The organism is Polaromonas sp. CT11-55 (assembly GCF_047303325.1).
GTDB lineage: Bacteria > Pseudomonadota > Gammaproteobacteria > Burkholderiales > Burkholderiaceae_C > Polaromonas.
In genome coordinates this window covers 112,753-168,765 of sequence record NZ_JBKBEX010000004.1, presented here as the reverse complement: position 1 = coordinate 168,765, position 56,013 = coordinate 112,753, and the positions used below count along the sequence as shown (strand labels likewise).

51 protein-coding genes (2 of these 51 cut by a window edge) are annotated in these 56,013 nt (G+C 64.4%); 28 read left to right on the top strand and 23 right to left on the bottom strand.

Annotated elements, in window-relative coordinates; genetic code table 11:
- Both ACEN8I_RS06075 and ACEN8I_RS06070 read right to left on the bottom strand, forming a co-directional pair.
- On the bottom strand, positions 1–1,222 hold the 5' portion of the coding sequence (locus ACEN8I_RS06075) for a response regulator (RefSeq protein ID WP_413327397.1). 272 nt of this gene lie to the left of the window's left edge; the window shows 1,222 of its 1,494 coding nt (coding positions 1–1,222); it begins with the start codon at positions 1,220–1,222; its stop codon lies off the left edge, out of view.
- Complete coding sequence (locus ACEN8I_RS06070) at positions 1,222–2,724, bottom strand: ATPase domain-containing protein (protein WP_413327395.1); 1,503 nt, start codon at positions 2,722–2,724, stop codon at positions 1,222–1,224. Before ACEN8I_RS06070 ends, ACEN8I_RS06075 begins: the two co-directional genes overlap by 1 nt.
- 450 nt (positions 2,725–3,174) lie before the next feature.
- On the opposite strand from ACEN8I_RS06070, the gene ACEN8I_RS06065 reads away from it, so the two are divergent.
- From ACEN8I_RS06065 to ACEN8I_RS06055, 3 genes are all read left to right on the top strand, one after another.
- Positions 3,175–3,465 carry a co-chaperone GroES gene (locus ACEN8I_RS06065; protein WP_007872916.1) on the top strand — a complete coding sequence of 97 codons (291 nt, stop codon included), beginning with the start codon at positions 3,175–3,177 and terminating at the stop codon, positions 3,463–3,465.
- Positions 3,466–3,594: 129 nt separating this feature from the next.
- Complete coding sequence (groL, locus tag ACEN8I_RS06060) at positions 3,595–5,247, top strand: chaperonin GroEL (RefSeq protein ID WP_413327393.1); 1,653 nt, start codon at positions 3,595–3,597, stop codon at positions 5,245–5,247.
- Between the two features lie 368 nt (positions 5,248–5,615).
- Positions 5,616–6,284, top strand: coding sequence for an OmpW/AlkL family protein (locus ACEN8I_RS06055; protein WP_413327391.1), 669 nt, complete (start codon positions 5,616–5,618; stop codon positions 6,282–6,284).
- A 41-nt stretch (positions 6,285–6,325) separates the two neighbouring features.
- Here ACEN8I_RS06055 and ACEN8I_RS06050 read toward each other — a convergent pair whose 3' ends face one another.
- The 3 genes from ACEN8I_RS06050 to tal all read right to left on the bottom strand — a co-directional run bounded on the left by ACEN8I_RS06050 (position 6,326) and on the right by tal (position 9,781).
- Positions 6,326–7,147, bottom strand: coding sequence for a DUF3047 domain-containing protein (locus ACEN8I_RS06050; protein WP_413327389.1), 822 nt, complete (start codon positions 7,145–7,147; stop codon positions 6,326–6,328).
- A 135-nt stretch (positions 7,148–7,282) separates the two neighbouring features.
- Positions 7,283–8,830 carry a glucose-6-phosphate isomerase gene (gene pgi / locus ACEN8I_RS06045; RefSeq protein ID WP_413327387.1) on the bottom strand — a complete coding sequence of 516 codons (1,548 nt, stop codon included), beginning with the start codon at positions 8,828–8,830 and terminating at the stop codon, positions 7,283–7,285.
- A 3-nt stretch (positions 8,831–8,833) separates the two neighbouring features.
- Positions 8,834–9,781, bottom strand: coding sequence for a transaldolase (gene tal, locus ACEN8I_RS06040; protein WP_413327385.1), 948 nt, complete (start codon positions 9,779–9,781; stop codon positions 8,834–8,836).
- 144 nt (positions 9,782–9,925) lie between these two features.
- On the opposite strand from tal, the gene zwf reads away from it, so the two are divergent.
- A complete protein-coding gene (zwf, locus tag ACEN8I_RS06035; RefSeq protein ID WP_413327383.1) occupies positions 9,926–11,389 on the top strand; it encodes a glucose-6-phosphate dehydrogenase in 1,464 nt (487 codons plus the stop codon).
- A 2-nt stretch (positions 11,390–11,391) separates the two neighbouring features.
- Positions 11,392–12,237 (top strand): MurR/RpiR family transcriptional regulator, encoded by an 846-nt coding sequence (locus ACEN8I_RS06030; protein ID WP_413327381.1) that lies wholly within the window; start codon positions 11,392–11,394, stop codon positions 12,235–12,237.
- A gap of 2 nt (positions 12,238–12,239) precedes the next feature.
- Here the strand turns inward: ACEN8I_RS06030 and ACEN8I_RS06025 are convergent, their stop codons facing one another.
- Both ACEN8I_RS06025 and ACEN8I_RS06020 read right to left on the bottom strand, forming a co-directional pair.
- Entirely contained in the window at positions 12,240–13,571 is a 1,332-nt protein-coding gene (locus ACEN8I_RS06025; protein WP_413327379.1) for a M20 aminoacylase family protein, read from the bottom strand.
- A 32-nt stretch (positions 13,572–13,603) separates the two neighbouring features.
- The gene (locus ACEN8I_RS06020) at positions 13,604–14,299 is read right to left on the bottom strand and encodes a DUF3047 domain-containing protein (protein WP_413327377.1); all 696 of its coding nucleotides are present in this window, start codon (positions 14,297–14,299) and stop codon (positions 13,604–13,606) included.
- Between the two features lie 28 nt (positions 14,300–14,327).
- Here ACEN8I_RS06020 and ACEN8I_RS06015 point away from each other — a divergent pair, with 28 nt between their 5' ends.
- Positions 14,328–14,660 (top strand): hypothetical protein, encoded by a 333-nt coding sequence (locus ACEN8I_RS06015; RefSeq protein WP_413327375.1) that lies wholly within the window; start codon positions 14,328–14,330, stop codon positions 14,658–14,660.
- Positions 14,661–14,685: 25 nt separating this feature from the next.
- Here ACEN8I_RS06015 and ACEN8I_RS06010 read toward each other — a convergent pair whose 3' ends face one another.
- The gene (locus tag ACEN8I_RS06010; protein ID WP_413327373.1) at positions 14,686–15,882 is read right to left on the bottom strand and encodes a porin; all 1,197 of its coding nucleotides are present in this window, start codon (positions 15,880–15,882) and stop codon (positions 14,686–14,688) included.
- Between the two features lie 366 nt (positions 15,883–16,248).
- Positions 16,249–17,310: a porin gene (locus ACEN8I_RS06005; protein ID WP_413327371.1), complete on the bottom strand. Its 1,062-nt coding sequence runs from the start codon at positions 17,308–17,310 to the stop codon at positions 16,249–16,251.
- A 769-nt stretch (positions 17,311–18,079) separates the two neighbouring features.
- Between ACEN8I_RS06005 and ACEN8I_RS06000 the strand changes: the two genes are divergently transcribed.
- Both ACEN8I_RS06000 and coq7 read left to right on the top strand, forming a co-directional pair.
- Positions 18,080–19,351, top strand: a complete 1,272-nt coding sequence (locus tag ACEN8I_RS06000; RefSeq protein ID WP_413327369.1) for a porin — start codon at positions 18,080–18,082, stop codon at positions 19,349–19,351.
- Positions 19,352–19,460: 109 nt separating this feature from the next.
- Positions 19,461–20,090, top strand: coding sequence for a 2-polyprenyl-3-methyl-6-methoxy-1,4-benzoquinone monooxygenase (gene coq7 / locus ACEN8I_RS05995; RefSeq protein WP_413327367.1), 630 nt, complete (start codon positions 19,461–19,463; stop codon positions 20,088–20,090).
- 25 nt (positions 20,091–20,115) lie between these two features.
- Here coq7 and ACEN8I_RS05990 read toward each other — a convergent pair whose 3' ends face one another.
- A complete protein-coding gene (locus ACEN8I_RS05990) occupies positions 20,116–20,574 on the bottom strand; it encodes an OsmC family protein (RefSeq protein WP_413327365.1) in 459 nt (152 codons plus the stop codon).
- A gap of 306 nt (positions 20,575–20,880) precedes the next feature.
- On the opposite strand from ACEN8I_RS05990, the gene ilvA reads away from it, so the two are divergent.
- From ilvA to ACEN8I_RS05970, 4 genes are read left to right on the top strand one after another with little or no spacing between them, the layout of a single operon-like run.
- Positions 20,881–22,494 carry a threonine ammonia-lyase, biosynthetic gene (gene ilvA, locus ACEN8I_RS05985; RefSeq protein ID WP_413327363.1) on the top strand — a complete coding sequence of 538 codons (1,614 nt, stop codon included), beginning with the start codon at positions 20,881–20,883 and terminating at the stop codon, positions 22,492–22,494.
- An 11-nt stretch (positions 22,495–22,505) separates the two neighbouring features.
- The gene (locus ACEN8I_RS05980; RefSeq protein ID WP_413327361.1) at positions 22,506–22,769 is read left to right on the top strand and encodes a cysteine-rich CWC family protein; all 264 of its coding nucleotides are present in this window, start codon (positions 22,506–22,508) and stop codon (positions 22,767–22,769) included.
- Positions 22,726–23,787 (top strand): nicotinate-nucleotide--dimethylbenzimidazole phosphoribosyltransferase, encoded by a 1,062-nt coding sequence (cobT, locus tag ACEN8I_RS05975; protein WP_413327359.1) that lies wholly within the window; start codon positions 22,726–22,728, stop codon positions 23,785–23,787. The genes ACEN8I_RS05980 and cobT overlap by 44 nt, the downstream gene beginning before the upstream one ends.
- Before the next feature lie 17 nt (positions 23,788–23,804).
- Entirely contained in the window at positions 23,805–24,650 is an 846-nt protein-coding gene (locus ACEN8I_RS05970) for an adenosylcobinamide-GDP ribazoletransferase (protein WP_413327357.1), read from the top strand.
- A 6-nt stretch (positions 24,651–24,656) separates the two neighbouring features.
- Here ACEN8I_RS05970 and ACEN8I_RS05965 read toward each other — a convergent pair whose 3' ends face one another.
- Complete coding sequence (locus ACEN8I_RS05965; RefSeq protein WP_413327355.1) at positions 24,657–25,550, bottom strand: LysR family transcriptional regulator; 894 nt, start codon at positions 25,548–25,550, stop codon at positions 24,657–24,659.
- A 123-nt stretch (positions 25,551–25,673) separates the two neighbouring features.
- Here ACEN8I_RS05965 and argC point away from each other — a divergent pair, with 123 nt between their 5' ends.
- From argC to ACEN8I_RS05940, 5 genes are all read left to right on the top strand, one after another.
- The gene (gene argC / locus ACEN8I_RS05960) at positions 25,674–26,606 is read left to right on the top strand and encodes an N-acetyl-gamma-glutamyl-phosphate reductase (protein WP_413327353.1); all 933 of its coding nucleotides are present in this window, start codon (positions 25,674–25,676) and stop codon (positions 26,604–26,606) included.
- 255 nt (positions 26,607–26,861) lie between these two features.
- Positions 26,862–27,419 carry a histidine phosphatase family protein gene (locus ACEN8I_RS05955; RefSeq protein ID WP_413327351.1) on the top strand — a complete coding sequence of 186 codons (558 nt, stop codon included), beginning with the start codon at positions 26,862–26,864 and terminating at the stop codon, positions 27,417–27,419.
- 22 nt (positions 27,420–27,441) lie between these two features.
- Complete coding sequence (locus ACEN8I_RS05950; protein WP_413327348.1) at positions 27,442–28,410, top strand: 5'-nucleotidase; 969 nt, start codon at positions 27,442–27,444, stop codon at positions 28,408–28,410.
- 26 nt (positions 28,411–28,436) lie between these two features.
- The gene (locus tag ACEN8I_RS05945; protein WP_413327346.1) at positions 28,437–30,248 is read left to right on the top strand and encodes an ABC transporter ATP-binding protein/permease; all 1,812 of its coding nucleotides are present in this window, start codon (positions 28,437–28,439) and stop codon (positions 30,246–30,248) included.
- Entirely contained in the window at positions 30,241–31,848 is a 1,608-nt protein-coding gene (locus tag ACEN8I_RS05940) for an MFS transporter (protein WP_413327344.1), read from the top strand. Before ACEN8I_RS05945 ends, ACEN8I_RS05940 begins: the two co-directional genes overlap by 8 nt.
- Positions 31,849–31,889: 41 nt before the next feature.
- Here ACEN8I_RS05940 and queC read toward each other — a convergent pair whose 3' ends face one another.
- Together queC and ACEN8I_RS05930 are read right to left on the bottom strand one after the other, a co-directional pair.
- Complete coding sequence (gene queC / locus ACEN8I_RS05935) at positions 31,890–32,612, bottom strand: 7-cyano-7-deazaguanine synthase QueC (RefSeq protein WP_413327342.1); 723 nt, start codon at positions 32,610–32,612, stop codon at positions 31,890–31,892.
- 22 nt (positions 32,613–32,634) lie between these two features.
- The gene (locus ACEN8I_RS05930) at positions 32,635–33,813 is read right to left on the bottom strand and encodes a fumarylacetoacetate hydrolase family protein (RefSeq protein ID WP_413327339.1); all 1,179 of its coding nucleotides are present in this window, start codon (positions 33,811–33,813) and stop codon (positions 32,635–32,637) included.
- 143 nt (positions 33,814–33,956) lie between these two features.
- Here ACEN8I_RS05930 and ACEN8I_RS05925 point away from each other — a divergent pair, with 143 nt between their 5' ends.
- The 4 genes from ACEN8I_RS05925 (at position 33,957) to ACEN8I_RS05910 (ending at position 37,170) form a co-directional block, all read left to right on the top strand.
- Complete coding sequence (locus ACEN8I_RS05925) at positions 33,957–34,730, top strand: hypothetical protein (protein ID WP_413327337.1); 774 nt, start codon at positions 33,957–33,959, stop codon at positions 34,728–34,730.
- Between the two features lie 104 nt (positions 34,731–34,834).
- Entirely contained in the window at positions 34,835–35,638 is an 804-nt protein-coding gene (locus tag ACEN8I_RS05920; protein WP_413327335.1) for an isocitrate lyase/PEP mutase family protein, read from the top strand.
- Between the two features lie 161 nt (positions 35,639–35,799).
- Positions 35,800–36,255 carry a carboxymuconolactone decarboxylase family protein gene (locus tag ACEN8I_RS05915; protein ID WP_413327332.1) on the top strand — a complete coding sequence of 152 codons (456 nt, stop codon included), beginning with the start codon at positions 35,800–35,802 and terminating at the stop codon, positions 36,253–36,255.
- Between the two features lie 18 nt (positions 36,256–36,273).
- Complete coding sequence (locus ACEN8I_RS05910; protein ID WP_413327330.1) at positions 36,274–37,170, top strand: sigma-70 family RNA polymerase sigma factor; 897 nt, start codon at positions 36,274–36,276, stop codon at positions 37,168–37,170.
- Positions 37,171–37,190: 20 nt separating this feature from the next.
- Here the strand turns inward: ACEN8I_RS05910 and ACEN8I_RS05905 are convergent, their stop codons facing one another.
- The 4 genes from ACEN8I_RS05905 to ACEN8I_RS05890 all read right to left on the bottom strand — a co-directional run bounded on the left by ACEN8I_RS05905 (position 37,191) and on the right by ACEN8I_RS05890 (position 41,462).
- Positions 37,191–38,375, bottom strand: a complete 1,185-nt coding sequence (locus ACEN8I_RS05905) for a DUF1501 domain-containing protein (protein ID WP_413327328.1) — start codon at positions 38,373–38,375, stop codon at positions 37,191–37,193.
- Between the two features lie 13 nt (positions 38,376–38,388).
- Complete coding sequence (locus tag ACEN8I_RS05900; RefSeq protein ID WP_413327326.1) at positions 38,389–39,948, bottom strand: DUF1800 domain-containing protein; 1,560 nt, start codon at positions 39,946–39,948, stop codon at positions 38,389–38,391.
- 120 nt (positions 39,949–40,068) lie between these two features.
- Positions 40,069–40,476 carry a DoxX family protein gene (locus ACEN8I_RS05895; RefSeq protein WP_413327324.1) on the bottom strand — a complete coding sequence of 136 codons (408 nt, stop codon included), beginning with the start codon at positions 40,474–40,476 and terminating at the stop codon, positions 40,069–40,071.
- Between the two features lie 83 nt (positions 40,477–40,559).
- Positions 40,560–41,462, bottom strand: a complete 903-nt coding sequence (locus tag ACEN8I_RS05890; RefSeq protein WP_413327322.1) for a LysR family transcriptional regulator — start codon at positions 41,460–41,462, stop codon at positions 40,560–40,562.
- A 190-nt stretch (positions 41,463–41,652) separates the two neighbouring features.
- On the opposite strand from ACEN8I_RS05890, the gene ACEN8I_RS05885 reads away from it, so the two are divergent.
- From ACEN8I_RS05885 to ACEN8I_RS05860, 6 genes are all read left to right on the top strand, one after another.
- A complete protein-coding gene (locus tag ACEN8I_RS05885) occupies positions 41,653–42,546 on the top strand; it encodes an alpha/beta hydrolase (RefSeq protein WP_413327320.1) in 894 nt (297 codons plus the stop codon).
- Positions 42,547–42,548: 2 nt separating this feature from the next.
- Positions 42,549–43,493 (top strand): ABC transporter permease, encoded by a 945-nt coding sequence (locus ACEN8I_RS05880; protein WP_413327317.1) that lies wholly within the window; start codon positions 42,549–42,551, stop codon positions 43,491–43,493.
- Positions 43,490–44,311, top strand: coding sequence for an ABC transporter permease (locus ACEN8I_RS05875; protein WP_413327314.1), 822 nt, complete (start codon positions 43,490–43,492; stop codon positions 44,309–44,311). Before ACEN8I_RS05880 ends, ACEN8I_RS05875 begins: the two co-directional genes overlap by 4 nt.
- Complete coding sequence (locus ACEN8I_RS05870; protein ID WP_413327312.1) at positions 44,308–45,975, top strand: ABC transporter ATP-binding protein; 1,668 nt, start codon at positions 44,308–44,310, stop codon at positions 45,973–45,975. The genes ACEN8I_RS05875 and ACEN8I_RS05870 overlap by 4 nt, the downstream gene beginning before the upstream one ends.
- Before the next feature lie 17 nt (positions 45,976–45,992).
- Entirely contained in the window at positions 45,993–47,552 is a 1,560-nt protein-coding gene (locus ACEN8I_RS05865) for an ABC transporter substrate-binding protein (RefSeq protein WP_413327310.1), read from the top strand.
- Between the two features lie 125 nt (positions 47,553–47,677).
- Complete coding sequence (locus ACEN8I_RS05860) at positions 47,678–48,811, top strand: C45 family autoproteolytic acyltransferase/hydolase (RefSeq protein WP_413327308.1); 1,134 nt, start codon at positions 47,678–47,680, stop codon at positions 48,809–48,811.
- Between the two features lie 16 nt (positions 48,812–48,827).
- Here ACEN8I_RS05860 and ACEN8I_RS05855 read toward each other — a convergent pair whose 3' ends face one another.
- The gene (locus tag ACEN8I_RS05855; RefSeq protein WP_413327306.1) at positions 48,828–51,101 is read right to left on the bottom strand and encodes a S1/P1 Nuclease; all 2,274 of its coding nucleotides are present in this window, start codon (positions 51,099–51,101) and stop codon (positions 48,828–48,830) included.
- A gap of 411 nt (positions 51,102–51,512) precedes the next feature.
- Here ACEN8I_RS05855 and ACEN8I_RS05850 point away from each other — a divergent pair, with 411 nt between their 5' ends.
- Positions 51,513–51,854 (top strand): hypothetical protein, encoded by a 342-nt coding sequence (locus tag ACEN8I_RS05850; RefSeq protein WP_413327304.1) that lies wholly within the window; start codon positions 51,513–51,515, stop codon positions 51,852–51,854.
- Here ACEN8I_RS05850 and ACEN8I_RS05845 read toward each other — a convergent pair.
- From ACEN8I_RS05845 to ACEN8I_RS05825, 5 genes are all read right to left on the bottom strand, one after another.
- The gene (locus ACEN8I_RS05845; RefSeq protein WP_413327302.1) at positions 51,829–52,230 is read right to left on the bottom strand and encodes a hypothetical protein; all 402 of its coding nucleotides are present in this window, start codon (positions 52,228–52,230) and stop codon (positions 51,829–51,831) included. The genes ACEN8I_RS05850 and ACEN8I_RS05845 overlap by 26 nt on opposite strands.
- A gap of 31 nt (positions 52,231–52,261) precedes the next feature.
- On the bottom strand, positions 52,262–52,651 hold the full coding sequence (locus ACEN8I_RS05840) for a hypothetical protein (RefSeq protein ID WP_413327299.1): 390 nt from the start codon (positions 52,649–52,651) through the stop codon (positions 52,262–52,264).
- A gap of 287 nt (positions 52,652–52,938) precedes the next feature.
- On the bottom strand, positions 52,939–53,745 hold the full coding sequence (locus ACEN8I_RS05835) for a Crp/Fnr family transcriptional regulator (protein WP_413327296.1): 807 nt from the start codon (positions 53,743–53,745) through the stop codon (positions 52,939–52,941).
- Between the two features lie 311 nt (positions 53,746–54,056).
- Positions 54,057–55,157 carry an NAD(P)/FAD-dependent oxidoreductase gene (locus ACEN8I_RS05830; protein ID WP_413327293.1) on the bottom strand — a complete coding sequence of 367 codons (1,101 nt, stop codon included), beginning with the start codon at positions 55,155–55,157 and terminating at the stop codon, positions 54,057–54,059.
- On the bottom strand, positions 55,154–56,013 hold the 3' portion of the coding sequence (locus ACEN8I_RS05825; RefSeq protein ID WP_413327291.1) for a 4-hydroxyproline epimerase. 76 nt of this gene lie beyond the right edge of the window; the window shows 860 of its 936 coding nt (coding positions 77–936); its start codon lies off the right edge, out of view; it ends in the stop codon at positions 55,154–55,156. Before ACEN8I_RS05825 ends, ACEN8I_RS05830 begins: the two co-directional genes overlap by 4 nt.

The following is a 56,013-nucleotide window of genomic DNA, read 5'->3' as shown; positions in this document are numbered from 1 at the left end:
CGGTGAACCCGTCCATGCCGAGCAAGACCTCCAATGTGTTGGCCGCGTCCACGTTGTCGTCCACCACGAGGATTTTTTTGGTGCCGGCGGGCGGGGTGGCGCCGTCGGCTTGCGGGGGCGCCTCAGGCCGCTCGCCCTCCAGCACCACCGGCAATGCCAGCACGAACTCACTGCCGCGGCCCAGGCCTTCGCTGGCCGCCTGCAGAGTTCCGCCGTGCATCTCGGCGAACTGCCTGGCCAGACTCAGGCCTATGCCCAGGCCGGTCGGCGCTTCGCCGGGCACGGGCGTCTGGGCAAACAGGTCGAAGATCCTCCCGAGCGAGGCCGCTTCCAGCCCTACGCCGTTGTCCTTCACGCGGAAAGTCACCACGGGCCCCGCGACGTCCGCACGCAGCACGATATGCCCGCCAGCGGGCGTGAATTTGGCGGCATTGACCAGCAGGTTGGCCACGCTTTGCACGAGGCGCGCATGGTCGGCGTCCAGGACATGGACGCCATCCGGCTCCAGCACCTCCAGCCTGTGCTGCTTGCTCTCCATGGCGGAGCCGGAAATCTCCACCGCGTGGTTGATCACCGACTGCAGCGTGATCCGCCCTTTTTTGAGCATTACCTTGCCGCTGGTGATGCGGGCCACGTCCAGCAGGTCGTCCACAAGCCGCGTAAGGTGGGAGACTTGGCGGTCCACCACATTGCGCAACTGCGTCACCTGGCCCGAATCGGGGTGCAGGTGCTTGAGAATGCCCATGGAGGTGCGGATCGGCGCGAGCGGGTTGCGCAGTTCATGCGCCAGCGTGGCAAGGAACTCGTCCTTGCGCTTGTCGGCGTCGCGCACCTGGTACTGCCTTTCACGCGCGCGCACGGCCGAACGCGTGGCCGTGATCAGCGCGATGGTGCGCACCGGCCGCTCCACCAGCGTCACGTTGCCCAGGTGCTCCACGGCCCGCTGCACGTCCAGCGAATCGGCGCCGCTGCGGGTCAGCAGCAAGATGGGAATGTCCGACCATGTGGGCTGCGAGGCCACATAGTCCGCCAGCGGCCGCATGGCCGCGCCGCTGACGACCTCCTCGACCAGCAGCAGCGCGCCGGCGCCCAGCGGCAGTTGCCGCATGAGTTCCTCACTGGTCGGGCAAACGATGCTGTGGATGCCCACGGACTGCAGCACTCTGGCGGTCAGCGCCGCATCCCGCCCGGTGGGCGCGCAGATGACGATACGCCGCTCCACTACTTCGCTCCGCGGGAGGCGCCCAGTTCAGGATCACTGCCGGTGTAGACAGGCACCCCCGTGAGGATGCCGCGGAAACCGCGCAGCGGCGCGCCCACGTGGATGCCGCCGCGGGACATGGAAAACTCGCGAATGGTGCGCTCGTGCAGGCTGCCGCGCTTTTTGAACACCGAGACGGCCTGCTTGACCTCGCCGTCGTGCTCGAAGTAGCGCAGCATCAGCACGTTGTCGGCCAGGTAGCTGGCGTCCACCATGGTGGACATCTGGCCGCCCAGCATGCCCTGCTGCACGCCCACCAGGATGGTCACGACGCCACGCTGGCCCAGGTAGGTCAGCAACTCGTGCAAATGCGTGGTCAGGAAGCGCTCGTCCGGCATGGCGTTGAGGTAGCCGTTGATGCTGTCGATGACGACGACCTTGCAGCCGCGGTCGGCGGCCTGGCACACCACCGTGGAAAATTCGCCGGGCGACAACTCGGCGGGATCGATCTGCTGAATCGTCAGCATGCCGCTCTCATAGGGCTTGCGAATGTCCATGCCCAGGCCGTCCGCGCGGTTCAGCAAGTTGTTGGCGGCTTCCTCGAACAGGAACATGGCGCTGCTCTGCCCACGCTTGGCGGCCGCCGTGACGAACTGCGCCGCCAGCGAAGACTTGCCGGTGCCAGGGGGGCCGGCGATCAGGGTGCTGGTGCCCTCCTCCAGGCCGCCACCCAGCAGTGTGTCGAGTTCGGGCAGGCCGCTGGTCAGCTGCACGCGTTTTCCCATCACGCGCGACTCTGCCGCCACCAGGCGCGGATACACGCACAGGCCCCCGTACTGGATGTCGTAGTCGTGCAGGCCGCCGCGAAAGGCGATGCCGCGGTACTTCACCACGCGCACGCGGCGGCGCTCGGCGCCGTAGTCTTTCACCGACTGGTCCAGCGTGATCACGCCGTGGGCGATGCTGCGCACCTGAAGGTCTATGCCGGCGGCCGTGCGGTCGTCCAGCAGCATCACCGTGCAGGAGCGGCTGGCAAAAAACTGCTTGAGCGCCAGCACCTGGCGGCGGTAGCGCAAGGGGGTGTCGGCCAGCAGTTGCAACTCGGACAGGGAATCGATGACCACGCGGGTCGGCTTCTGTTTTTCGATCACCGACAGGATCATCTGCGTGGTCGTGCCCATTTCCACCTCCGACGGGTGGAACATGGTGTATTCGGCCTCCGGCATCAGCAGGTTCTCGGAAGGCAGTACTTCGTGGATATGGATGCCGTCCAGCGCCCAGCCGTGGGATTCGGCGACGCCGGCGAGCTCCGCGGCGGTTTCGGCCAGCGTGATGTAGACGACGGACTCGCCGCGCTTGGCGCCGTCCACCAGGAACTGCAGGCCTGTGGTGGTCTTGCCGGTTCCCGGCTCGCCTTCGATCAGGTAGATGCGGTCCTTGATCAGGCCCCCTCCCAGGATGTTGTCCAGGCCGGGAATGCCGGTTGAGAGAAAAATTTTGTCGGACGGTTTTTGAAGCGTCATGATTACGTGCACTGAATGCGGTTGTGAAAGCCTTTTGACCTGACACGCACAATCCGCAACACCCCGTTAAAGAACGAAGCGGCTTGTAACACCTGAATAAATAGTAGCCAGAGGACCCCTGAATCGCGGGTTTTCGGCAGCGGTGTTGCGCGTAGGACCAGAGGCCATCCCGTTGTCAGCCGTCGTTGGGCCACTATTCGCGCGGGGGGAAGGGGCCGGGCGCCGAATGGCCGCCTGGAGTCTCGGCCCATGACATGGCGCGAAAAGCACCAAAACCTGAGCTTTCGGGCCCCGGCGCCTTGAAAACCGGCCTAATTGCCTCTATGATTAGCACTCGATGGTATTGAGTGCTAACAAAGCCTTATCAATCCACCAAAGTTAACGAGCACTCACTTTTACGTGGGTGTTTTTTGATTCCCAAAACCCAGTGTTCTCAAACAAGGAGCTCTCATGAAACTTCGTCCTTTGCACGACCGCGTGATCGTCAAACGCGTGGAAAACGAAACCAAAACCGCTTCCGGCATCGTCATTCCTGACAGCGCCGCTGAAAAGCCTGATCAAGGCGAAGTGCTGGCCGTTGGCCCCGGCAAGAAGAACGACAAGGGCGAATTGAGCCCCGTGGGCGTGAAAGTGGGCGACCGCGTGCTGTTCGGCAAATACAGCGGCCAGACCGTCAAGGTCGACGGCGACGAATTGCTCGTCATGAAAGAAGAAGACCTGTTTGCAGTGGTTGAAAAATAATTCGCAACGCGAATTGTTTTCGTCGAGGCTAACTTCGCGAAGCGAAGTTAAGGGCCGAAAGGCCCGGCCGGAGACAACAGTAAATCTTCACCACAAACCCCTTATTAACTGAATTCTGGAGAATTAAACATGGCAGCAAAAGACGTCATTTTCGGCGGCGAAGCCCGCGCACGCATGGTCGAGGGTGTGAACATCCTGGCCAACGCCGTCAAGGTAACCCTGGGCCCCAAAGGCCGTAACGTGGTTCTGGAGCGCTCTTTCGGCGCCCCCACGGTGACCAAGGACGGTGTGTCCGTCGCCAAGGAAATCGAACTGAAGGACAAGCTGCAGAACATGGGCGCGCAGATGGTCAAGGAAGTCGCTTCCAAGACCTCCGACAACGCCGGCGACGGTACCACCACCGCCACCGTTCTGGCACAAGCCATCGTCCGCGAAGGCATGAAGTACGTGGCCGCCGGCATGAACCCCATGGACCTGAAGCGCGGTATCGACAAGGCCGTGCTGGCCCTGACCGAAGAGCTCAAGAAGGCTTCCAAGCCCACCACCACCTCCAAGGAAATCGCCCAGGTCGGCTCGATCTCCGCCAACTCCGACGAATCCATCGGCAAGATCATCGCCGACGCGATGGACAAGGTTGGTAAGGAAGGCGTGATCACCGTGGAAGACGGCAAGTCCCTGCAAAACGAACTCGACGTCGTCGAAGGCATGCAGTTCGACCGCGGCTACCTCTCCCCTTACTTCATCAACAACCCCGAAAAGCAGTCCGCGCTGCTGGACAACCCCTTTGTGCTGCTCTACGACAAGAAGATCAGCAACATCCGTGACCTGCTGCCTACCCTGGAACAAGTTGCCAAGGCCGGCCGTCCGCTGCTGATCATTGCCGAAGAAGTCGAGGGCGAAGCCCTGGCAACCCTGGTGGTGAACACCCTGCGCGGCATCCTGAAGGTTGTGGCTGTGAAGGCCCCCGGCTTCGGCGACCGCCGCAAGGCCATGCTGGAAGACATCGCTGTCCTGACCGGCGGCAAGGTCATCGCTGAAGAAGTCGGCATGTCGCTCGAAAAAGTGACGCTGGCCGACCTCGGCCAGGCCAAGCGCATCGAAGTGGGCAAGGAAAACACCATCATCATCGACGGCGCCGGCGCCGCAGCCGACATCGAAGCACGCGTCAAGCAAGTGCGCGTCCAGATCGAGGAAGCAACCAGCGACTACGACCGTGAAAAACTGCAAGAGCGCGTGGCCAAGCTGGCCGGCGGTGTTGCCGTGATCAAGGTCGGCGCAGCCACCGAAGTCGAAATGAAGGAAAAGAAGGCCCGCGTGGAAGACGCGTTGCACGCGACCCGCGCTGCCGTGGAAGAAGGCATTGTGGCCGGCGGCGGCGTTGCGCTGCTGCGCGCCAAGCAGGCTGCGGGCGTCATCAAGGGCGACAACGCCGACCAGGACGCCGGTATCAAGCTGGTGCTGCGCGCTATTGAAGCCCCCCTGCGCGAAATCGTCTACAACGCAGGCGGCGAAGCCTCCGTGGTGGTCAACGCGGTTCTCGGCGGCAAGGGCAACTACGGCTTCAATGCAGCCAACGACACCTACGGCGACATGATCGAAATGGGTATCCTGGATCCAACCAAGGTCACCCGCACCGCACTGCAGAATGCCGCTTCCGTGGCATCGCTGATGCTGACGACCGAAGCCATGGTGGCCGAGTCTCCAAAGGACGAAGCACCTGCCGGCGGCGGCATGCCCGGCGGCATGGGTGGTATGGGCGGCATGGGCGACATGGGCATGTAATGCCTGCCTGAGCTCTCGCTCCATCAAAAAGGGCCGCTTTCGCGGCCCTTTTTTTATGCTTGTTTTTATTGCTCGCCCGCTGGGCAGGTGGGCACGCCAGGGCGGCGAGGCCGCGCAGGAGACTGCCGATCATCAAGGCGGCCGGATTGGCCGGCCAAAAGCGCATTGCACGCATCCGTACAAACCTTGTACGAAGAACGTTTTCAATCGATAAAACTCGTTGCGTCTGCGCTTCATCGCCCGGACAAAACCCCATGCAAGCCAGCGCGTATCAGCGCTTGCCGCTACCATGACCATTGATACCTATCCCCTGGATGAACCTCCAACACCTTAAAACAGTCACCCAGCCACATCACCGGACTCGCCCCATGCCTCTTTCCAGACAATACCTGATTGCCGCGGCCGTCACGGCTGCGTTCACACTCCCTGCTTTCGCGCAGCAAGCCGGCACCTGGTCTTTGTCGGCCGGCGTTACGCGCATCAAGCCCTCGGTGGACAGCGGCACGCTGACGGGAAACATACCCAACGTGCGTGTGGGTGTCAGCAACGACACCCGGGTGACGGGCGCGATCAACTACATGGCCACCGAGCACCTCAACCTGCACCTGCCGCTGGGCCTGGGTTTCCGGCATGACGTCACCGGCGACGGCACGCTCGCGGGTTTCGGTAAGGTGGCCGAAACCAAAGCCTTGCCGATCACTCTGATAGGCCAGTACCGCTTTTTCGAGGCCGAGGCCCGGTTCCGACCCTACCTGGGCGCCGGCCTGTCCTATGTACGGTTTTACAAAGAAAAAGGCAGTACCCTGCTGACCGCGCTGACCAACCCCGGCGGCCCGCCCACCGGCGTGTCCTTCAAATCCAAGCTGGCCCCTTCCTTCCAGGTCGGAGGCGTCTACAACCTCAATGACAAATGGTTTGTGGAAGGCAGCTATACCAAGACCCTGCTGAAAACCCGCGGCACGCTGAGTACGGGGCAGACAATTGACGTGGTGCTGGACCCCAACTGCTTCACCCTGCAACTGGGTTACAAGTTTTGAGCAAGGCCGCCGCTTCGCCGTGAGCGGGCACTGACGCGCCGCTACTTGCTCGCAACAGCCGAACCCGAAGCCGGTATGAGCTTGAGTGGCCCGTAGAAGGCCTGCAACTGGCCTTCATTCCTTTCACCTTCGGTAAATACCGCAAAGCTCAGCAAGGCACCCGGGTCTTCGCCAAAGGCCTTGCGGTAGTCGGCACGGATGTCTCGCTCGTAGCTACGCCATTCGTTATACCCGTGGTCGCCCGAGTCGACGACGATCTTGCGGATGCGGTCGGTGCGGTCGTTGACGACGACCTCACCGGGCTCCTTGACCCGCGACCACGAATAGACCAGGGTTGCGAAAGGCATCTCTTCGCCGGTCAGCAAGCGGCTCAGCTCCGACAGCATGGCATTTTTCATCGACAGCCGCGAGCGGTCGCCTTCGAAGGCGAGCACCACCCGTACCGGCACATCCTCGAGTTGCGGCAGCGCGGCGTTGGCTCCCGCACCCGCGTTGGGCACGTTCCAGGAAAAACGCACAAGGCCTAGTTGATCCGGCTCAATGCGGTGGCGATGGCGCAAGATGCTGCCGGAAGCCTCGGCCTTCGCGAGCACCGCGTCGCGGCCTTCATGGCGCACATAACTGTAGCTGGCCGGCTGCTTGCCGGGCACGCGGAATATCTCCCATCTGAGGTCGTCGGGCTTAAGGTCCCCGGCTTTGGGCGGCGCCGACATCTCGGCCCAGGCCGTGCCGGTCACGCCTTCGGCCACACCCACGGTGCCGCCCTGGCTGACGGGCTCCTCGGCGTCGGCGTCCTCGTCAACGGGCGCGCGCGTTGCGCAGCCGGCGGCCAGTGCCGCGGCAAGGAGCGCAGCGGCGAGCATGGAAAAACGGGGGAAACCTCGGCCAGACGGAGCAGGTAAAGACATGATGCGAAGTCATCGAAAAATCAGCGAAGCGGCAAGTTGACCACGAAACCGCGCGCTCCCGTCAGGGAAAAAAGCACAGTTTTGCGTAAATCAGCCGGAAATTTTGCGCAGCAGGCCTGCCGTCGAGCCGTCAAGGCCGGACAGGTCGCCGCTCTGCAGGCGCGGCTCGATATCCCTGGCCAGCACCTTGCCGAGCTCGACCCCCCACTGGTCGAAGCTGTTGATGCCCCAGATAGCGCCGCTGACGAACACACGGTGCTCCTGCAGCGCGACCAGCGCGCCCAGGCTGGCGGGCGTGAGCCGCTCCAGCAGCAAAAAGGTGCTGGGCCGGTTGCCGGGAAAATGTTTGTGGCCACCCGCATCGTCCTTGCCCTGCATCAGCGCCTGCGCCTGGGCCAGCACATTGGCCAGCAAGGTGGCGTGGTGGCCGGGCAGGCCGTGTCCGGCCTGTTTGACGGCGACAAACTCCACCGGCACCACCGAGCTGCCCTGGTGCAGCATCTGGAAATAAGCGTGTTGGCCGTTGGTGCCAGGCTCGCCCCAAAGCACGGGCGAGGTGGCGAAAGGCAAGGCCTGGCCTCCGGCGTCGACACGCTTGCCGTTGCTTTCCATTTCAAGCTGCTGCAAGTAGGCCGGCAGGCGCCGCAAGGCGCTGCTATAAGGCGCGATGCTGCGGCTGCCGAAGCCGTAGAAATTGCGGTACCAGACGTCGAGCAAGCCCAGGCGCACCGGCAGGTTGCGCGCCAGCGGCGCCGTGCGGAAGTGTTCGTCCATGGCATGCGCACCGGCCAGCAGCTCACGAAAGCCGGCCGCGCCTATGGCGATGGCAATCGGCAAACCTATGGCCGACCAGAGCGAATAGCGCCCGCCCACCCAGTCCCAGAAGCCGAAGCTTGTCTTGATGCCGAAAGCATTGGCCGCCGCGACATTGGTCGTCAGCGCCGCAAAATGCCGGCCGACATCCGTGCCGCCCTGCGCTTCGAACCAGCGCCTGGCCGAATGCGCATTGGTCATGGTCTCGGTGGTGGTGAAGGTTTTGGACGCCACCAGAAACAGCGTGTTTTGGGGCTTGAGCCCTAGCAGCACGCCGGCCAGCTCGCCGCCATCGACGTTGGAGACAAAGTGAAAACGCTTGCCGGGGATGGCGAATTCAGCCAGCGCCAGCACCGCCATCTGCGGGCCGAGGTCGGAGCCGCCTATGCCGATGTTGACGATGTCGGTGATGGCCGTGTCGGCGCGCAATTGCTCGGCATAGGCCAGCATGGCGTCCAGGGTTTCATGCACGCGCGCCAGGTCACCCGTCATGCCGCCGCCGGCCGGACTCCGCAGTAAAAAATGCATGACGGCGCGCTGCTCGGTGCCGTTGATCAGCTCGCCGGCAAACATGGCATCGCGGTGCTGCTCAACCTGGCATTGCGCGGCCAGATCCAGAAGCCGCGCCTCGCTGGGCGTGTCGATCAGGTTTTTGGAGAGATCGGCAAAAACATACGGCGCCTCCTGGCTGAAATGCGCAAAGCGCCCTGCGTCGGCCGCGAAGGCCCGGCGCAGGTCAAAGGATTTTCCCTGGGTGTCGAAGCAGGCCTGCAGCGCGGCCCATGCCGGCGTGCGGTCGCAACGGGGTCTTGGCTGCACGGCCATGGCTCAGGCCGCCAGCATCAGTTGTTCGAGCTTCACGGCGTCGGCCGCGAAGGCGCGTATGCCCTCGGCCAGCTTTTCGGTGGCCATGGCGTCTTCATTGAGCGCGTAACGGAAACCCGCTTCGTCGTAGTTGACGGCGGGCAGGTCCAGTGCGGCGGCCGCTTTGGCGTCCAGCGCGCGTACCAGCGGCGCCTCGGAAGCCGCCAACTGCCCCAGCAGCTCGGGGCTGATCGTCAGCAGGTCGCAGCCCGCCAGTGCGGTGATCTGGCCCACGTTGCGAAAACTCGCGCCCATCACCTCGGTGGCGATGCCGAAGTGCTTGTAGTGGTTGTAGATCTCGCGCACCGACTTCACACCGGGGTCATTGGCGCCGGCCATCGCGGCCTCATCCCAGGCTGCGCCGGCGGATTTCTTGTACCAGTCGTAGATGCGGCCGACAAAGGGCGAAATCAGCTGCACCTTGGCCTGGCCGCAGGCCACCGCCTGGGCGAACGAGAACAGCAGGGTGAGATTGGTGTGGATGCCGCGCTGCTCGAGCTTTTCGGCCGCCTGTATGCCTTCCCAGGTGGCGGCGACCTTGATCAGCACGCGGTCTATGTGTATGCCCTCGGCCTGGTAGAGCTCGACGATGCGTTCGCCGCGCGTATAGGTGGCGTTGGCGTCAAAGCTCAGGCGCGCATCAACTTCGGTCGAGACGCGGCCCGGGATGATGGAGAGAATTTCGCAGCCGAAGCGCACCAGCAGGCGGTCCATGGTCTCGTCGAGGGCACGGCCCTTGAAACGGGCCACGGTGTCCTTGAGCAGGGGCTGATAGTCGGCCTTCTGCACCGCCTTGAGGATCAGCGAAGGGTTGGTGGTGGCGTCCTGCGGCTTGAATTGCCCCAGCTGCTTGAAATCACCGGTGTCGGCAACCACGGTGGTGAACTGTTTGAGGGCGTCAAGTTGGGTCATGGCAGGGATGCTGGGCAAAAACGCGAAAGTGGTCCGGATGAAACACCGCGGGAGCACCTGCAGGCGTGCATCTCACGGGTTCAGGGTCGAGTTACCATTATGCCCATAGAATATGAAACTTAATTACCAAGACACTTTTTTACCATGAGTTTTGACCTCATCCTCTTTGGCGGCACCGGCGACCTGGTGTGGCGCAAGATCATGCCGGCCCTGTTCCAGGCTTTTCGCCATGGCTCGCTGCCGGCAGGCGGGCGCATCGTGGGCGTGGCGCGTGACGATTTGTCCGACGACCAGTACCGCGCCTTGATCAAGTCGCGCTTCGACAACGTCGAGCTGGCCAAGCGCCCCAGCGAGGAGGAGTTCTCGCGCTTTGCCGCGCTGCTGGGCTACCTGCGCATGGATTTGTCCAACCCGGCGGATTACGCGGGGCTGGCCGCCAGGCTGCAGCAGCGCCCGGCCGACGTGGTCGTGATGTATGTGGCGACGGCGCCCAGCCTGTTCACCACGGTGTGCGAGCAGATCGCCGCCGCCGGCCTGAACGGCCCGCAGACCCGCGTGGTGCTGGAAAAACCGCTGGGCCACGACCTGGCCTCGAACCGCGCCATCAACAAGACAGTGCGCAGCGTGCTCAGCGAGCAGCAGATCTTTCGCATCGACCACTACCTGGGCAAGCCCTCGGTGCAAAACCTGTTCGCGCTGCGTTTTGGCAATTCGCTGTTCGAACCGCTGTGGCGCCGCGAGACCATCGCCAACATCCAGATCACGATCGCCGAAGACCTTGGCGTGGAAAAACGCGGGGCCTTCTACGACAGCACCGGCGCGCTGCGCGACATGGTACAGAACCACGCGCTACAGCTGCTGTGCGCCATCGGCATGGAGCCGCCCATCAACTCGCATGCCGACGCCATCCGCGACGAAAAGCTCAAGGTGCTGCGCTCGCTCAAGCCCTGGACGCCCGAAACACTGGGCCAGCACGTGGTGCGCGGCCAGTATGCGGCCGGCAATATCGACGGCGAACCCGTGCCCGGCTACCGTGACGAAAAAGGCGTGCCCCCCGACAGCCGGACCGAAACCTTCGTCGCCCTGCGCACCGAGATCGCCAACTGGCGCTGGGCCGGCGTGCCCTTTTACATCCGCACCGGCAAGCGCCTGGCCGGCCGCGATGCGCACATCGAGGTCAACTTCCGGCCGGCGCCGCACGCGATTTTCAAGGCCTCCACCTCCGGCTCCAACGTGGCCAACCGGCTGGTGATCAACCTGCAGCCCAAGGATGGCCTGGAACTGCACCTGCTGGCCCAGGGCGCCGACCAGCGACGCGGCACATCCTCGCTGGCGCCGGTGCAGCTGGACCTGGATTTCGACAAGCGTTTCGGCTCCGAACGCGTGGGCGCCTACGAGCGGCTGCTGCTGGACGTGATCGACGGGCGCCTCAACCTCTTTGTGCGCAGCGACGAACAGGAAGAAGCCTGGCGCTGGGTGGAGCCTATTTTGGACAGCTGGAGCAACGATTCCGGCGCGCCGAGGCCTTATGCCGCCGGCAGCTGGGGGCCAAGTGCGGCGAGCGCGATGATTGCGCGCGACGGCTATTGTTGGTCGGAGGAGTGCTAAGTATGCTCGACCGGATCAAGGCGTCTCTTTCCTCCCTAGCCCCCGCCGAACAACGCGTGGGCCGCCTTGTGCTGTCCGACCCGCGGGCTTTTGCCAACCTGCCCATCACCGAGCTGGCCGGCCGTTCGCATGTGAGCAAACCCACCGTGGTGCGCTTTTGCCGCAGCATGGGTTATGACGGCCTGTCGGACTTCAAGCTCAAGCTGGCGGGCAGCGTCAGTGAGGGCGTACCTTTCATCCACCGCAGCGTGGACGCCGACGACAAGACCGGCGACGTGATGGTCAAGGTGATAGACAACACAGTGGCGGCTTTTTTGAAGTACCGCAACGATGCGAGTTCAGTGGCCGTGGAAAGAGCTGCGGACGCGCTGCTGGCAACCTACAACACCGGCAAGCGCATCGAGTTTTTCGGCGTGGGCAACTCGGGCATCGTGGCGCAGGACGCGCAGCACAAGTTCTTTCGACTGGGCATCACCAGCATTGCCTACAGCGATGGCCACATGCAGGTCATGAGCGCCTCGTTGCTGGGCCCGGGCGACTGCGTGGTGGTAATTTCCAACTCGGGACGCACACGCGACCTGATGGACGCCTGCGACATCGCGCGCAAAAACGGCGCCACCACCATCGTCATCACCGTCACTGGTTCACCGCTGGCCGCGGCCGGCAACATCCACCTGGCGGCCGACCACCCCGAGGGCTATGACCGCTACAGCCCCATGGTGTCGCGCCTCATGCACCTGATGATTGTCGACATCCTGGCGACCTGCGTGGCGCTGCGCATAGGCAGCAAGCTGCAGCCGCTGCTCAAGGAAATGAAAAACAACCTGCGCAACAAGCGCTACGCCTGAACTCAGGCCAGCGGCAGCGAGCGCTCCACAATGCCCGCGAACAGCGCCGAACCCAGCGGCAGCACGCTGTCGTTGAAGTCGTAGCAGCTGTTGTGCAAAAAGCGGCTGCCCACGCCGCCGGTGGTGCCGCCCTTGCCGTCGGGCAACTGCTCGCCCTGGCCCAGGCGCAGGTAGGCGCCCGGCTTGACGCGCAGCATGAAGGAAAAATCCTCCGAGCCCATGCTGGGTTCAAGGTTGCTCACCACGTTTTCGGCACCGACAAGCTGGTCCGCCACGGCGGTGGCCAGCGCGTATTCCGCCGGCGAATTGATGGTGGCCGGGTAAATGCGTTCGTACTTCACCGTGGCGGTGGCGCCGAAGCCCTGGGCCACGGCCGCGCACAATTCCTTGAGGCGGCGCTCGACCTGGTCCTGCACCTCGGGTTTGAAGGTGCGCACGGTGCCCACCAGCGTGGCGTTTTCTGGCACCACGCTCATAGCGCCCAGGTCGCCGGCCCGGACGGCGCAGATGCTGATCACGGCGTTGTCCATGGCCTTGACGTTGCGCGACACAATGCTTTGCACCGCGGTAATGATGTGAGCGGCCACCAGCACTGGATCCACCGTCAGGTAAGCGTGCGCACCGTGGCCGCCCTTGCCGGTGATCTCTATGGTGATGCGGTCGGCCGCAGCCATCATGGGGCCGGGGTTGATGCCTATGGTGCCGGGCCGCATTGCGGGCCAGTTGTGCATGGCATAGATCGCCTGCACCGGAAAGCGCTCGAACAGGCCGTCCTTGATCATCGCGTCGGCCCCGCCGCGCCCCTCTTCCGCCGGCTGGAACACCAGCACGGCGTCGCCGGCGAAGTTGCGCGTTTCGGCCAGGTAGCGCGCGGCGCCCACCAGCATGGTGGTGTGGCCGTCGTGGCCGCAGCCGTGCATCAGACCGGCCTTGGAGGACTTCCATCCGAATTCGTTGTGCTCGGTCATGGGCAGCGCGTCCATATCGGCGCGCAGGCCCACCATGGGCCTTGCACCAGCCTTGGCGGGCTGCTGGCCCTTGATGACGGCCACCACACCAGTCTTGCCGATACCGGTGTGCACCTCATCGACCCCGCATAGCTTGAGCGCATGCACGACGCGGCTGGAGGTGTAGACCTCCTCGAAGCCGAGTTCGGGATGGGCATGCAGGTCGCGCCGGAAGGCTGTCAGTTCGGGGTGGTACTGCACGATCTGCGCGAAGGCACGGCCGCTGGCACGCAGCTGGGGCGGCCGGTCGGAACTGTCCGCGTCTGCAGCGGTGGATGGGAGGGAGGAGGCAGCTGGAAGGCTTGGAAGAGTGGCCGGAGCGCGCATGTCAGTGAGGTTCCGAGTTCAGCAGTTGAATACTAGTCTTGAAGGGATGGCGGTGCAAACGCGGGGCTTTGCGAAACCCGGGCCGATGCGGCGCTCACGCCGGGGACGGCTGCAGCGTTCAAGGGCCTGCTCATCAATCTGACAGGGCCATACCATGCCGAGGCTTTTTGCCGTGTGTTGTCGCTGTCCGTCATGATGGCAATGCCGACCAGCGCGCCAGGTGCTTCGCCGAACGCTTTTTCATAATCGGCGCGGATGTCGCGCTCGTAGTCGAGCCAGCGGCCCAGCCGTGCGGGCCCGGATTCAAGCACCAGCTTGCGGATGCGGTCGGTGCGGGGGTTGATCACCACGCTTTCCGGCGCGCTGTGGGTGCCCCACACATACATGAGGGTCGCATAGGGCATAGGCTCGCCCGTCAGGGCCAATGCCAGCTCCGAGAGCATGGCGTTTTTGGCGGAAAACTTGGAGCGGTCGCCCTCGAAAGCGAGCAGCACGCGAACCGGAGAGTCATCGCTGTCGCGCTGCGTCATGTCGGCGCCGGAAATCATCTTGGGCACCTTCCAGGAAAAACCCAATTTGCCCAGCTCCGAAGGCTCGACCCGCAAATGCTGCCGCAACATGCTGGCGGCGCTGTCGGACTCACCGAGGACGGCATCGCGTCCGTCCAGGCGAACCGCCCGGTAGTGGGTGGATTTTTTGCCTGGAAATGCGCAATGCTGCCATTTCACCGTCTCGGGGCTTGCAAGGGGACTTGCATTGGAATTCAAGGGCGACGCCGAAGTCCACTGGACATCCTGGCCGGTTGCGGGTGCGCTTGTTTCGACTCCCGCGCAGGCCGCCAGCAAAGACAGGCAGCTGATGACCGCAAAGGTGCGCAGCGCGCTCAAGGAGAAAGAAGGCGGCAATGCGGTCATGAAGAAAATGGCGGGCATTCGGGGCAGTTGCCAGGCTTACGGCCAGTGCACGAGGGAAAACAAAGAACCAGATAACTCAACGCGGTGGGCGCGGAAAAGTTTCAAAAAAAGCACGACTTTTTCCATAAAAAAAGCCGCCTCGGGTTTCCCCGAAGCGGCTTTTGGATTCTCATAAGAAACTGGCTTACGCCAGCTTCAAATTAGAACGTGTGGCGAATGCCAGCTGCGTACGTGGTGGTACGGGTGATGTTGCTGGTAGGAGCCAGCGTCATGGTGCTGTTAGCCACGTTGTCGTAGTTCTTCGTGCTGACGGCACCCGTGTACAGGGTGGTGCGCTTGCTCAAAGAGTACAGAGCCTGGATACCCCAGCCAGTGCTGGAACCCAGATCGTCACCCTTGGAACGTGCATAGCCAGCGCTCAGGGTCGTTGCGCCCAGAGGCACTGCAACGCTCAGGCTGTACTCTTTTTGAGCTGCCAGTTCGTGGGAAACGCCGGTACGGAAGGTCGTCAGGACGTCCTTGAACTTGGCGCGGTTGGCACCGAAGCCGACTTTGGCAACGCCGAAGTCATAAGAAACGTTCAGCAGCGTGTTGACCAGGGCTGGCTTGGTCGTGGCGGTGCGAGCAGCGCCTTCGGACTGGTAGCCGCCGGAGATCAGCAGAGGGCCGTTTGCGTACTTCAGGTTTGCGGAAACCGTGTTGCTTGCGCTGACAGCGGTCGTCTTGTCTTCGCCGAAGGCGTACATGAACGAGCCGGTGAAGCCGCCGAAGTTAGGCGAAACGTACTTGACGCTGTTGTTGAAGCGGGTGTTGAAGCCAACCCAGGTCACGTGAGCGCCGGAACCTTTGCCCGAGCTCAGGACGCCTGCGCCGGTAACGCTACCGTGCGTCAACAGTGCGACATTGCCATTCAGCGTACCGATTTGGCCAGCGGTGGTCGTGCTGAAGCCGTTGTTGGTATTGGAAGGATCGAACAGCGTAGCGCCCATCATGGCGTGGTCACCAGACACGTCGTCGTAGGAGCTGGAGTTGCGACCGATGGTCACGGTACCGAAGCCGCTGGAGATACCCACGTTGGCGCGACGGCCAAACAGCAGGCCGCCTTGGCCGGAAGAACCATCGTCAAGGTTGATACCGCTTTCGAGGTTACCGATGACAGCCATGCCGCCGCCGACGTCTTCGCTGAAGCGAATGCCCCAACGCGAACCGTTCAGGCCGCCGGAGTCAATTTTGGCCTGGCTCAGGCCGGAAACTGCGGTGCCAGCAGCGTTGAGCTGGTTGGTCTTGTAGCTACCGACGTTGGCGTCGAGCAGACCGTAAATGGTCACGGTCGACTGAGCTTGTGCTGCACCAGCCATCGCGCCGAGTGCGGCCAAAGCGATAAGGGTCTTTTTCATTGAGAGTTTCTCCAAGGTTAAACATAGGGCTCCGGCACGGGGACCATTTCAGACTTGCGTCTTCTTGGCTCCACCAGAGACCCGGGCCAACCCCCTTTCGGGAAGTTGGCTCTATTGCACCAGACTGGGCTTCAATTCGCAAAGGAATGCCCGAAAAAACCGCCAACCCGTTGTGCTCAAACCACAAACAAAGGGCTGACAGTGGAAAAGAAACAACGCCCGCGCAAACAGGGGATTCCGGCTCGCCAAAACCTGGTTTTTGGCTGGTTTCGGCCGATCCAACAAAAAAACCGCTTCTAGGAAGCGGCTTTACACGCAACCCCGCACCAGGGCGGGATTGAGATTAAGACTCAGGCCAGGCCTGGATCAGAACGTGTGGCGGATGCCAACGCCGTAGGTGGTGGTCTTGCGATCAGCCACGCCAGGGTTGGTTTCCTTGCCGGTCTGCACGCCAGCGTACAGGTTCGAACGCTTGGACAGTGCATACAGGCCTGCCACACCGTAGCCGGTGCGCTTCAGGTCAGGAGCGCCTGCCAGGCGGGTGCTCTTGGAACGGGCATAACCGCCGGACAGCGTGAAGGTGCTGGAGACAGGGAAGTCCAGGCCGATCTGGTATTCCTTGGTCTTGTCCGTTGCCAGGAGGGTCACGGGGCTGACGCCGTTCTTCACGTTGCCGTAAGCGCCGAGCAGCTTGACCACGCCGAAGTCATAGGAGCCGTTCAACTGCGTGTACTTGACGGCGGTAGCGGCAGCAGTGGCCTTTTCGCTCTGGTAAGCCAGCGAAGCACCGATGGGGCCGTTTGCGTAAGCAACGTTAAAGCTGATGATTTTGCCTGCGCCGACAGCGGTGGTCTTGTTTTCACCGAAGCTGTACATACCGGCGGCGGAGAAGCCGCTGAAATCCGGGGTCTGGTAGTAGATCGAGTTGCCGGGACGGTCGTTGTAGCTGTTGCTGGCCCACACGCTGGTGGAAGGCGCAAACAGCAGCGAGTCAAAGCCAGCAGCGCCGGAACCCTTGACCATGTCGTAAGGGGTCCACATCTTGCCGAGCTTCAGTTCGCCAAAGCCGCCGGAAACGCCAACCCATGCCTGACGGCCGAAGACCGCAGTGGAGGTCGCGCCGGTGTAGGGGTTGGTGTAGTTGTTGGCTGCACCAGTGCTGGGGTCAAAGCCGGCTTCCAGCAGGAAGTTGGCTTTCAGGCCGCCACCGAGGTCTTCAGAGCCCTTCAAGCCGAAACGGCTGGTCTGCAGACCACCGCCGCTGCCGGAGAAAGGGTGTGGGACGTTCACGCCGGACTGGCTGAGGTTGTTGTCCTTCACGGTACCGATCCATGCGTCCACCAGACCGTAGATGGTCACGGTGGACTGGGCGGATGCCACGCCGGAAACGGCCAGCACTGCCAGAGCGACTAGGCTTTTCTTCATCATTAAAAATCTCCAAAAAGGTGGGAAACACATGAACACATAAAAATTGCGAACATTTAAAGGGCTTTCTGACTACCCCAGGTCGATTTAAATCGATCTGTCACAAATCACACAAAGCCCTTGCCGCTCTATTAGCAACTTTCACGCCCGATTGTTGGTCTCTCACGACACTTCGGATCTTGCGCCTCGCAGCAGAGCTTCACCTTGGCCCAATATGCCCTTTGATGCCGCGCGAACACACCAAAATGGCGCTTTTTCCGCCATATGCATCGTTTTGGTGAAAATGCGCCGCCAGCCTGAATTCGGGTTTCCCCGGCCTCCCGTGCCAATTCAGAAAAAGATGAAGGCTGAAGGCAACGCGGCAAGAGGCCCAGCCGAACTGCCATGGTCTGCCATGGTCCATCGTGTTTCGCACGAATGTGGTTCACTTACCACGGGTTGGCCAAAATAGAGCCTCCGCCCTAAGCCGGGTTGAGCCATCCGCCGAAAGGGCCTCGAACCAGTCCCCAGCCGGAAGCGGAAGCCACTGCCACAGAGGGGATGCACGGGAAAGGATGGTCTTGCCCAGCATTTTTTCGGGCTTTGCCGGGCCGGCAAAAACCTCGGGTTTTCCCCTGTCGCGAAAGTGATACCCCCCGTAGTGGCACTCTTTACGGCTCACCCCATCGCCATTAATCTTTCCTTCACAAAGACGGCCTGCAGGGTAAGGACGGGCGTCAAAACTTTCCCGCCATTCACCGCTTTTTTATCAATTAAAACTCCTGGAGACTCCATGAAAAAACTGACTCTCGTTGCAACTGCGATCATGGGACTGCTGTCCACCTCGGCCGCCATGGCGCAAAGCACCGTGACCGTCTACGGCATTCTTGACGCAGGCTATAACCACGTTAGCGGCCTGCGCCAAGGCTCCGTGAGCACCATTGCCAGCGGCATCATGGAAGGTTCGCGCTTCGGCCTTCGCGGCTCGGAAGACATAGGCGGCGGCTACAAGGCCATCTTCACCCTCGAAAACCGCCTGGAACTGGACACCGGCTCCGTCCAGAACCGCCCGAACTCCGGCACCCAGATGCCTGACCGCGTCGCCACCTCGGTGGCCGCCAGTTTGACCGGTGTTCCCATCCCCGTCGCGACCCGGGACGCATTGATTAGCGGCGTGAACACCACGCTCGCCACCGGCGGATTCGGCGTGAACCTGGCCAACAACCTGTTTGACCGCCAGGCCTATGTCGGCCTGGTGACCCCTGTCGGCGCCTTCACGGTCGGCCGCCAGTACACGCCCGGCTACCTGGTGGCCGCGCAGTTTGACGCTTCGCAGACCCAGTCCAGCCTGGCCGCCGGCCAGGTCGCCAGCCTGCCAGCCGCATTCGACATCCGCCTGAGCAACACCCTGCAGTACGCGATCCAGACCGGCGGCGTCACCGCACTGCTGATGTACGGCGCGGGTGAAGTCGCGGGCAGCAACTCCGCGAGCAGGTTCTGGGGTGGCATGGTCACTTACAAGGGCGACGGCTTCTCGGTGGGCTATGGCCACAATGGCAAGAACAATGAGCTGGGCCAGAAATCCCTGACCAACGACCTCATCGGCGCCACGGTCGACATCGGCCCCGGCACGCTGTACGGCGAGTACGCCACCATCAAGGACGACAATCCAAGCGGCATCTCCACGATCGCCTCTTCAGTCACGACCTCCACCGGCAGCGCGACCATCGGCACGGCCTTCCAGAACGCCTACAACGCCGCCTTCCGCCAGGACGCCCGCCTGATGCACATTGGCTACCGCCTCACCACCGGCCCACACACCTGGGTCGTGGCCTTCAACCGCCTGGATGACAAGCGCACGGTGAATGCCGATACCGACTCCTACGGTTTCACCTACACCTACGCGCTGTCCAAGCGCACCAACCTGAATGCCGTGCTGACCCGCTTCAACAACAAGGGCCAGGGCCAGGTCGCCCCAGGCGGCAACGGCTTCCTCGGCGGCGTGACCTCGGCGGCCGGTGTGGGCTCCACCAACATCGCCCTGGGCATCCGCCACACGTTCTAAACCGGAACCCCGCCCGGGTTCAAACCGGGCCGGTTACGCAAAAAGCCTCCTCACGGGGGCTTTTTTCATGGGCGTTCCCATGGCCGGGACCTGGCGCTAACATGGCGCCATGACCACCGCACTCGACACCGCGCTGAATGCCGCCGACGGCGCATTGCGCACCCTTTTTGCCGCCCCCCGCGCCAGCCGCCCCTGCCCCACCGTGCCCGGTGAAAAAACCGAGCTGGCGCTGCAGGACAAGGCTTTGTCCGGTGCACTGATGCGGGTCAACCATGTGGGAGAGGTCTGCGCGCAGGCCCTGTACGCGGCGCAGGCGCTGGGCACGCGCGACCCGGCCCTGCGCGAGCACTTTCTGCAGGCCAGCCGCGAAGAGGGCGATCACCTGGCCTGGACCAAGGCCCGGCTGGACGAGTTGGGTGCCCGCCCTTCGCTGCTCAATCCCCTCTGGTATGCCGGTGCCTTCGGCCTTGGGCTGGTGGCCAGCCGGCTGGGCGACCGCCTGAGCCTGGGTTTTGTCGTCGAGACCGAACGCCAGGTCGAAGCCCACCTGGCCGGCCACCTGGAACGCCTGCCGCAAGGCGACCATGAGTCCCGCGCCATCGTGGCGCAAATGAAAGACGACGAGGCTCTGCATGCGCGCGAGGCCGAGCAGGCCGGCGCCCTGCAGCTGCCCGAGCCGGTCAAGGCGCTGATGCGCTCGGCGGCGCGCGTCATGACGACGACGGCGCACTACCTCTGAAACGGCAGCGCCTCGTCTGGGTTGCCTAAACCTCCAGCACCTCGAAGCTGGTGGTGATGTCAGCGGTTTTTGCCAGCATGATGGTGGCCGAGCAGTATTTGTCGTGGCTCATCGCCACGGCGCGCTCCACCGCGCTGGAGGACAGGCCCTTGCCCGTCACGACGAAATGCATGTGGATCTTGGTGAACACCTTGGGGTCCACGGGTGCCCTTTCGGCGCTCAGCTTGACCGAGCAGCCGCGCACGTCCTGGCGGCCGCGCTTGAGGATCAGCACCACGTCATAAGCCGTGCAGCCGCCGGTGCCCGCCAGCACGGTCTCCATGGGCCGGGGTGCCAGGTTGGCGCCGCCGTTTTCGGGCTTGTCCGCGTCGGGTGCGCCGTCCATCACCAGCGTGTGGCCGCTCCCGGTTTCGGCGAGGAAACTCATGTTGGAGCGTGACCCTGTGATTGTGCTGTTGCCCGTCCAGCTCACCGTGCATTCCATAAACTCCGCTCCTTATGCATAAAATTTATAACTGAAACCGTGAAAAATGTGGAGTTTGTGCCACAAGAGATTGTGCAGCGCAACATTGCTCCGCTATACTGAAATCATCGCACCAATACCGATGCCCCGGGCATCACAAGGTATTTTGTGCACTGGTTGTCTCCTCCACCTCCTCTAAGGGTGGATTTACAGGCCCAGACCGCAAGGTCTGGGCCTTTTTTCTTGCCGATGCGGTTGCGGGCAGCTTCTTGCGGCGCTTCTTCGCTTGTTTCTCGCCCCACTATGATGTCAGGCTGCGAGAAAAACATGCCCACCCCGACCAAACCCGCCTCATCCCGCCCCAAAACCGCCCCGTCGGCCAAACCCGGCAAGCCGCTCAGCCCCGCCGACTACCTGAAAAAAATTCTCACGGCGCGTGTCTACGATGTGGCCGTGGAATCGAATCTTGAGCCCGCCAGGAACCTGAGCCTGCGGCTGAAAAACACCGTGCTGCTCAAGCGCGAAGACCAGCAGCCGGTGTTCAGCTTCAAGCTGCGCGGCGCCTACAACAAGATGGCCCACCTGAGTCCGGCGCAGCTCAAGAAAGGTGTGATCTGCGCCTCGGCCGGCAACCATGCGCAGGGAGTGGCGCTCAGCGCGCAAAAGCTGGGCACGCGCGCGGTGATCGTCATGCCCACCACCACGCCGCAGCTCAAGGTTGACGCGGTGCGCGCCTGGGGCGGCGAGGTCGTGCTGCACGGCGACAGCTACTCGGACGCCTACGGCCACGCCGTGGTGCTCGAGAAAAAACACGGGCTGACTTTTGTCCATCCCTTCGACGATCCGGACGTCATCGCCGGCCAGGGCACGATCGCCATGGAAATCCTCATGCAGCTGCAAAGCCTGGGCTCCAGCCGCCTCGACGCCGTGTTCGTGGCCATCGGCGGCGGAGGGCTGATCTCCGGCGTGGCCAACTACATCAAGGCCGTGCGGCCCGAGATCAAGGTCATCGGCGTGCAGACCAACGACTCCGACGCCATGCTGCAGTCCGTCAACGCCCAAAAACGCGTCACCCTGAGCGATGTCGGCCTGTTCGCCGACGGCACGGCCGTCAAGCTGGTGGGCGAGGAAACCTTCCGTATCAGCCGCGAGCTGGTCGATGAATTCATCACCGTCGACACCGACGCGGTCTGCGCCGCCATCAAGGACGTGTTTGTCGACACGCGCAGCATCGTCGAGCCCTCGGGCGCAATGGCGGTGGCCGCCGTCAAGCAGTACGTGGCCAAACACAAGACCAAAGGCGAGACCTACGCGGCGATCTTGTGCGGCGCCAACATGAACTTCGACCGCCTGCGCTTTGTCGCCGAGCGCGCCGAAGTCGGCGAAGAGCGTGAAGCCCTGTTCGCCGTGACCATTCCCGAAGAGCGCGGCAGCTTCCGGCGCTTTTGCGAAGTCATAGGCGAGCTGCCCGGCGGGCCGCGCAGCGTGACCGAGTTCAACTACCGCATCAGCGACGACGCCAAGGCGCATGTCTTCGTCGGCCTGACCACCTCGGCTAAGGGCGAGAGCGGCAAGATCGCCGCCAATTTCTCGCGCCACGGCTTCAAGACCCTGGACCTCACGCACGACGATCTCGCCAAGGAGCACATACGCCACATGGTGGGCGGGCACAGCGCGCTTTCCAAGGACGAGCGCCTGCTGCGCTTCATCTTCCCCGAGCGCCCCGGCGCGCTGATGAAGTTTCTATCCAGCATGCGGCCGGGCTGGAACATCAGCCTGTTCCATTACCGCAACCAGGGCGCCGACTACGGCCGCATCCTGGTGGGCCTGCAGGTGCCCAAGGCCGACAACAAGGCCTTCAAGGAATTCCTCGATACCCTGGGCTATCCCCACGTCGAAGAAACCGCCAACCCGGTTTACCGGCTCTTCCTGCAAAGCTAGGGCACATCGTCATGAATGCGCAAGGCACACCCTCGGCAAGGCCCGCATCGGCCAACACCTCGGTGTGCCCGCGCTGCGGCGCCGGCCTGCGCTGCGGCATGGTGGCGGGCGATGCCGAATGCTGGTGCGTCAAGCTGCCCCATGTCATGCCGGTCCCCGGCGAACGCGCCCCGTCACCCGAAGCCAGCACGCCATCCTGCTACTGCCCCGCCTGCCTCAAGCTGATCACCGATGAACGCACCCGACTTTCCACCTCTGCTCCTGCCCGCGATTGAGCCCATTGCCGATGCCTCGCTCGAGGCCAGGCTGCGGCACAAGATCGACCACAAAACCAAGCCGCTGGGGGCGCTGGGCCGGCTCGAAAGCCTGGCGCTGCAGCTGGGCCTCATCCAGCGCAGCGACACCATCACGCTGCGCGAGCCGCAGATGGTGGTGTTCGCAGCCGACCATGGCATTGCCGCCGAAGGCGTTTCGGCCTACCCGCAGGCCGTCACCGTGCAGATGGTCGGGAACATGCTGGCCGGCGGCGCCGCCATCAATGTCTTTGCGCGCCAACACGGTTTTGCCTTGCGTGTGGTGGACGCCGGCGTCGCGGCCGAGCTTGCACCGCACCCGCAGCTGCTGCAACGCAAGATCGCGCACGGCACACGCAACAGCCGCCACGAACCCGCCATGACGGCCGCGCAGGCGCGCGCCACCCTGCAGGCCGGCATGGACATCGTGGGCCAGTTGCCCGGCAATGTCGTCGCCTTCGGTGAGATGGGCATTGCCAACACCTCGGCCGCCGCCCTGCTGTTCGCGCGCCTGGCAGGCGTCGGCATTGATGACGCCACGGGCCGCGGCACCGGGCTTGACGACGCCCAGCTCGCGCGCAAGCGCCAGGTGCTGGCGGATGCCCTGGCTTGCCATGCCGAGGCCACCCAGCCTCTTGCCGCGCTGGCCGCCCTGGGCGGCTTCGAGATCGCCATGATGGCCGGCGCCATGCTGCGCGCCGCGGGCGAGCGCCGCGTGGTGCTGGTCGACGGCTTTATCGCCGGCGCGGCCGCGCTGGTGGCCCGGTCCCTGGCGCCCGCCGCGCAGGACTACATGGTGTTTTGCCACCGCGGGGACGAACACGGCCACCGCCTGCTGCTGGCCCACCTGAAAGCCAGCCCGCTGCTGGACCTGGGCCTGCGCCTGGGCGAAGGGACGGGCGCGCTGCTGGCCTGGCCGCTGCTGCAGTCGGCGGCCAATTTCCTGGGCGAGATGGCCAGCTTTGAGTCCGCCGGCGTGAGCGGTAAGGAAAGCGCGTAAACCACCATGGGCGCCGTATGACCGCCATCGCCCAGTTCGTGCGCGAGTATTTGCTCGCTGTACAGTTCTTCACCCGCATCCCCATCACCGGGCGGCTGGCCGAATGGGTGGGCTACAGCCCCGAGATGCTGCGCGCCAGCGCGGGGCACTTCCCGGGCATAGGCATACTCGCCGGCGCCGTGGCCGCGGCCGTTTATGCCCTGGTGCAGGCCTTGTTGCCCGACACCACCTTCACGCCGCTGGTGGCCGCCGTGCTGTCCACCGCCGTCACCGTGCTGCTGACAGGGGGCTTTCATGAAGACGGCCTGGCCGACACGGCCGACGGCCTGGGAGGCGGCCATGACAGGGAGCACGCGCTGCAGATCATGAAGGACTCGCGCGTGGGCGCTTTCGGCGCCATGGCGCTGGTGCTGGCCGTGCTCGCCAAGGTGTCCCTGCTGGCCATACTCGGCTCGGTCGAAGGCGCACCCACCGGCTGGGAGGAAGAGCCCTTTGCCGGCTGGTACATCTGCGCCGCGCTATGGACAGGCCACGTCGTCTCGCGCGGCCTGCCGCTGCTGCTGATTTACCTGCTGCCGCATGTGGGCGACACGGCCGCCTCCAAATCCAAACCCCTGGCCGACCAGATTGCGCCGGGCGCCTTGCTGATCGGCTTTGCCTGGTGTTTTGTGGCGCTGGCCCTGGCCGCCCTGGCGCTGGACGCGCTGAACCTCATCGTCGCCTGCAGCTTTGCCCTCCTGGCCCTGCTGTGGATGGGGCGGATGTTCAAGCGCCGGCTCCAGGGCTTTACCGGCGACTGCCTGGGCGCCACCCAGCAGGTCTGCGAAATCGCTTTTTATTTCGGCCTGGCCATCAGCCTGTAAATCAGCCTATGACCATGACTGCCGCTGCTGCCACAGCACGTCCAGCACATGCTGCGTCGCGCGTTCCACCGGGCCCGCCCGGTGCGCGATGCCCAGCGACCGCCACAGCGCGGGGCGCAAGGGCAGCATTCGGATGCGAGGGTCGAGCAGCGTGGTGGACGAGGCCTCGTGCGGCAGCAGCGTGGCGCCGTAGCCGGCGGCCACCAGGCTCTTGATCGCGTCGTTGTAGTTGAGCTGGATGCGCGCCTTGGGGTGCTCCCCCGCCAGCGCGAACCACTCAGCGCTCAGCCGCGACAGGCTGGTGCCCACATCATTGAGGATCAGGGGCTGGGCCGCCAGCCACTTCGGCGTCACACGCTGGGGTGCCGCCCAGGACGACGGCACGAAGGCCATCACCGGATCCCGCCGCCAGGGCTGCACCTTCACCCCTTGCACCGTTGCCTGCGGCAGCGCCACCAGGCCCACGTCGAGCGATCCATTCGCCAGGCGCGCCATGGTGTCCTGCGAAGTGAGCACGGCAACCTGCACGTCGATGCCGGGATGGTTCCGGCCCAGCACCTCCAGGGCCTGCGGCAGCAGGTGGGCAATCGCGCCCGTGGAGGCGCCCAGCCGCACCCGGCCCGCCAGCCCCTGCACCTGCCGCTGCACGACATCCATGGCCTCGTCCGCATCGGCCAGCAGGCGCCGCGCCCGCTCGATCAGGGCCTCGCCCACGCCCGAGGGGCGCACTTCACCGCGCTTGCGCACCAGCAGGGGCGCGCCGCACAGCGCTTCCAGGTCGGCGATGTGCAGGCTCACCGTGGGCGCCGCCAGGTGCAGCACGCGCGCCGCTTCGGCGAACGAGCCCAGTTCTGCGATGGTGACCAGCGTGCGCAGCCGGTCCAGGTTGAGTTCGCGCATGACGTTCAGTAAATCTGATGTTGATGTTTGTGAAATTCAACTTTTCAAATTCTACGGTGTCGCGGAAGATTCGCCCTCCTTCTTTTATTTGGCTTGAGCCACTCACCCCACCAGGAGCACCGCATGGGCGCACCCCTTGTTTTCATCGATGGCGACCAAGGCACCACCGGCCTGCAGATCCATGAACGCCTGCAGGGCCGCAAGGACCTGCGCCTGCTCACGCTGCCCGAGCAGGAGCGCAAGGACCCGGCGCGCCGTGCGCAGGCCATCAACGCCTGCGACATCGCGCTGCTGTGCCTGCCCGATGGGCCTGCGCGCGAAGCGGCGGCCTCCATCGTGAACCCGGCCGTGCGCGTGATCGATGCCAGCTCCGCGCACCGCACCGATCCGCAGTGGATCTACGGCTTCCCGGAGATGAGCACGGAGCAGTCCCGGCGCATCGCCAGCGCGCGGCGCGTCAGCAACCCCGGCTGCTATCCCACGGGCGCCATCGCCCTGCTGCTGCCGCTGGTGAAGGCCGGCCTCTTGCCCGCCGACCATCCGCTGGCGATCCATGCGGTGTCGGGCTACTCCGGCGGCGGCCGCGCGCGGGTAGATGCTCATGAAGGGGCGGGTGCATCGCATGCAGCCACGTTCCAGGTGTACGGCCTGGGGCTGGCCCACAAGCACGTCCCCGAGATCCAGGAACACGCAGGCCTGGCACAGCGGCCGTTCTTCCTGCCGGCTTACGGCTCGTTCCGCCAGGGCATCGTGCTCACCATCCCCTTGCTGCTGCGGCAATTGCCGGCGGGCGTGACGGCCGACCAGCTGCAAGCCTGCCTGCAACAGCACTACGAAGGCGCCGTGCACGTGGAAGTGATGGCGCAAAAAGACGTTCAGGCCACGCAGCACCTGGACCCGCAGGCACTCAACGGCAGCAACCAGCTGCGGCTGGCCGTTTTCGCCAACCCGCAGCATGGGCAGGTGCTGCTGGCCGCTGTGTTCGACAACCTGGGCAAAGGCGCCTCGGGTGCGGCCGTGCAAAACCTTGACCTGATGCTGCAGCACGCGGCTTAGCGCTTAAACAGCACGGCTGGTTCGGGCGAGGGATGCCCGCGGACGGCAGCTTCCCGCAGCAGTTCCAGGGCTGACCCCGCAGTGGCGCGGGGCTTGCCGTGCCAGCGCCACTCTAGAATAGGCCATGGGGCATGACAGGCCTCATGGCGGGCCCCTATCGCACGGCACGCACTCCCTCGCTCCCCAGCCTTAGCAGCAGCCCCTTTCCATGACCACCGCATCACTTCCCTCCATGATCAAGGCAGCCAGCAAGCCATGAAGCTCTGGCTGGCCCGCCACGCAACGCCGCTGGTTGACGCCGGCATCTGCTACGGCAGGCGGGACGTGGCGGCCGACGCCGCGGCGACCGCCGAATGCGCACAGGCGCTGGCACGGCTGCTTCCAGCCGGCGTCCGCGTCAGCCATTCCCCGCTCGGTCGATGCGTGCAACTGGCGCAAGCCTTGTCCGAACTGCGGCCCGACCTGGCCTGCACCAGCGACCCGCGACTGCAGGAGATGGACTTCGGCGCCTGGGAAGGTCGGGCCTGGCAAGACATCGCCCCCGCCGAGCTGCAGGCCTGGACTGACGGCTTTGCCGAATATGCCGCGGGCGGCAGCGGCGAAAGCACAAGCCAGATCATGGCACGCGTGGCTTCGGCCTTTGACGAATTGCAAGGCCGGCCCGACACGCTGTGGATCACCCACGCCGGTGTCATACGCGCTGCGGAACTGATTGCGCGCGGTGTGCGTCAGATCAGCCAGGCCGGCGACTGGCCCAGAAACGCACCAGCCTACGGCCAATGGTGCACACTCGAACTGAAAACACCCTCCTGACGAAACCGACAAGGCACAAAAAATGGCAGCAAATCTGGATGGTCAGCTCGTGGTGGCGATCTCGTCACGCGCGCTGTTTGATTTTGAGGAAGAAAACCAGGTCTTTGAAAGCGGCATGGCGGCCGCGCCACCGCCCGGCGTCAAAAAAGACGCGGCCTACATGAAGCTGCAGCTCGAACGCCTGGATGTGCCGGCCAAACCCGGCGTGGCCTTCTCGCTGGTCAAAAAGCTGCTGGCCTTCAACGACGCACCCGAAAGTGCCGGCGAGGCCGCCAGCCCGGCGGCGCCCGCGCAGCGTGTGGAAGTCGTGATCCTCTCGCGCAACGACCCGGTATCCGGCATGCGCGTGTTCCGCTCGGCCCAGCACTACGGCCTCAAGATTGAGCGCGGCACCTTCAACCGCGGCGAAGCGCCCTGGCGCTACCTCAAGCCGCTGCACGCCAACCTGTTTTTGTCGGCCCACTTGAGCGACGTGCGCGATGCGCTGGCCGCGGGCGTGCCGGCCGCGCAGGTCTACCCGCATTCGGTGCGCGCCAGCGATGCCCATCCCAACGAAGTGCGCATCGCCTTCGACGGCGACGCGGTGCTGTTCTCGGACGAAGCCGAGCGCGTGTTCCAGGCCCAGGGTCTCTCGGCCTTCCAGCAGCACGAGCGCGACAAGGCCTCGCAGCCGCTGCTGGCCGGCCCCTTCAAGCCCTTGCTCGAAGCCCTGCACCGGCTGCAGCAGGTCGGCACCTCGCACATGCGCATACGCACCGCGCTGGTCACCGCGCGCAGCGCGCCGGCGCACGAGCGCGCCATACGCACGCTGATGGAATGGAACATCGAGGTCGACGAGGCCATGTTCCTGGGCGGCCTGGCCAAAGGCGAGTTCCTGCGCGAATTCGAGCCCGACTTCTTCTTTGACGACCAGACCGGCCACGTCCATTCCGCCGCCCAGCACGTGCCCTCGGGCCATGTGGCCAGCGGCGTTTCCAACCAGCTTTCCTGAACTTCAAACAACAAAGAACGCCCGCCATGAACCAGACGCCCCCTTCCGGCCTGCTCGCCAAGTTCAGCGCTTTCAGACAATTTTGCGCAAGGGTCTGGGCGCTTTCAGCGCCCTACTTCCGATCGGAAGAAAAATGGAAGGCACGCCTGCTGTTGCTGGCCATCGTGCTGCTCAACCTGGGCACGGTTTACATGGCGGTGCAGTTCAACGACTGGTACCGCGTGTTTTACGACGCGCTCCAGAACAAGGACCAAACGGTCTTCTGGCAGCAGATGGGCCGATTCAGCTACCTCGCCTTTGGGGCGATCATCGTCGCCGTCTACAAGTTTTACCTGACCCAGTTGCTGCAGATGCGCTGGCGCGCCTGGATGACACGCGACTACCTGCGCCGCTGGCTGTCGCACCGCGCCTTCTACAAAATGGAGCTTGGCCGCTATACCGCCGCGGCCAATGCCAACGAAAGTCCGGACAATCCCGACCAGCGCATCCAGGAAGACGTGCATTCCTTCACCACGGCCACGATTTCACTGAGCATGGGGCTGCTCAACGCCGCTGTGACGCTGGTCAGCTTTGTCGGCATCCTCTGGGCGCTTTCAGGCTCCTTCGGATTCACCCTGGGCGGCAGCAGCTATACCATTCCGGGCTTTATGGTCTGGGCCGCGCTTGCCTATTGCGTGGTCGGCAGCGTGCTGGCGCACTACATCGGGCGGCCGCTGATCAAACTGAACTTCTTGCAGCAACGCTACGAGGCCAATTTTCGCCACCACATGGTTCGGGTGCGCGAATACAGCGAATCCATCGCGCTGGACAACGGCGAGGCGGTGGAACGCGGCCAGCTCGATGGGCGCTTCACGACGGTGCTCGCCAACTACCTGAACCTGATACGCGCCAACAAAAAACTCATCTGGTTCCAGAGTTTCTTCGGCCAGGCCGCCGTGATCTTCCCCTTCCTTGTGGCGGCACCGCGGTTCTTCAGCGGCGCCATCCAGCTCGGCGAACTGATCCAGATATCGCAGGCCTTCGGCAAGGTCCAGGATTCACTGAGCTGGTTTGTGGACAACTACGACACGCTCGCCAGCTGGCGCGCGACCACCGACCGACTGACCAGTTTTGAAGACAGCATGGTCGCGCAGACCCAGGACAATGAAAGCCTTGTCACCACGCCGTCCAACACGCTGGAATCCACGGGCCTCAAGCTGGCACTGCCTACGGGCGTCGTGCTGCTGGCCGATACCTCGCTGAAAGCGCACACCGGCGACCACATCCTTCTGAAGGGCCCCTCGGGCAGCGGCAAGTCCACCCTGTTCCGCGCCTTTGCCGGCATCTGGCCTTTTGCCAGCGGCAGCATCGCCAAACCGAGCAATGCGATGTTCATTCCGCAGCATCCCTATTTCCCCAATGGCTCGCTGCGCGATGCGCTGGCTTATCCGGAACCCGCCACCGCCTACAGCGATGACGCCCTCAGGCAGGCGCTGGAGGAGGCCCTGCTGCCCGACCTGGCGGCGCGGCTTGACCAGGAAGACGCCTGGAGCCAGAAGCTTTCGGGCGGCGAGCAGCAGCGCCTGGCGATCGCGCGCGTGCTGCTGAAAAAGCCCAAGTGGATATTCGCCGATGAAGCCACCAGCGCACTCGACGAAACCGCCGAAAAGACGCTGTACGAGCGTTTGCTCGCGCTCGTGAAATCGTCGGGCGGCGCCATCATCTCCATTGCCCACCGGCCCAACGTGGCGGCCTTCCACGACAGGCAGTGGACGCTTGAAAAACAGCCGCCGGGCTCCAATGCCCTGTACAAACTGACGGCCACCCAGCTCCCCCCAGGAAACGCCGCGCATGCCTGAAGAAATGTCCAGGGCTCCCGCGCCGGAGCCCGCCGACCTCTCGGCCTGGGCGCCCATCAAGCGCCCGGTGTTCCGCATGCTGTGGAGCACCTGGCTGGTCGCCAACATCTGCATGTGGATGAACGACGTGGCGGCCGCCTGGATGATGACCTCCATGACCACCTCGCCGATCTGGGTGGCGCTGGTGCAGTCGGCCTCCACCTTGCCGGTGTTCCTGCTGGGCCTGCCCAGCGGCGCGCTGGCCGACATCCTGGACAGGCGGCGCTACTTCATCATGACGCAGTTCTGGGTGGCGGTGGTGGCCACCCTGCTGTCCATCACCGTGATCTCGGGCGTGATGACGCCGCCGCTGCTGCTGGCGCTCACTTTTGCCAACGGCGTGGGCCTGGCGATGCGCTGGCCGGTGTTTGCCGCCATCGTGCCCGAACTCGTGCCGCGCGTGCAGCTGCCCGCCGCGCTGGCGCTCAACGGCGTGTCCATGAATGCCTCGCGCATCGTCGGCCCGCTGGTGGCCGGCGCGCTGATCGCCGGCGCCGGCACCGAATACGTCTTTGTGCTCAACGCCGTACTGTCGGTGATCTCGGGTTTTGTCATCATGCGCTGGCGGCGCGACCACGCGCCCAGCCCGCTGGGGCGCGAGCGCCTGGTCAGCGCCATGCGCGTGGGCCTGCAGTTCGTCAGCCAGTCGGCGCGGCTGCGCGCGGTGCTGCTGCGCATCGCCATCTTCTTTTTCCATTCCACCGCCCTGCTGGCGCTGCTGCCGCTGGTGGCGCGCGGCCTGCACGGTGGCGATGCCGGCACCTTCACGCTGCTGCTGGCCTCCATGGGCACGGGTGCCATCGTCGCCGCGCTCAACCTGCCGCGGCTGCGCCAGATGATGCCGCGCGACGTGCTGGTGATGCGCTCCACCATGCTGCAGTCGGCCTCCATGGCCGTCATGGCATTTGCCCCCAACGCCTGGGTAGCGGTGCCGGCCATGATGCTCAACGGCATGGCCTGGATCACCTGCGCGAATTCGCTCAGCGTGTCGGCCCAGCTCGCCCTGCCCGACTGGGTGCGCGCGCGCGGCATGTCCATGTACCAGATGGCCATCATGGGCGCCAGCGCCGCGGGCGCGGCGCTGTGGGGCCATGTATCCACCCTGAGCAGCGTCTCCACCGGCCTGCTGGTCGCCGCCGCCAGCGGCACGGTGGTGATGCTGGTGGCGCAGCGCCTGGTGTCCGACCTCAGCATCGAGGAGGACATGACGCCCTCGCGCCAGTTCAAGGCGCCCGTGGCCGAAGAGCCGCCCGGCGTGGGCAATGTGGTGGTGACGATTGAATACCTGATAGACCCAGCGCGCGCCGACGACTTCCGCGCCCTGATGCAGGAAAGCCGGCGCAGCCGTTTGCGCCAGGGCGCGCTCGAATGGGAACTGCTGCGCGACGTGAACAAGCCCGGCCGCTTTGTCGAGCAGATCGTCGACGAATCATGGACCGAGCACCTGCGCCGCTTCGACCGCGTCACCGCGAGCGATGTGGTGTTGCGGGAGCGCAAGCTGGCGTTTCATATCGGCGAGGAACCGCCCGTGGTCACGCGCTGCGTGATAGACAGCTTGTGAGGATTTGACTCCTTCCCCCGCTGGGGGAAGGAGCAAGAGGCTCAGCCTCCCGCCGCGTAGCGCTCGAATCCTCTGGCTCGCAACTCGCAGGCTGGACAGCTGCCGCAGCCATAGCCCCACACATGCCGGTGCACCCGGTCGCCCAGGTAGCAGGTGTGGGTGTGCTCGATGATCAGGTTCACCAGCGCCTCGCCGCCTTGCGGCTGGCCTGACTTTTCTCCGATGTCGTGCGCGAGCCGCCAGGTGTCGGCCTTGTCTATCCACATCAGCGGGGTTTCGATCAGGAAGCGCTTGTCCATGCCCAGCGACAGCGCCAGCTGCATGGCCTTGATGGTGTCGTCGCGGCAATCGGGGTAGCCCGAAAAATCGGTTTCGCAGACGCCGGTGACCAGCACCTGCAGGTCGCGCCGGTAGGCCAGCGCCGCCGCCAGCGTGAGGAACAGCAGGTTGCGCCCCGGCACAAAGGTGTTGGGCAGGCCCGAGCTTTCCATCTTGAAGGCCACATCGCGGGTCAGCGAGGTGTCGCTGACCTGGCCCAGCACCGCCAGGTCCAGCAAATGGTCTTCGCCGAGCTTGTAGGCCCATTGCGGGAACTGTGCCTTGATTTCGCGCAGCACGTTGAGGCGCGCCTCCAGCTCCACCTTATGGCGCTGGCCGTAGTCAAAGGCCACGGTTTCGACGCGTTCGTACTTGGACAGCGCCAGGGCCAGGCAGGTGGTGGAATCCTGCCCGCCGGAAAACAGCACGAGTGCGGATGTATGCATGCCGATCGCCTCCTTGCCGCGCTTAAATCAGTTTTCGCTTCGCCAGGCTGTGCATCAGCGCCGAAATGCCGAAGGTCCAGGGCGCGGCCTTGTCGGAGGTGGTCACGCGGTTGACCAGGCTACCCAGCTGCGGCGTGGCCACCGTCACCACGTCGCCCACCACGTGGGTAAAGCCCTGGCCCGGGCCGTGGCGGTCCTGCGTGGGGGCGAACATGGTGCCCAGAAAGAGCATGAAGCCATCGGGGTACTGGTGGTTGGCACCTATCGCTTGGGCCACCAGGTCCAGCGGGTCGCGGCTGATCTTGCTCAGCGAGCTGCCGCCTTTCATTTCAAAACCCTCGGTACCGGTGACCGTCATGTTCAGGTCGCTGCGGCGCACGTGCTCGATGTTGAATTTGTCGTCGAACAGGCGGATGAAAGGGCCTATGGCGCAGGAGGCGTTGTTGTCCTTGGCCTTGCCCAGCAGCAAAGCGCTGCGGCCTTCGAAGTCGCGCAGGTTGACGTCGTTGCCCAGTGCCGCGCCCACCGTCTCGCCGCGCGAATTGACGGCCAGCACGATCTCGGGTTCGGGGTTGTTCCAGTGGCTGTGCGGGTGTATGCCCACTTCGGCGCCCGTGCCCACGGCGCTCAGCGGCTGGCTCTTGGTGAAAATTTCTGCGTCGGGGCCTATGCCCACTTCCAGATACTGCGACCACACGCCCTGGGCGATCAGCACTTCCTTGAGCTTGTCGGCCTCGGGCGAGCCGGGCTTGATGCTGCTGAGGTTGTCGCCGATCACGCCGACCACCGCCTTGCGCACCGCCTCGGCCTTGCTGGCGTCACCGCGCGCCTGCTCCTCGATCACGCGCTCCAGCATGGAAGCCACAAAGGTCACGCCGGCCGCCTTGAGCGCTTGCAGGTCGCAGGGCGCCAGCAGCCAGGGCAGCGCGGGCTTGCGCGCATCGGCCGCGGAATTGGCCAGCACCTCGGCCGTGCCCGCCAGGCGTGGCAGTGAGGGCGCGGCGGCGCGCACAGCCTTGGCCACGCCGGGCAGCTCGAGCAACTGGCTGGCCGTCGGCGCCACGCTGGAGAGGTCGAACACGCTCTCAGGCGTGACCAGTGCGAGCACCGGCCCGCTGCCCTGCACCCATACGCGCCCGACCAGCAGGGCGTCGGCGGCATCAACAGGCAGGGCGGAAGCAAGGCTCAGGGAGTTTTTCATGATGAGGAATGGGTTGCTGGATGAAACAGTGCGCCAAAATCGGCTCAGGCCGCCAATACTACAGGGGTCGGGCCGCCGCCGGCGCCGCTACACTGAAATGCCCACCCGCCTTCGCAGGCAGCCCCACCTTCTCCCCGACACCCATGCCACTCACCCCCGAACAGATCACGCAAGCCGCCACGGAACTCGCCGCCCGGCGAAACAGCGCCAAGCCCGGCCCGCGCCTGCCCGAAAGCTGCCGCCCGCTGGAGCTCGAGGACGCCTGGCAGGTGCAGCTTGCCGTCATGCGCAGCCTGGGCCAGGCCGTGGGCGGCTGGAAGGCCTCGCCGCCCAGCCCCGGCAAACTCGTGGTGGCGCCGATTTACCAGCCTGCCATCAGCCGCGCCGCGGTGTGCAGCGTGGCTTTTCCGGCGGACAGGGACCTGGACGGCGTCAAGGTCGAACCGGAGCTGGCCTTTGTGCTGGCGAAGGATTTGCCCGTGCGGGAGCAGCCCTACACCGAGGCCGAGATTAACGCGGCTGTAGGCTGCGTGCATGCGGCACTCGAAATCTGCGCGAGCCGCTATGCCGATCCCATGGGCCTGCCCTTTCCCGAGATGCTGGCCGACGGCCTGGTCAACAACGGCCTGTGGCTGGGGCCTGAGTTGGCGGCACCTGAAGCCGCGGCTTTTGAACTGCGCTGGCAGGCCGGCGACCAGCCCACCCAAAGCGCCGAAGCCAGGCACCCCAACGGCCACCCGCGCGCGCCGCTCTACTGGCTCGCAAATTTCCTGCGCGAGCGCGGCCTGGGCCTGAAGACCGGCCAGGCGGTCATCACCGGTTCCTATGCCGGCGTGCTCACGGTGCCGACCGGCCAGCCCCTCAAATTCGACTACGCGGGCTTGGCCGGTTTTGAAGTGGAATTCCGCAGGGGCTAAACGCTTCCCCGCGAAGTGCCGCGTATATAGGGCGAGAAATGGCCGGTGATGGCACCGCGCCTTGCTAAGCTGGTGGCTTCCTCTTTTTCCAGCGGAGACACCCCATGCGCGCCCTTCACCACCAGCAATTCCTGAACCTCCACCAGGCCGGCAGCATGCTGCTATTGCCCAATGCCTGGGATGCCGCCAGTGCCAGGATTTTTGAAGCCGCGGGCGCCAGCGCCGTCGCGACCAGCAGCGCCTCCCTGGCCTGGGCCTGCGGTTATGCCGACGGCGGCGCGCTGCCGCCTGAAGAACTGCTGCACGCCGTCGGCAACATCACACGTGTCCTGAAATTGCCGCTGACCGTGGACATGGAAGACGGCTACAGCGCCGACCCGGCTGAAGTCGGCCGGCTGGCCGCCGAACTTGCGGGCAAAGGCGCCGTGGGCATCAACATCGAAGACGGCAGCGATGCACCCGCGCTGCTGGCGGGCAAGATAGGCGCCATACGTGCCGCGCTCAAAGGCAAGCCGCTCTTCATCAACGCGCGCACCGACGTCTACCTGCGACGGCTCAAGGTCGAAGGCAGCCCGGCCCAGGCCAGTGTGGAGCGCCTCAAGCTTTACCAGGCGGCCGGCGCCGACGGCGCTTTTGTGCCCGGCCTCACGGCCCTGCCCGAAGCGCAGGAAATCAGCGCGGCCGTCAATATGCCGCTCAACCTGATGGCCATGCCTGGACTGCCCGCCATCGCCGCGCTGCAGGCGGCCGGCGTGCGGCGCCTCAGCGTGGGGCCGGCCCCCTTCCAGGTGGCGTATGAACACGCCAAAACCAGCGTCGAGGCCTTGCTCAAACAAGACCTGTCGCCGCTGCTGGGCCCCAAGCTCGACTATTCGGCGATGAACGCCCTGCTGGCGACCGACCGCTGACTCCAGCCATCGCCCCCACTGCCATCGCCTGAATCCTTCCGGGGTTCAGGCGATTTTTTCATGGATGAGGGTCTTTTTTGGGGCCAGGCGTCACAAACGGCAAGGCAGGATCGTCAATACGGTGTGACACCCAACTTTTAACGTTTTTAAAGGAAAACACCATGACTGCCACCACGGCAACCACCACCGCCAACACCGCCCCCGTCCGCATCGACCTCGCCATTCCCGAAGTCTTCCCCGCCCTGCTCAAGGCCAGTGAAACCATAGGCGGCCTGGGCCTGGACAAAAAACTGCACCACCTGATCCACCTGCGCGCCTCACAAATCAACGGCTGCGCCTTCTGCGTCAAGATGCACCTGCGCGAAGCCCGTGAAGACGGCGAAACCCAGGACAGGCTGGACCGCCTCGTCGTCTGGGCCCATGTGAACGACTTCAGCGAAGCCGAAAAAGCCGCGCTGGCCTGGACCGAAGCGCTGACCGAACTCGACCACAAGACCGACTACGCAAGCCTGCGCGGCCGCTTGCGCGCCTTCTTCAGCGACAGGGAAATCGGCGCGCTGACCGCTACCATAGGCATGATCAACCTCTGGAACCGCATCCAGGTTTCGGCACACTGAGCGAAGCTAAGGCGCACCATGAGCACCATCGACCCAACCGCCGTGTTTGAAGAAAGGCGCAAGCATTTGTTCGGCTTGGCCTACCGCATCCTCGGTTCGCGGGCCGATGCCGAAGACGCCGTGCAGGACGTGTTCATCAAGTGGCTGGCGGCAGACCACGCGAGTATCGCAACGCCTGCCGCCTGGCTCACCACCCTCTGTACGCGGCATTGCATAGACATGCTGCGCGATGCCCAACGCAGCCGGGTCGACTATGTCGGCACCTGGCTGCCCGAACCTATCCAAACCAGCACCGACGAAACACCGGAAACGCATGCGCTGCTGGCCTCGTCCCTGAGCATGGCTTTTTTGCTGCTGCTGGAGCGGCTCACGCCCAAGGAGCGCGCCGCCTACCTGCTCTATGAGATTTTTGACACGCCCTATCCCCAGATAGCCGAGATGCTGGACATGGAAGAGGCCGCCTGCCGCAAGCTGGTCTCGCGCGCCAGCGTCAACATCGCCCAGGGCAAGGTGCGGCACGTGACGCCGCCCCAGGTGCAGGACGGCCTGCTCAACGCCTTCCGTGAAGCCATCACCGCCGGCAGTACCGACGCGCTCGCCAGCCTGCTGTCGGACGACATCGCCGTCTGCGCCGACAGCGGCGGCAAGGTCAGTTCCATCGAAGGCGTTTTTCAGGGCAAGGGCAGCGTGCTCACGCTCATCAGCACCCAGCTGGCGCGCTACTGGGCCGCCTACGAATGGCTGCCCTGCGAGATCAACGGCGGCCACGCCATCCTGCTGCGCGCGAACAACGGCGAGATCGCCGCGGCCATTACCTTCGCCTACAACGAAGAAGGCAAGGCCACCAACATCTACATCATGCGCAACCCCGACAAGCTCGACGGCCTGGCCTTCGGGCCCGAGGCCGTGGCCTAGGGCGCCTATGGCCGGTCGCGTCAGACCAGCCCCAGGTCCCTGGACTTGATGCCGGCAAAGATCTGCTCGGTCTGCGCCGGACCCAGTCCGTACAGGCGCGCCATCAGCCCTCCCAGCACCGCGCGGTAGTCGTTCAGCACCTGGAAGTCGCGGTTCTGAAACAGCGAAGGCGCGTCAACCTTGAGCTGTTCGCCGGCGACCTTGCCGCCGCGCAGGCCGCCGCCCAGAACCCAGTACACCGTGCCGTGGCCGTGGTCGGTGCCGCGGTTGCCGTTCTGGCGGAAGGTGCGGCCAAACTCGCTGAGCACCACCACCGTCGTGTCTTTCCACATTGCCCCCATTTCACTGGCATAGGCCGCCAGGCCGCGGCCGAGTTCGTCAAAACGCCCGGCCAGGTAACCGGTGCCCGCGCCCTGGTTCACATGCGTATCCCAGCCGCCCACGTCGACAAAGCCGATGCTGTAGCGCTCTTTCATCAGCCGCGCGATGCGCCGGGACTCCAGCTCAAACCCCTTGGCGGAAATTGCGTTGCGGTTGGCCGCATCCATTTCAGCGGACATCTCGCGCATCACCTCGTCGCGCACGGTGAATCCTTCGTTCACCGCCGAGGCCAGCGCGGTGTTCTGGTACATGGCGGAAATGATCTGGCTCTGGCGCACATCGAGCGAGGGCTTGGCGATTGACTTGAGCGCCGTATTGGGCACGCGTGCCGTGCCCTGGAACACCAGCGGCAACTGGTCGGTGAAAGCCATGGGCTCGGCGCCGCGCAAGGTGGCGGCCAGCCGGTTGAGGAAACCCGAGCGGTAGTTCCTGCTCTGGTCCAGCGGCTGGCCCAGCTCTATGCTGTCCTGTGTTTCAAAGTGGCTGCGCGAGGTGTCGGGCGTGCCGGCAAACGGGATGAACGCCGCCTCGCCTTTCTGGAACATCGGGTAAATGCTTTCCCGCAAGGCCGGATGCAGGCCCCAGTCGACGTCAAGGGGGAGCGCGGTGTTCTGGTCCGCCGATGGCCTGGGGATCGCGATGTCACGCCGAGCCTCGTAATAAAAGCTGCTGCCCACCGGCACCAGCAGACTGGCCGCGTCATAGCCGCCGCGCAAAAACACCAACAGAAAGCGCGGCTGGCCGCTGCCCGCGGCAAACAAGCGGCCGCCCGCCAGCGACATGGCGCCGGCGCCTGCGGCTTTGACAAGATCGCGTCTGTTCATGGGGCAATTCCTTTCAGCGGTTCATCATCTCGGGTGACGACAGCAAAAAAGTGTTCCATTCCTGCGGCGAAGCGGCCTGCTCCAGCGCCCGGCGTGTGGCCGGGCTCAGGGTTCTGGCCACCGACTGGTAGTACAGAGCATTGGCGAGCTGCGGAAAGGCCGCGCGCTCCACCGGCTGCGGCCCCTCGGTCTTGAAGAGCCCGGCGTTGCCCGAGCCGATCGCCTTGGCAATCTCAAAGCGCGTGGCCATCTGGCCCGGGCTGGCCCAGGCCGACTCAGCGATGGGATAGCCGTCGGGGGTCTGGCGGCCATACAGCGGCTCGCCCATGCGATTGAGCCAGTTCATGATGGGCCCGGCATTGAGGATGGGCTTGTCGTCATAGGCCATGCGCACGGCGGAAATCACGTAATGCATGGGGTCCTTGAACTTGCGGCCGGCGCCCTGCGCGAATTCGCTGGAGCCCAGCAGCGTTTTGAGCGTGGCGGCAATGTCGCCGTCGCTGCGCTGAAAAGTCTGGCTCATGCGATCCACCAGCGCCGGCGGCGGTGCATCCGCCAACCAGTACTGCGCCAGCTTGCGGCTGATGTAGCGGGCCGTGGCCGGGCTGCGGGCGAGGCGGTCGATGGCTTCGTCCACCTCAGGCAGGCCTTTGGCGGTGATGGGTTTTCCCAGCAACTGCTTGGCGCCGAAATCATGCCTTGCCGGGTTGAACTCGAACAGGCCGCGGCGCACATACAACGCCTGCAGTTCGGGTTTCAGCGTTGGGTTGCCTGCCTGCAGGTTGACGCCCACACCCGTCAGCACGCGGGCCAGTTCCTGCACATCGTGCTGGCTGTACCCCCCGTCCACACCCAGTGTGTGCAGCTCCATCAGCTCGCGCGCGAAGTTTTCGTTGATGCGGCCGGCCGCGTTCTGCTCATTGTCCAGGTAGCGCAGCATCACCGGGTGGTAAACCACCGCGCGCAGCAGCTCGCTGAACTTGCCCAGCGCCCTGGGCCGCACCGCCGTCTCCTCGTAGTCGCCCAGCATGGGACGGATGTTGCTTTTGTAAAGGTGAACGCTGAAGTGATTCATCCAGAACCAGGTCATCTGCTCCTGAACCTGGTTGCTCGAATACAGGGCCCGCAGCACATGCCGCGTGGCGGCCTCACGCCCCAGGCGGTTCATCTCGGCCTGAAAGCTCTGCTGAGCCGCTTTTTTTTCGTCATCGTTGGCCAGCGCATTGGCCTCCTTGTTGCGCTGCTCCAGTTCCTGCACCAGCGCCACCATGGGCCGCTGGCTGATCGTCATCGCGCTGATCTGCGCCGCCACCGCCTCAGGCAGTTTCGCCGCGCCGGGGTGAAGCTGCTCAGCCAGGTAGGCGTCAAACCCTTTGGGGGCGATCTGCTCCACCGACGAAGGAGAGGCGCCCCAGGTCACGCGGTTGACCCACAGGTAGCCATCGGCTGGCGCAGCCTGCCGGCCTCTATCCGATGTATCCGCGCCGGGCGCCGCACAACCCGCCAGCGTCAGGGCCAGAGCCAGGCAGGCCAGGCTGCGGGGGGAAAATCGGGGAATGGGGTGTTGGGTCATAGATCACGAATCTTGTCACAGCAGCCAACAACGGCAGCCCATCCATGAACAACGCCTCAGCAGGCCACGGCGACTACGCCGGGCTCAGCCCGGCGCTGTAACAACACGTGCCGCAGCCGCTTACTTTTTGGCGCGCAGCGCGTCAATGCCCCATGCGCCGCCGCCCGCGGCGGCCATGAACAGGAAGACAAAGCAGAACAACACAGCCGACTCGCCGCCGTTGAGCATGGGCGAGAGCACAAAACCCTTGGAGGCATGGCCGATGAAATACGCAAATGCCAGCAGGCCCGACAGCATAAAAGCCACGGGTCGCGTGAACAAGCCCAGCAACAGCAGCGCGCCGCCAAAGAGTTCAAGGATGCCGGCAAAGCCGATCAGCGACAGCACCTGCAACCCGTCGAAATACGCCACGTGGGGAAAGCCCAGCAGCTTGGCCGTGCCATGCTGGATCAGCAAATAGGCCGAAACAATGCGAAGCACCGACAGCGCGCGCGACGTGAGTTGTGGGTTGTTGCTGGCAAACGCCATGGGAATCCTCCGTTAAAAGGATGTGTGACGGGGGCGGCGCCGAAAAGTTCAGCGGGCACGGCGGAAAGTTGCCAATGCGTACCTCAGCGTGCGGCAGGCGCCGCGCTTTTTTCGGCCAGCAGCTGCACCAGGTGCTGGCGTATCACCGAGGTGATGTGCTCGCGCTTGCCCTGCTCCAGCATGCCGATCAGCCGCGTCGGCGGCCGGCCCGGCAGCGGCAGCACGCGCAGCAGCGCGTCATTGGCCCAGTCGGCGTTCTTGACATGCGGCACGATGGTGACGCCCACGTTCTGGCGCACCAGCTCGATGATGGCCGACAGCGAGCTGAGCTCCAGGAAATCCTGCGGGGCCAGGCCCAGCTTGCGCAGGGTCTGCTCTATGCGTATGCCGCTGGGCGTGCGCCTGTCGAAGCGCAAAAAAGGCTGCTCGCGCAGCAGTTTTTTGAAGTCGCTGCCCGGCGGCGCGACCTGCGAACTCGCGACCACCGTCAGCGGCTCGGTGTACAGCGGCGTCCAGCGCATACCCTTGCGCTCCAGCGGCGAGTCGTCGACAAAGATGGCGGCGTCGAGTTCGCCGCTTTGCACGCTGCGCGCCAGGCCGCTGGATTCCTGCATGACCAGGCGCACATTGAGGCGCGGGTAGAGCGGCTTCATGCGCACCACGGTGTTCGAGAGCAACCCCATGGCCGTGACGATGGAGCCCACCGTCACGGTGCCGGCGATCTCGCCCTCGCCTTCCAGGCCCTCGCGCATCTGGTCGTAGTAGCCGATGATTTTTTCGGCATGCGCGACCAGCGCGCGGCCGGCGTCCGAGAGCACCACGCCGCGCCCGGAACGCTCGAAAAGCACGGTCTTGAGCTCGGTCTCCAGCGCGCGCATTTGCACCCCGACCGCCGCCTGCGTCAGGGCGACCCGGTCGGCCGCCGCGGCGAAAGAGCCGCCGTGCGCCACGACCAGAAAGGTCCTCAGGAAACGTATGGTGCTCACGTGGGATGGACCTCAATACAAAAGAATAACTTTAGCATCTCAAAACATAATATAGATATATTTTTTAAACTGGATGGAGAACAATCCGCCTTAACAGGCTTGTGTGACGGTCAGATGTCTTGCCCACCCACGCTTGCAGCGCGGCCCAGAACCGGCCGCTTTCGAGTCTTATTTGTGGGTGATGATGTGTATGCCTGAAGTGCTCCCAGCGAATGCCGCAACGGCTTCAACCCTGTCTTTCGGTGAAAAACGGGCAGCGGCGATTTACGACCTGGGCCACAGCACGATTTTTGCGTCGCGTACCGACCCGCGCTTTTCCTATTGCACCTATGCGCCGCCGCATTTGCACGAATCCACGCAGCCCATGCAGCTGGTGGTCGTGGTGCACGGCACGGGCCGCGCCTTCACCGAGTACCGCGACGCCTTTGCCGCCTTCGCCAAGTGGAACGACTGCATCGTGCTGTGCCCGCTGTTCCCGGCCGGCCCGCAGGGCGACGGCAACCGCGACGGCTTCAAGCACCTGCGCGAGGCCGACATCCGCTACGACCAGATCCTGCTGAGCATGGTCGACGAGGTGGCGGTCAAGTTCGGCTGTGATTTTTCCAAATTCGCACTCTTTGGTTATTCCGGCGGCGGCCAATTCGTCAACCGCTTCGGCCTGCTGCATCCCGAGCGCCTCTGGGCCCTGTCCATAGGCGCGCCGGGTTCGGTCACGCTGCTCGACTTCGAGCAGGATTGGTGGGTGGGCGTGCGTGATTTTGAAAAGCGCTTCGGCAAGGCCCTCAACCTGCCAGCGCTCAAGGCATTGCCGGTGCACATGGTGGTCGGCAAGGCCGACATGGAGACCTGGGAGATCACCCACCGCGAAGGCGGCAAGTTCTTCATGCCCGGTGCCAACGACGCCGGGCGCACGCGGCCCGAGCGGCTGGAAACCCTGCGACAGTCCTTTGCCAAGGCCGGCGTCCAGGTCACCCTGGACCTGGTCGACAACGTTCCCCACAACGGCCTGGCCTGCGTGGACACGGTGCAGGACTTCTTCGCGGGCGTGCTCAGCAACATGCGCAGCAAGGCGCCCAAGGCCTGACCATGCTACGTTTCGCGCTGGCCCGCCTGGTGATGGCGATACCGACCCTGCTGATCGTGGCGGTCGCGGTGTTTGTGCTGATACGGCTGATTCCCGGCGACCCTGCCCAACTGCTGCTGGGCGACCTGGCCGACCCGGTGCGCCTGGCCGACCTGCGCGCCCAGCTCGGCCTGGACAAAAGCTGGCCGGTGCAGTTCGGCATCTGGGGCCGCCATGTGCTGGGCGGCGACCTGGGCGTGTCCATCACCACCGGCGAGCCGGTGCTGCAGCTGGTGCTGAGCCGCTTTGCAGTCAGCGCGCAAATCGTGCTGGTGGCGGTGTTTTTCGCCACCCTGGTCGCGGTGCCCGCCGGCATGATCGCCGCCTGGAAGCAAAACCGCCTGCCCGACCTGATGCTGGTCGGCGCGGCCACCTTGCTGGTCTCGATTCCCACCTTCTGGCTGGGCCTGTTGCTGCTGCTGTTCTTCGGCCTCAAGCTCGAATGGCTGCCGGTGGTCGGTTATGTCTCGGTCATGAGCGACTGGAAGTCCGGCCTGCTTTACCTCTTGATGCCGATACTCACGCTGTTCCTGCATGAAATCGGCGTGCTGATCCGCATGGCCAGGGCCAGCACGCTGGAGGTGCTGCGGCTGGACTACATCACCCATGCGCGCGCCAAGGGACTTTCCGAGCGCGCCGTGCTGGTGCACCACGCCTTTCGCAACTCCTTCGGCCCGACCTGGACCCTGATAGGCCTGGTGCTGGGCAACCTGCTGGGTGGCGTGGCCGTGGTCGAGACCGTGTTCACGATTCCCGGCCTGGGCCGCCTGCTGGTCGACGCCATCTTCGCGCGCGACTACCCGGTGATCCAGGGCTGCCTGCTGCTGGTGGGCGTGATCTATGTGGTCACCAACCTGGTAATTGACCTCTGCTATCCGATCTTCGACCCCAGGGTGCTCGCGGAATGAAAAAGTTTTTAAGCCCGCAGGCGCTGATAGGCCTGGCCATCGTGGGCATCATCCTCGCGGCGGCCGTCCTGGCCTTCTTCTGGACGCCGCATGAGCCGCTGAAGATCAACTTCATGGCGCGCCTGAAGCCGCCCAGCGCCACTTACTGGCTGGGCACCGACGAGTTCGGCCGCGACGAACTTTCGCGACTGATGGCGGGCGCCTCCAACAGCATGTGGATCAGCTTCCTCACGGTGCTGTTTTCCATCACCGTGGGCACGGCCATCGGCGTTTTGACCGGCTTTGTGCGCGGCTGGACCGACCGCGTGATCATGGCCTTCATCAACGCCCTGCTGGCCTTCCCCGGCCTGCTGCTGGCGCTGGCGCTGCTGGCGGTCCTCGGCGCCAACAAGTACGGCATCATCCTGGCGCTGGGCCTGGCCTATACGCCGTCCGTCACGCGCATCGTGCGCGGCACGGTGATGTCGCTGCGCGAAAAGGAGTTCATCGAATCCTCGCGCGTACTCGGCAACTCGGAGCTCTACACCATGTTCCGCCACGTGCTGCCCAACTGCGTGGCACCGCTCACGGTGCTGGCCACCTCGATGTTCGGCTGGGTCATCCTCGCGGAAAGCGCGCTGTCCTTCCTGGGCCTGGGCGTGCCGCCGCCGGCGCCGACCTGGGGCAATATGCTGGCCGCGGCTCGGCCCTTCATGGCGCAGGCGACTTACCTTTCCATCTTCCCGGGCCTGTGCATCGCGCTCACGCTGCTGGGCATCAATTTCCTGGGCGACGCGGTGCGCGACCTGCTGGATCCGCGCATGAGGGGCATCGAATGACGCAACTGGTGGATGTCTCCGGTCTGAGCCTTTCCATCGGCAAGGGCGGCCGCGAAATCGTGCGCAATGTGTCGTTTACCGTCGCGCCCGGCGAAATCGTCGGCATCGTCGGCGAATCGGGCAGCGGAAAGACCCAGGCCGCGCGCGCCATCATGGGCCTGACGCCGCCGCCGCTGGTGCGCAGTGCGGGCCGCATCCTGTTTGAAGGAGAAGACATGGCGGCGGTGGGCGACGCACGCTTGCGCAAGCTGCGCGGCGCGCGCATAGGCATGGTGTTCCAGGAACCCATGACTTCGCTGAACCCTTCGATGACCATAGGCCGCCAGCTTGACGAAGGCCTGGCCCTGCACCGGCCCGAGCTGTCGCCGGCCGCGCGCCGCGACAAGGCCCTGGCCATGCTCGCGCGCGTCGGCATCAGCGACCCGCAGGCCGCGCTCAGCGCGTGGCCGCATGAATTTTCAGGCGGCATGCGCCAGCGCATGATGCTGGCCTCGGTCATGCTGCTGGAGCCGGCGCTGCTGATCGCCGACGAACCGACCACGGCACTGGACGCGCTGGTGCAGCGCGACGTGCTGGAGCTCATGGTCGGGCTCACGCGCGAACACAACACTGCCGTGCTGCTGATCAGCCACGACCTGCCCATGGTCGCGCGCTACACCCAGCGCATGATCGTCATGCAGCAGGGCGAGGTCGTCGAAGCCGGCGACACGGCCGCCATGCTGGCCGGTCCGCAGCAGGACTACACACGCAAGCTGCTCGAAGCCATTCCACGACGGCAAGCCGCGCGTACGATTGCCGACGAACAGCCCGTCATCGAGGTGCGCCATCTTGTCGTCGACTACCCCGGCAAGCGCAGCCTGTTCGCCAGGTCCGCCGCCAAGCGCGTGCTGCACGGCATAGACCTGGTGGTGCGCCCGCGCGAGATCGTCGCGGTGGTGGGCGGCTCTGGATCTGGCAAGACCACCTTGGGTCGCGCAATTGCCGGCCTCATCAAACCCACCGAGGGCGACATCCGTTTCCGTGGCCATGCCATCACCCGCCGCGACGCGGGCTGGCTGGACTACCGGCTCAATTGCCAGATGGTTTTCCAGGACCCGTATTCGTCCCTCAATCCGCGCATGAGCATTGGCCAGCTGGTCGGCGAAGGCCTGCGCCTGGTGCCCGGCCTGACGGCGGCCGAGCGGCAAGCGCGCGTGGCCAAAATGCTGGACGAAGTCGGGCTGCAGCCCCAGCATGCGGCGCGTTATGCGCATGAACTCTCGGGCGGCCAGCGCCAGCGCGTGGCGATTGCCCGCGCGCTGATACGCGAGCCGGCCTTTGTGATCGCCGACGAGCCGGTGTCGGCCCTGGACGTCACGGTGCGCGCCCAGGTGCTGGCGCTGCTGGCCGAGCTGCAGGAGCGCCACGGCTTTGCCTGCCTGTTTATCAGCCACGACCTGGGCGTGGTCGAGCAGGTGGCCGATCGCGTGGTCGTGATGCAAGCCGGCCGCATCATCGAGCAAGGCAGCCGCGACGAGGTCTTCGACCACCCGCAGCATGCCTACACACGCAAACTGCTTTCCGCGATTCCCGCGCTGACGCCCACCGGGCAGGGCGGCATGCAGCTCAAGTGGCGTTTTGACGATGCCGACGCGCCCTCGGCCATGAACCCCATTCCAGCCTGATTTTTAAGGAGCTTTTGATGCTTTCCCTGCGATTGAATTTTCTGGGTGCCGCCGCGCTGGCGGCCTGCGCCGCGGCCCAGGCCCAGGCGCCCGCGCAAATCGTGGTCGCGCAGCCCGCCGACATCCGCTCGACCAACCCGGGCGTGAACCGCGACAACACCACTGACGGCGTGGTGCTCAACATCGTCGAAGGCCTGGTCGCCCACCACGAGAACGGCACCATAGGCCCGCTGCTGGCGCGCTCCATCGTCACCAGCCCCGACGGCCTGACCTATATCTTCAAGCTGCGCACCAACATCAAGTTTCACAATGGCGAGCCCATGACTTCGGCCGACGTGCTGTGGAGCTGGAAACGCTACATGGACCCGAAAACCGACTGGCGCTGCCTCAGCGAGTTCGACGGCCGCTCCGGTGTCAAAGTGACCTCGGTCACCGCGCCCGATGCGCAAACCGTGGTCATGCAGCTGGACCGCCCCTCGGCCGTCTTCCTCGACAACCTGGCGCGCACCGACTGCGGTATGACGGCCGTGCTGAACAAAAAATCCGTCAAGGAAGACGGCAGCTGGGACAAGCCCATTGGCACCGGTCCCTTCAAGTTCGAGGAATGGAAGCGCGGCGAGTACGTGACCCTGAGCGCCTTTGCCGATTACCAGTCACCTCCCGGCACCAAACCCGACGGCTACCTGGGCCTCAAAAAACCGCTGGTCGAGCAGGTCAAGTTCCTGACCGTGCCCGACATGTCGACCTCCAAGGCCGGCCTGCAGTCCGGCGCCATCGACGCCGGCCAGATCACCTCTTCCGACGTGCAGGAGCTCAAGGCGAATAAAAACCTCACGGTGGTCGGTGCCGTCGACGCGGGCAAGAACACGCTGCTGATGCAGACCAACGATCCGTTGCTGAAAGACGAACGCATACGCCAGGCCATCGCGCTGTCGCTGGACATGAACCAGCTGGTCGCTGCCTCGTCCGAAGGCCTGGCCAAGGTCAACAACTCGGCCATCCAGGGAACATCGGCCTTTTACAGCGCGACGCAGAAAAAAGGCTATCGCTACGACCCGGCCAAGGCCAAACAACTGCTCAAGGAAGCCGGCTACAAGGGCCAGCCCATCGTGATCCAGGCCAACAAGCGCGCCCACGTGCCCAGCTTCTCGGTCGCGGTGATGAGCCAGGCCATGATGCAGGCCGTGGGCATCAACGCGCAGATCGAGGTGCTCGAATGGGCGACCCAGCTGGACCGCTACAACAGCGGCAACTACCAGCTGAGCTCCTTCACCTATTCCTCGCGCCTGGATCCGGCCCTGAGCTATGAGCAGTTCTCGGGCAACAAGGCCAAGCAGCCGCGCAAGGTCTGGGACGACCCGGCTGCGCAAAAGCTGATAGACCAGAGCTTTGCCGAAGCCGACCCGAAAAAGCGCCAGGCCTTGTTCGACCAACTGCACACCATGATGCTCGCCAAGACGCCGCTGGTCATCCTCTACAACGTGACCGATTCCTGGGCCGTGCGCAAGCGCGTGTCCGGCTTCACGGTGTGGGAAGGCAAGCCGCTGCTCTGGAACACCAAGCTGGCCGGCAAGTAATTTTCAGCATCCTCTTTCACTCGCCTTGATGCGCAGCGCGCGCAAGGCATGGACAGGCACGCCTCGCGGCGACCACTATCGCCTCCTGGCACTTCTTCCGACACTCTTTACGGGCAGCGCAACACATGGCAAACATCGAACAGTTTCCCTTTATCTCGGTTTCCGGCAGCCCGCGTGAGCGCGGCCTGCAGTACGGCCGCCAGGCCGCCGGCCGGGTGCGCGGCAGCGCGCGCCTCTACGGCCAGACCCTGGTCAACCTGGGCTACAGCGATCAGGCGCGCGCGCGCCTGATCGACTTCTTCGCCAAGGAGATCGGCGACTTCGCGCCCCACTACATCGACGAGATGCGCGGCATCGCCGAAGGCGCGGGCGTGGACTTCCAGGACATCGTGATGATCAATGCCCGCACCGAGGTGCTGGCCAAGGCGCGCGCCGAGAAAGTCCAGCAGGCCGACAAGGAGCCCGGTGACGGCTGCACCGGCGCGCTGATACTGCCCGAGCGTTCGGCCAACGGCAACCTGCTGCACGGGCAGAACTGGGACTGGCGCGCCGAATGCGTCGAAACCGCCGTCGTGCTGCGCGTGCGCAACGACAACGGCCCCGACTTCCTGACCTTTGTCGAGGCCGGCGGGCTGGCCCGCAGCGGCTTTAACAGCGCGGGTGTGTCCATCACCGCCAACTACCTGGAATCGGACCGCGACTTCAAGCAGCTGGGCGTGCCACTTTCGCTGATACGCCGCAAGGTGCTGGAGCAGGAGATTTTTTCGCTGGCCATGAAGGCCGTTGCGGCCACGCCCAAGTCCTGCTCCAACAACCTCATGCTGGGCATGGCCCAGGGCTTCGGCATCGACTTCGAATGCACGACCAACGAGTCCTTCCCGATCTACCCGGGCGCCGACAACCTGATCGTGCACGCCAACCACTGGATGAGCCCGGTCGCACTGAGCAAGCTCGTGGATATGGGCATTTCCCAGTCACCCGACAGCCACTACCGCGACTGGCGCGTGCGCAAGCTGCTCAATGCCAAGGACAAGCTGAGCCGCCAGGATTTGAAGAACGCTTTTTTTGACGACTTCGGCCTGCCTTATTCCGTCTGCCGCCCGCCGCGCCTGGGCAGCCATGACAACCTCTCGGCCTCGGTGGCCATGGTCATCATGGAGCCCGCCGCCGGCGAGATGGAAGTCGCGCCCCTGCCGGCACTGAACCGCGTGTTCACCTGCTACAGCCTGACGCAGGAGCCGCGGCTTTCCGCAGCCTGAAACAGCTCTCCATGACCTAGAGCACAGCGGCCAGCTGGTCCAGGTCCAGCGAAGGGACGAACTTAGGGTTGACATAGCGCTTGCGGATCTCGGCTTCGGAGAACTCCACCATGTCCGCGCTCTTGGCGCTGTCGCCGCCGCCCTCGATCCAGGCGCTTTCCCAGATGTGGGCCAGGTTGCGTATGCCCAGGGCCATGACTTTGGCCGTGTTGGCGCCGAATTGTTCCCACAGGCCGTCTATCACTGCGCGCGAGGCGCCCTCGCCAAGTTCAACATAGGCGTCGCATATCTCTGAAGGCGGGATCAGCCGGGCTACGTCGTCCATGAGCTTGACGGTGGCAACCGCGGCCTTGCGGCCTTCGTCAATTTTGGCCAGCGCGGCGGCCGGCTTGGCCAGCACCTTGTCGATGGCCTCGAACAGCTCGGCGGCCTTGGCGTCAATCATCTTGGTTTCGTAGATGGAATGCACGCCTTTGGCGGGCCAGTCCTTCTTCGGCTTGCCGGTGCTGGTGACGCCTTCGGTGGCCTGGTCCTGGTAGCCGTCGGCCAGGAAGGAGCCGTGCAGCGGCTGGCAGGCATCGCCCACATAGTGCGCCAGCAGCCCCGCCGCGGCCACATAACTCGCATAGTCCTTCTTCTCGACATAGCCGACCATGGCGTCGTAGAACTGCCAGACGCGAAACGGCAGGCAGCCGCGCGACTTGGAGGCGGTGGAACCCACGCTGTCATAAAAGCCCTGCCAGTATTCCACCGCCACCCTGTCGGTGTCCTGCATGCACAGCTCGCGCAGGCTGGGCCCGTCGTTGGGGCCTGGGATGTCAATGTCGGCGTAGTGGGTGGGGTGTTCCGGCCCGCTGTTAAAACCGGTGTCGCGCCCGCCCTTGACCTTGCCGGGCTGCTTTTTCCAGATCACGTCGGGCACGTCGGCCAGGGCGATAAAACCCGTCGTGTCCTTGAGCGCCTCGTTGATCTTGCCGGGCGCGATGTCGGTACGGTCAAAGCTGATGCGCAGCGCATTGGCCGCCAGCAGCTTGGCGAGCTTTTTGTCCTTGACCTGGCCGACCGCGACATTGCCTATGCTGTAGTGGCCGGTCGCACCCCAATAGGGTTGGGCCGCCGTGTTGTGGGCCGACACCAGTTCCACGTCCAGCAGCTTGCAGACATTGCTGAGGTTGGTCGCCAGCGCGAAGTTGTAAGCCCCGCCGTCGACGCTGAAAGTCTGCGCGCCCCATTCCACCGCGAGTGGCCGGTAGGACACCTTGCCCGGCACGCCTTTGCTGTCTTTCTCTTCTTCCGACTTGAGATGCCAGACCGTGCCGGAGTCGCCCGGCTGTGTCTGGTGATTGCCTTCCTGCGGCGCGATCAGCAGGTCTGCGACGTAGTCATAACCGCCCACCGATTTGTAGCGGTAAAACAGCGCCTTGATGCGCCCCTCCAGATGGCCGGAAGCCGCGCCGAAGGCGGATACCGGATGGTCTATCAGCTGCAGCCCCAGGTTCTGCTCATTGAGGTCCGCCAGCGCGCCCACCTCGCCTATGCCGTAGACACTGCTGGTCCAGTCCCGGGCGTCGTCGACCTCGACCAGGCCGACGTCCAGGTTCAAATAAGTCTGCTTGCCCGCAAAAGACGGATAGACCTCGGTGAAGGGCAAGCGCGTGAGCTGGCGCTCGGAGGCATGGCCGATTTCGACTTCTTCGCCGCGCAGCCGCGCATGCACGGGCTCACCGGGCTCGCCGCAGACATGGCGGTTGGTCAGTGCATAAATCGTGTGGCCGTCGCTGACCAGGCAGCCGGCGCTGGCCGTTCGCAGCAGGCCCTGGTTGCGGATCAGCAGCGGAAAGCCGCCTCCTATGGCCGCCTCGGGCCAGATCCAGGAGGGCAGCGGCTTGGTGGCCGGGGCCTGCGGCTCAACCTTGACGACACAGACAGGCACCACGCGGCCGTCGGGTAAATAAAGCATCTTGGGCACCATGTCCTGCGGGTGCAGTTTGCTGCTGGAAAAGGCTTTCTCTTCCACCCATTCATCCACCATCACCAGCATGCAGGGCCAGGAATAGGGCCGCACCTCGGAGTTGGCGAAAGTGCGTTCCACTTTCTTTTTGCCTGCGGATTTTTTGACCGGGTTTTTCGCGTCGGGCCAGGGGTCGCTGCGCCGTATCAGGTACAAGCCCACCGCCGTGCCCACCACGTTGCGCTTGTTGAGCATGTGCACATGGAACTGGTTGCGCGCGTCCAGGAGGTCGCGCACGGAAAGGCTGCTATAGCTGTTCTGGCTGCTCAGGATGTCCATGGAATTCCTCCGTGTGGTGAGGCTCAGGCCTGCAGGCATTGTGCGCAGCGAAAACGGCCTGATCAATCCTCCAATAAGAGGAGAAAACCAGCTTCACCGGGCTTTGTGACGCGGGTATGTCCGGGCCCTCTTCAGCAGGGCAATGCAAGCAATAAAACAAGCGATGCAAAAAAAGCATGGCCAAAACAATGTCTTTCTGGCGACATTGCGAGATCATTCAAGTTACAGCCAAGTCAAAGCCATGCGTACGAAATCCAGGGCAAAACCCGAAGCACATGGGCCACTCGCGGCGTCCCAGACCCTGTGGCCCGCATGTGTATTCAAGCGATCCGCTTCGATACACGGCGGACGAAAGTCAAATCCCGCCACCACCGGCAGTTGTGGCCGGGCAAACATCAGAAGGTGAATGACATGGAAGCCATCTACGCACCCCATGCGATGTCAATTTATCTGCCTTTCGCACTGTATTTCGTCGTTGCCGTTATCGGCTGGCGAATGATGAAAAGGCAGCGCAAGTCCAAGGCCGAAAGAGCCGTTTACTGGCAAGCTTGTTACATCAAACTGGACAGCCTTGCCAGGTCCCACCGCCGGCAGGCCGCGGAGCTTGAGATCCAGGCGGAGAAATTCCGCCTGCGCTGGCAACATGAGCAGCGGGCACTGCAGAAAAGAAAGTTTGACGCGATGTTCACAAGAAACAGGCCGGGGCCAAACCAGGCATTGGGGAATTTCAGTAGCGGCCAAAAGCTTTCTTGACCAGGTAACCCAACGCGACCAAGCCCACCAGAAGGCCCCACTTGGTGTACCAGGCGGCCCACCATGGCAGCGTCTCCTCGTAAGAGGATGACGCCAATTCCTTGGCGGCCCAGAAATCCAGTGCCGGCCACCAGCACAGCCACAACAGTGCCAGCAGGAAAGGCCAGACGGCCTTCGGGCCCAATGGGGGAATATCGCTTGCGAGTCTCCAGGAAAGCCCCGTGAGTACCACCAGCACGGCCAGGCGCGCCAGCACAGGGCCTGCCACGGCCATGTCCAGGCCCAGGTAGGCCGCAAATTTCCACACGACAAACACTGCCAACGCCACCACGGCCACAAAAAGAAGCCAGCTATCCTCACGGTCGACTTTGCTCATGTCCACCTTCTTTTCATTGTTAAAACTTTCATCAAAATCCACGAATCACCCAGTGCGGCCAGCACAGGCTAAAGGAGAGTGAAATGGGAAGGCAGAGCTTGCGCAAGGCCGCCAATTGCCTCAGCACTGCGTCTTTCTGTGTCGGCCCCAAAGCCAGCGCCTTGCGGTAGACCTGGTCGGCGCGCCCGGCCAGGTCGGGCCGCTGCGGCTGGTCCAGGGCCGAACCGAGGTTCAACCAGTCATCCGCCGCCACCGACCGCGGCCGCGTCGCCAAGACCTGTTGCACAAGTTGCGCGCACTCAGCCCAACGTTTGTCCGCATAGGCGCGACTGGCTTCGCGAAGCAGCCTGGATTCGGATGCGGCCGAGGACACCGGGGAAGAAAAATCTGGGGGCATGACGGCAAGGCTGGCGTGTGTCATAAGTGAAGTCCCGAGTTCTGTAAAGGCGCCATGCTTGCGGGCGGCAGCTCCGCGCCGGCGATTGGTCTCGTGGACCGTCCTTCGGCATTGCCACCGGTACAACTGCATTCATGGGCATCCGCCTCGCCCTTCCCTTGCGCCCTCCGAGCCCATGCAGGTCTGCGGTGGCGAACAGGTACACGACATAGGAATCAAGCATAGTTTTGCGAAAGAGGCGGAGCGGGCGAAATTGTCTTTACCAAGACAATCTGTGGCGATTTATCCAGGCACCGCCCCGCCGGCGGCGGTCAAGACGACGCGGCCTGCCGCATCAGCGCAATGAGTTCTTCCAGTGTCGGCTTGGTGATGTTCATGCGGGCCTGCCGGTGTCTGCGGGAAAACTTCAGCCAGGTCTCCAGCGAGCGCAACTCCAGCATGCCGTAGTTCACGCGCAACCAGCCGGCCGTGACCAGATGGTGCACGGCATCGGAGAAGACGCTGCGCGATACACCACACACGGATGCAATGACTGTTTGCTTGACCGGAATTTGCACGGACGTTCCTTCAAGACCGCGCGTCGGTGGCCGCGATGAGTTGTAGTACAGCGCCTCGGCGAACAGCGCCAGGCCCATGACCACTCGCAGCGGCGGGCTGCCCTGCTTCATGAGGGCAATCATCTCCGAATGTTGTCGGCTGCGCCAGGCCATCAGCAGCGCCATGTAGCGGGCGAATTCCGGCTCATCCCGAAATGCCGCCAGCGCGTCGGCCGCCGGCAGGCACACCGCACGAACCGGGGTCAAGCATACGTAGTCCAAGGACGAGGGGTAGCGGTTGAGCAAGGGCTCTTCGCCAAACCAGGTCCTGGGGCCATAGATATTCACCTGGATGCAGTCGCCCTCCTGGAGAGGTACGCTGGCACCCACCAGGCCCGACACGATGTAGGTCCATGCGGCCACCTGGCCGCCTTTCGGCCAGATGACATCGCCCGCAACGAAGGCCGTCATCTTCACGCGGGACAAAATTTGAAGCGCGAATCGCTCAGTGATTCCCAAACCCGTCAGCAACTGATAGATATATGCGCCAGACACCCTTGCCCCCCTTAAGGTCAACAACATCGATAAGCCCTCTGGGGCCGGGTAGCCATCGATGGCGCCCCCGGGGCAACGATGACGCGAGCATAGGCCGCTCATGAACAATCGAAAGGAACACTGTCCGCAGAAAGGCAATCTCGGCGTTTTTTTCTGGGTAATTTTTCCCAAATTGATTCACTGTCGAGCGCACGACCCGCCCTCTCGACAAAACGGGCAGAAGCGATCCACCGGCTTGTGCGACGAGAGCGGCGGCCAACACGCCGGGCCGCGAGCATTTCAGGTGAGTCGCCAAGGCGGCGATACGCGGCCGCTTGCGGGCCGGCTCGCCGCGGTGGTCATGCGGGCGCCGGGAAGCGCTCCATGCCAAAGGGTGCGGCGTCGAATGGCAACGACGCGCCGCTGAGTTGCGTTGCCAGCAGGCGCGCCGTGGCTGGGGCCGTGGTCACGCCCAGGCCTTCATGGCCCACCGCCAGCCACAGGCCCGATTGCCGCGGATGGCGGCCGATGATGGGCAGGCCATCCGGCGTGGCCGCCCGAAACCCCGTCCAGGTGCGCACAGTATTGAGGCCGGCCAGCGCCGGCAGGTAGTCCAGCGCACGGCCCAGCATGCGCGCGAGCATGGGCGCTTCCACCGCCGGGTCGGTGGTGTCGAATTGGCGCGAGGAACCTATCAACAGCTGGCCGGTCGGGCGCGGCTGGACGTTGAAGGCCACCGATGCGCCGTCACTGCTATGCGCGCTGCTGATATAGCCGAGTTCAACCAGCTGGTGGTGCACCGTGCCCGGATAGCGGTCGGTGATTGCGAGGTGGCCCTTCTTGGGACGTATCGGCAGGTCGGGACAAAGGCGGCTTGCCTCTATGCCCGCGGCCAGCAGCACGGCGGCGGCGCTGCGCCAACTGCCGTCCACCAGGCGCACGCGGGATCCCTCGATGGCGGCGACTTCTGCCTGCTCAAAAACGATGGCGCGCGGTGCCTGCGCAAGCAGCCAGCGCGCGGCATTGGGCGCATACACCACGCTATCGCCGCCGACCTTGAGCGCCCCGGCCAGGCCCGGGCGCAGCACCGGCTCCGTCGCGGCCAGCGCGGCGGAGCCCAGCAGTTCGCAAGCGACGCCGTGGGCCTGCAGTCGGCGCCGTTTTTCTTCGGCGACGGACATTTCGGCGTCGTTGGCGGCCAGCCACAGCGTGCCGCAGGTAGCGAAAGCGCAATCGGCATTCATGCGCGGCGCCCACTCATGCCAGAGCTTCAGCGATTCATGGCTGAGCGTCAGCTCCGCCGGGTTGTCGTCCATCACCACCAGGTGGCCCATGCCGGCTTGCGTGGCGCCGCCCAGGCCGGCGTCCAGCACCAGCACGCTGAGCCCCGCACGCGCGAGCTCATGCGCGCAGGCCGCGCCCACGATGCCGGCGCCCACCACGATCACGTCGGCATTCACAGGCGTATGCCCCAGGCAAAGGGATCGCCGTCCTCGATCAACAAGGTCGCCTCGGCGCTCATGTGGGCGCGCCCGCGCAAGGTCGGGATGACCTGGCCTTCCTCCTCGGCGTAGCTGGCCTCGAAGCGGCTGCCGATGATGCTCGCCTGGTGCCAGACCTCGCCGGGCGCAAGCTTGCCGTCGGCGGCCAGGCAGGCGATCTTGGCGCTGGTGCCCGTGCCGCAAGGCGAACGGTCGTAGGCCTTGCCGGGACACAGGACAAAGTTGCGGCTGTCCGCGCCGCCGTCGTCGTCCGCGAAGAGCTCGATATGGTCGATCTCCGCGCCGCCGGCGCCCGTAATGCCCTGGGCCACCAGTGCTTCGCGCAGCGACACGCTGTACGCGGTAAGGGCCTCCAGGCTGTCGCTGGCCACGCGCTGGCCGTGTTCGCTCGCCAGGAAAAACCAGTTACCGCCCCAGGCCACATCACCGCGCACCGTGCCGTAACCCGGCACCTCGACGGCCACCTGGCGCAGGTGCCGCCAGGCGGGCACATTGCGCACGCTCACCGAACCGTCGCCGTGCAGCGTGGCCGTGACCTCGCCTACCGGCGTTTCGATGCGGTGCACGCCTGGCCCTATCAGGCCCATATGCGCCAGCGAGGCCACCAGGCCTATGGTGCCGTGGCCGCACATGCCCAGGTAGCCGGTGTTGTTGAAAAAGATCACGCCCGCGGCGCAGGCCGGGTCCACCGGTTTGCACAGCAACGCCCCCACCACCACGTCGCTGCCGCGCGGCTCCAGCACGGTGGCGGCCCGCCAGTCATCGTGCCGCTGCGCCAGCAAAGCGCGCCGCTCGGCCATGCTGCCGCCGCCCA

Coding starts and splice junctions, on each gene's coding strand:
- ACEN8I_RS05895 (WP_413327324.1), bottom strand. CDS start 40,476: ATGGCGTTTGCCAGCAACAACCCACAACTCACGTCGCGCGCGCTGTCG.
- pgi (WP_413327387.1), bottom strand. CDS start 8,830: ATGGCCGTGCAGCCAAGACCCCGTTGCGACCGCACGCCGGCATGGGCC.
- ACEN8I_RS06025 (WP_413327379.1), bottom strand. CDS start 13,571: ATGCGCGCTCCGGCCACTCTTCCAAGCCTTCCAGCTGCCTCCTCCCTC.
- ACEN8I_RS05930 (WP_413327339.1), bottom strand. CDS start 33,813: ATGAAAAACTCCCTGAGCCTTGCTTCCGCCCTGCCTGTTGATGCCGCC.
- ACEN8I_RS05950 (WP_413327348.1), top strand. CDS start 27,442: ATGGCAGCAAATCTGGATGGTCAGCTCGTGGTGGCGATCTCGTCACGC.
- ACEN8I_RS06000 (WP_413327369.1), top strand. CDS start 18,080: ATGAAAAAACTGACTCTCGTTGCAACTGCGATCATGGGACTGCTGTCC.
- groL (WP_413327393.1), top strand. CDS start 3,595: ATGGCAGCAAAAGACGTCATTTTCGGCGGCGAAGCCCGCGCACGCATG.
- ACEN8I_RS05885 (WP_413327320.1), top strand. CDS start 41,653: ATGCCTGAAGTGCTCCCAGCGAATGCCGCAACGGCTTCAACCCTGTCT.
- ACEN8I_RS05990 (WP_413327365.1), bottom strand. CDS start 20,574: ATGGAATGCACGGTGAGCTGGACGGGCAACAGCACAATCACAGGGTCA.
- ACEN8I_RS05840 (WP_413327299.1), bottom strand. CDS start 52,651: ATGACACACGCCAGCCTTGCCGTCATGCCCCCAGATTTTTCTTCCCCG.
- ACEN8I_RS05955 (WP_413327351.1), top strand. CDS start 26,862: ATGAAGCTCTGGCTGGCCCGCCACGCAACGCCGCTGGTTGACGCCGGC.
- ACEN8I_RS05835 (WP_413327296.1), bottom strand. CDS start 53,745: ATGTTGTTGACCTTAAGGGGGGCAAGGGTGTCTGGCGCATATATCTAT.
- ACEN8I_RS06030 (WP_413327381.1), top strand. CDS start 11,392: ATGCTCGACCGGATCAAGGCGTCTCTTTCCTCCCTAGCCCCCGCCGAA.
- ACEN8I_RS06010 (WP_413327373.1), bottom strand. CDS start 15,882: ATGAAAAAGACCCTTATCGCTTTGGCCGCACTCGGCGCGATGGCTGGT.
- ilvA (WP_413327363.1), top strand. CDS start 20,881: ATGCCCACCCCGACCAAACCCGCCTCATCCCGCCCCAAAACCGCCCCG.
- ACEN8I_RS05855 (WP_413327306.1), bottom strand. CDS start 51,101: ATGGACATCCTGAGCAGCCAGAACAGCTATAGCAGCCTTTCCGTGCGC.
- ACEN8I_RS05850 (WP_413327304.1), top strand. CDS start 51,513: ATGGAAGCCATCTACGCACCCCATGCGATGTCAATTTATCTGCCTTTC.
- queC (WP_413327342.1), bottom strand. CDS start 32,612: ATGCATACATCCGCACTCGTGCTGTTTTCCGGCGGGCAGGATTCCACC.
- ACEN8I_RS05945 (WP_413327346.1), top strand. CDS start 28,437: ATGAACCAGACGCCCCCTTCCGGCCTGCTCGCCAAGTTCAGCGCTTTC.
- ACEN8I_RS05910 (WP_413327330.1), top strand. CDS start 36,274: ATGAGCACCATCGACCCAACCGCCGTGTTTGAAGAAAGGCGCAAGCAT.
- ACEN8I_RS05870 (WP_413327312.1), top strand. CDS start 44,308: ATGACGCAACTGGTGGATGTCTCCGGTCTGAGCCTTTCCATCGGCAAG.
- ACEN8I_RS05980 (WP_413327361.1), top strand. CDS start 22,506: ATGAATGCGCAAGGCACACCCTCGGCAAGGCCCGCATCGGCCAACACC.
- ACEN8I_RS05900 (WP_413327326.1), bottom strand. CDS start 39,948: ATGACCCAACACCCCATTCCCCGATTTTCCCCCCGCAGCCTGGCCTGC.
- ACEN8I_RS05880 (WP_413327317.1), top strand. CDS start 42,549: ATGCTACGTTTCGCGCTGGCCCGCCTGGTGATGGCGATACCGACCCTG.
- ACEN8I_RS05860 (WP_413327308.1), top strand. CDS start 47,678: ATGGCAAACATCGAACAGTTTCCCTTTATCTCGGTTTCCGGCAGCCCG.
- tal (WP_413327385.1), bottom strand. CDS start 9,781: ATGACCCAACTTGACGCCCTCAAACAGTTCACCACCGTGGTTGCCGAC.
- ACEN8I_RS06050 (WP_413327389.1), bottom strand. CDS start 7,147: ATGCTCGCCGCTGCGCTCCTTGCCGCGGCACTGGCCGCCGGCTGCGCA.
- ACEN8I_RS05905 (WP_413327328.1), bottom strand. CDS start 38,375: ATGAACAGACGCGATCTTGTCAAAGCCGCAGGCGCCGGCGCCATGTCG.
- ACEN8I_RS05965 (WP_413327355.1), bottom strand. CDS start 25,550: ATGCGCGAACTCAACCTGGACCGGCTGCGCACGCTGGTCACCATCGCA.
- ACEN8I_RS05925 (WP_413327337.1), top strand. CDS start 33,957: ATGCCACTCACCCCCGAACAGATCACGCAAGCCGCCACGGAACTCGCC.
- ACEN8I_RS06055 (WP_413327391.1), top strand. CDS start 5,616: ATGCCTCTTTCCAGACAATACCTGATTGCCGCGGCCGTCACGGCTGCG.
- ACEN8I_RS06070 (WP_413327395.1), bottom strand. CDS start 2,724: ATGACGCTTCAAAAACCGTCCGACAAAATTTTTCTCTCAACCGGCATT.
- ACEN8I_RS05865 (WP_413327310.1), top strand. CDS start 45,993: ATGCTTTCCCTGCGATTGAATTTTCTGGGTGCCGCCGCGCTGGCGGCC.
- ACEN8I_RS05845 (WP_413327302.1), bottom strand. CDS start 52,230: ATGAGCAAAGTCGACCGTGAGGATAGCTGGCTTCTTTTTGTGGCCGTG.
- zwf (WP_413327383.1), top strand. CDS start 9,926: ATGAGTTTTGACCTCATCCTCTTTGGCGGCACCGGCGACCTGGTGTGG.
- ACEN8I_RS06065 (WP_007872916.1), top strand. CDS start 3,175: ATGAAACTTCGTCCTTTGCACGACCGCGTGATCGTCAAACGCGTGGAA.
- ACEN8I_RS05940 (WP_413327344.1), top strand. CDS start 30,241: ATGCCTGAAGAAATGTCCAGGGCTCCCGCGCCGGAGCCCGCCGACCTC.
- ACEN8I_RS06005 (WP_413327371.1), bottom strand. CDS start 17,310: ATGATGAAGAAAAGCCTAGTCGCTCTGGCAGTGCTGGCCGTTTCCGGC.
- coq7 (WP_413327367.1), top strand. CDS start 19,461: ATGACCACCGCACTCGACACCGCGCTGAATGCCGCCGACGGCGCATTG.
- ACEN8I_RS05970 (WP_413327357.1), top strand. CDS start 23,805: ATGACCGCCATCGCCCAGTTCGTGCGCGAGTATTTGCTCGCTGTACAG.
- ACEN8I_RS05915 (WP_413327332.1), top strand. CDS start 35,800: ATGACTGCCACCACGGCAACCACCACCGCCAACACCGCCCCCGTCCGC.
- ACEN8I_RS05920 (WP_413327335.1), top strand. CDS start 34,835: ATGCGCGCCCTTCACCACCAGCAATTCCTGAACCTCCACCAGGCCGGC.
- argC (WP_413327353.1), top strand. CDS start 25,674: ATGGGCGCACCCCTTGTTTTCATCGATGGCGACCAAGGCACCACCGGC.
- cobT (WP_413327359.1), top strand. CDS start 22,726: ATGAACGCACCCGACTTTCCACCTCTGCTCCTGCCCGCGATTGAGCCC.
- ACEN8I_RS05875 (WP_413327314.1), top strand. CDS start 43,490: ATGAAAAAGTTTTTAAGCCCGCAGGCGCTGATAGGCCTGGCCATCGTG.